The sequence below is a fragment of the Salinicoccus siamensis genome (genome assembly GCF_042429615.1).
Classification (GTDB): Bacteria; Bacillota; Bacilli; order Staphylococcales; family Salinicoccaceae; genus Salinicoccus; species Salinicoccus siamensis.
The window spans coordinates 1-50370 of record NZ_JBHMAH010000028.1; the positions used below are offsets into that span (position 1 = coordinate 1).

Genomic DNA, 50370 nt, shown 5'->3' on the forward strand with positions numbered 1-50370 from the left:
TCTCGGAAAAGCGGGGAAGGAACAGAACTGAGGCCCCACCTTATTTTCATAAAATCCGTGTCTTGACAATCGGGTCCACTTTACTAAAACAAAAAAATCAGACAGACATATCATAGTTTCAAATAGTGATATTGACTTTATAATAAATAGACTTGATAAATATCCTGACAAAGAACCGCTCCATCTTTCCAATAACGCAGTGACTAAAGCACTGAGACATATCATATCGGTTTTAGATATCGATAAAGAACATATTACATTGCATATGATTCGACACACACATTGTTCAGTATTGTTGAATCAGGGGTTAGATATTCATTACGTCAGCAAAAGACTGGGCCATGCTAACATTGGAGTGACTTTGAATACGTATAGTCATCTTTTGAAGGAAAGAAAACAAGAGGAAGATAAAAAAATCGAGAATTTTTTGGAACAAGAATGGAACAAAGTATAATAAAAACCCCTTAAACATTACTGTTAAGGGGTTTAGTAACGGACAGTGAGGGATTCGAACCCTCGATACGGGGTTACCGTATACACGCGTTCCAGGCGTGCGCCTTCAGCCACTCGGCCAACTGTCCAAGATTTAAAAAGAAGTGAGGGTTCTCACTTCAGTATGACCCGTACGGGACTCGAACCCGTGTTACCGCCGTGAAAGGGCGGTGTCTTAACCGCTTGACCAACGGGCCATGGCTCCACAGGTAGGATTCGAACCTACGACCGATCGGTTAACAGCCGATAGCTCTACCACTGAGCTACTGTGGAATAAATTGGAGCGGGTGATCGGAATCGAACCGACAACATCAGCTTGGAAGGCTGAGGTTATACCATTTAACTACACCCGCTTTAAAAAATGGGGCGGCTGATGGGTTTCGAACCCACGCATGCCGGAACCACAATCCGGTGTGTTAACCACTTCACCACAACCGCCATTATTTTAAAGATGGTTCAGGACGGAATCGAACCGCCGACACTGTGAGCTTCAATCACATGCTCTACCGACTGAGCTACTGAACCTTACTGTATTTAAATTTTATATAATCAAAATATGGCGGTCCCGACGGGAATCGAACCCGCGATCTCCTGCGTGACAGGCAGGCATGTTAACCGCTACACCACGGGACCTTTTATATGTAAACAGAAAAAAATTGCGGGAGGTGGATTTGAACCACCGACCTCCGGGTTATGAGCCCGACGAGCTACCGAACTGCTCCATCCCGCGATAATATTATTACGTTTTTAACGTCTGATACACATATTAAAGGTTTTCTATTTTGTTTTCAAGTAATTTCATCAATTTACTTGAGTAAAATTTACACTTTAATCTCTATTATTCTTCCACATCTAAATGTTTCATCGTTTTTCTTCACTGCAGAAGACTAAAATGAAAAAATTTAGATATACATTAGTTTTACATCAAGTGCTTAATATTAATAGTGAACAAAACTTGATATTTAATATTTTCATCCTTCCCCATCCAACTCTTACCAACGCTTTCATAGTGCTTTCAATATAGTTTATGAAACTAATTTTTCAATCATTATACTATTAATATTTCACTTTATATACTGTATAAATATGAAATAAATCACATTGAGTCCTTTGAAAGCCGTGTGCGCGTTTGAAATACTACTCAATCTTCTATATAGTATAAATGTCGGTTAATTATAAAATTTCAAAAGAATGGAGATGATACTTATGGGATCTGTGCAAATGACAGATCAGCAAAACACTCAAAATGTTGAAGAAAGTGATTACTCATTGAACAAAGTTCCTTATAAGGAACGGAACATGGACTGGTTAAGTATAACCAATATTACCTTCGGGATTGCAACTGCTATATTCTATTTCCAGCTTGGCAGTGTGATGGCGTTGCAATTTGGGGCAATCAACGCCCTTATCTCAGCAGGATATGCGATTGTAGTCGCAGGTATCATGGCGACCATCATCTCTTATCTATCTGCACGATCGGGCATGAACGTGAACTTGATGTCCAGAGGTGGCGGATTCGGCTACATAGGCGCCTCGTTGACCTCTTTGATATATGCTTCAAACTTTATTATGTATTGTGCTTTTGAAGGGATGATACTGGTCTACGCGGTGCATGAATTTTTCCCGGTCATACCGAAGTGGGTGCTGATCGTGGTATTCGGTTCCCTCGTCATCCCTTTGAACTGGTTTGGCATCAAACAATTGGATAAGCTGCAGAAATGGTCTCTGCCTATATTTTTCGCCTTTTTGATTGGCGCAATTACAGTCGCTCTCTTTACAACATCACTTTATGATGGGGCATTCTGGACGTACATGCCTGAAGGCGTCCAGGTAGGCGGCACAGCACTCTTGATGTGCATTGGTATGCAACATGGTATCATGGGACTCACTGCCCTACTTGCATCTGACTATGCACGGTTCCTGAAGCCTGAACACATCAAGCTTGGATCGGTCGCTATCGGATTCATCCCGCAGATCTTCTGCTATGGAGTAATGGGTGGCTTAGGTATCTGGTTTGGAGTAAGACTTGCTGAACCAAACCCTGGAGTCTATATAGTACAGCTCCTCGGTATTGGCGGGGCATTGTTTACAATGCTTACACAAGTACGCATCAATGTGACGAACATATACAGCAGTTCGCTCTCCCTATCCAATTTCTTCGAAAATGTATTTCGCTTCACACCGGGACGCAGATTCTGGATTGTTGTAGCTGGTATGACTGCTATGGCACTAATGCTTGGGGGCATCGTCGATCACCTCGATGCAGCCCTTACGTTCCAAGGTGTATTCCTTCTCGCTTGGGCTTCTGTCCTTATAACGGATGCACTTATCGTTAAGATGTTGCTTAAGATTGGGCCTGCATTCTACGAAGCCCGTCAGGACAATCTGTATAAATGGAATCCTGTCGGCGTGGTATCATTGATCATCGCGAGCGTACTCGGTACTGTAGCAGCATTAGGTTATATGGGCCCGTTCCTGGCAAACACTGCAGCCTTCTTCGCTTCTCTTCTGGCTGCCCTGCTGACGGTACTCATCGCTGTTGTTACAAAAGGTGGATATTATCTTAAAACAGATGTAGATGATGTCAATGAAGAAGATTATCTATTCAAGCCGAAATCGTATAAGAGAAAAACTTACAGCGTGAAGCGCCCTGTATTCCTGAATGCCGAGCGCATCCAAAAATAAGCTGACAAGAAGCAGGGGGATATTCCCCTGCTTTTTATAATGTCTACAAGATCATAATGCTTTTTACATCATACAAGTCACCCTATTTTAGTTTGAATGCTGTTCCAAAGGGAATAACTATGTAAAACTTAGGAGGCATTGTATATGTATAAAAACCAATATAAACCTTTTGAAACTGAGGAAGATGCAGCACTTTACCTTGATAATTACATCGAACTGAAACAGTATGCAGTCTTTTCAAACCAGAATCTATCTAAACTAAGAGAACAATTCCCAGAATTGGATATCGTCGATAACGAATCACATGATCTTGAGGACAGGGTCTCACAACTGGATTTCAATGAAGGAAGCAAAGAAGATTTCATGAAACATTACGATGCCGGTGAAGTCATCATTTTCGAAAGGCTCGAGGACACAGATCCATTGAAAACGGAACAGGATGAATCCAGTGAGAAGCAGACCAACGTCAAACCACGTGATGAATACGACACTGAAATTGTGGATACAAACACAGGATCGCGGTCCATGATGGAAGTGAAGAATAACGATCCATCAAACACAGATAGACGCGATGGCGAAGCTGCCTACTTCAGAAAAAGTGATCAGGAAGAAGAAGAATTCCTAAAGGATAAATAAAAAAACACATGACCGCGGGTCATGTGTTTTTTGCTAACCAGACATATATTTATCGCGCGTTAAATATAAAACCCCGCAACCTTATGGTTGCGGGGTTGGTACGGAGATGGAGGGAATCTTGATAAGCGATTTCCTCTTAAATATATAAACTGCGACATCAATGTTATCAAGTTGTATAGAACACATCATAAAATATAGAGCGCATATTAAATGTAAAATAGTGAATTATGTGGCCACCTTATGGGTGGCTTTAACTATGTCTATCTATTCGAAGTGAGACACCAATAATGTCTCGCTCAATTCTATCGCGTTCAGCATACCGGCGACGGCACCTGGCACATCGTTTAGATCTGTGTAGTAATCGAAAATCAAATCGTTCTCCATCGTATAATAGGGCGGCTGATACTTGTCGATTTCATCGGCTACCATTGCTTGCTGCAGTTTGTGATTAAGCATGACGTAGTGCTCATTAATGTTTAACTTCATGACGTGTCCTTTTTAGATGATTGTAACTGAATATAAGGTGATAGTATAGATAAAGTTAAAGTTTTGATATGTCATCTTTCTATAGTCTAGTCCTATAGGCGGCACCTCTTGGGCGATTGTCTTGAACATTAGTTCGCTTTTAAAAGCGATAAATTATGATATTATTTAGAAAAATACAGGAGGGATAATTGTGGCATCTTTTTTTATATCATTGCTTCCGGGATTAATACTTGGAGTTTTAGTATCTGTTGTATTTTATCAACAGATAGAACTTGCCCATAGGTATTGCTTAGTTTTGAGAGGAAAAGCTGTAAGAGGATCTATTGTTCGCGGTTATATAGTAAACAAAAACTTTCACAATCGTGAAATATACCGAGTAACGCGGGGGAGATACGCTGACCCTGATCCTCCTAAAGAAATCTTCCCGTTCAAATATTATGTACCTTATAGAAATATAAATGAGTCTTCACTTATAACTAATAAAGTTAAAAGTGATGCATTGGATGAATACAACGATAAATACTCAATGTCGCTAAATTATATAGATTATGAAACAATAGTAACAAAAATTGAAAATAACAAAGTTATTAGAGTTGATAAACTCAGCATGAAAAAAGATGAGCGTTTTGATGATGAGGGCGAAAACTTTAAATAGACCGGTTGTTGTACTTTTTAAAATACCTATATGTATCCTCCTTCGCTCGAAGAAGATTCTTTTGTTACTATTCGCAAAGGTTTCTAGTAAATATCAAATCTTATTTCATATTGTGAAGCAAAAAAAAGACCACCTCATTGAGGTGGTTTTATTCATTAAGAGAATTGTTCTTTATAGCCATCGCTGTTTAGAACGTTTTTAAAGTTTCCGAGGCTATTACCTAAGTTAGAGTAACCTCTGACTCTTTTTCGTTTTCTTTTTCCCACTTTGGTCAACATCGATGACTTGCCTGTCGCTCGAACTTCTCCCAATCCGTAGGAAATGATTGTATAAATAAAAGTTAGAGCTGCATTATAATCATAGAATCCTCGGAAAAGTATAATAATGGCTTTTCTCAAGTCTTGTTCTTTTTGATAACTTTCTCTGGATAACCTTAAATGCATCCTCAATAAGACTATCGGAACTCTAAAGGACGTTTTTAAAGAAATAGAGAAGTCAAAGTCTCTAGCTTTAGTGAAAGCGTGTAGTGCGAAAGTGATGTACGTTAAAAGTAGCAACCATGCTAACAAGAGTAAAACGAACATACAACATCACTCCTAAACTTTATTTTTTCTCCGTTTTTTCCGATTAGTCCTAGGCTTATCTTTATCCGAAAGAAACTTCTTCTTTACATCCTTGTTTTCTAATCGAGACTTTTCTATAGACTCTTGGTGCTTGATCTTGTTCTGCCTAGCTACGTCGAAACCGGCAATATATGCTGTGTTTTCTTGTTCACTCCGACCATATATTAACCAATCAGAAATTTGAATAACTAGTAAGAGGGAGAAAGCTAGCATCAAAATACCAATGTTTTGTTTAAATATACCCTCTAAGCTTTCAAATGAATCATACATGTAAATAATGATTAAAACAAATAATAAAACTAGGGAGTAGTAACTCCCTACAGTTTTGCTGATTTTTGTTGTTCCATTAATAATGTATTTTAACTTTTGGTCTATAAAAAAAGAGGCAACAAACATACCTATAAGTATTACTTGAGAATTAATTGCAGCTTCATTGTACTTCACTTCTAACAATGTTAGCAAAATGGCTGCAACATAATATAATAATTTATAAAAGTGAAGCTTGAAAAGAGGTTTGTTATCCTCAAGTACCATATACAATACCCCATCTATTAAAGTCTAAATCTAATAGTACATCAAAATTTTTACAAATTCAATAAGATGTTATGTATCCTCCCTCATCGAGAGAGGTGTCTTTCTATTTCCAAGTGCCCCAGTCGTCCCCTACTTCACCAGTCACAGGATTCCACTTCTTGCCCGGGACGTATTTCCATACACCGTCAGAATTGTAATAACCGAGCCAGATGTGATTGTCTTGTCTCGCTTGTTCTTTATAATGAACTGTTGCGCCTGGCTTCAGCCAACCACCAGACCGAGCAGAAGTAAATGGCGCCCCCTGGCGTGTGTGAATGCGTTCACTGCCGTTGACCCAAGTACCTTCAATCGCTCTATATTGTGTGCCATGCTTATTCGTCTTCCACTCTGTACCATTTTCTTTTCCAGGTTTCGGCTTGACAGGTGCAACGGGTGCATCCACTTTACTTCCTAGCGTCTTAAACTTAACACCGAAGTAGTCGCATACCGCCTTCACATCACAGTCCGCCATGTCCTCAATATATCGGTTTTGATCTTTGCCAAAGATAAGCGGAAAGTCCAGACTGTTCGTCATGAAGCCATGCTCGACCAGCACCATCGGGAACGTCGTACACTCTCTAATCATGTGAAGGTTGGTCCATGAATTATACTGTGATGCATGCAGGCCGCTACCATGAATGCCGTACCCTTTATCAATCATGTTTTGAATGATGTTCGTCGCAAACTGTTTGCCTTGCTTACTGCTATGCCAATAAAAGGCGCAACGGCCACCCACATTACTGTTTCCGGCGTTTGCACGTAGAGAGATTCCGAGATCTGGAAGCTTGCTGTCATAGTAGTTGATACGATTCACAAGATAGACATCTTTACTATCGAATGGTTATGCAATGATAACCTCGAAGCCATTGTGCTCTAGCAGTCGCTTTATTCGTTTTCCTAGTTTGTTCTTAAAGTCAAACTCTGCATAGCCTTTACCATTGCGATAAACGCTTTTACCTGGTGGGAATGTGCTGCTCCCATGTCCGAGAGTTCCTTTAACTTCTTTTCATTGTGTTCAGACATATCGAATGCTTTGTTAGACTTGTCAAACGCATCGTCTGCCCGTTGCCGTATTTGTTCGAGTCCACTTACTTTGCCGTCAATCTGCCCTAAGCGATCAAATATCTTAATGGCAATATCCTTGTCTTCTGTCGGCATCAAACCCATCCTTTCATCATGTTCGGGCACATATTAATCACCCCTTATTTAGACATAAAAAAGAGATCTCTAAGATGCAATGTCATTAACTTAAGGATGTTGACAAATGAAGGGTCCAGTGTTTGAGCGTAATCATCTCAAACACTGGACTTTTTGTTGCTGATGGACTGAAGGCATACTTAAATACCCCCTCGCTATATCATTTTTAATTAGTAAGTGTATCAGTATGACCGTCTGGATTTATTGACACCCATCTTTCTTTTCGTGCTTCTGCCGGGACGGATGGGGACCAAGTGTTTCCTAACGAGTGCGCTCATCTGATCTGCACTGGATTGAACTATCGTACACCATTGGAAGTCTTTTTGGGTTACATGGGTGAGAAAGAACTGTCTAGCTTATTTTGACAAACGAAAAATGCTCAACTGAGCGTCTTTTTTATTTCTTTATTCTGCGTTTGAATTTCTTATTGTAATAGCAGCAACTTCATAAGCGTTTATTATATCATTATCAAGGAATCTGATGAATGGATCTTCTACTTACATTTTTCCGCTTGTAATTTCTCTGACTCGGCATTTCAATTCCTCGACTTTTTGCTCTTTTTCCCAGCTAAGTAAGTAACTAATAACTTTCCCACTTTTTAAGTAGGCTTTGACTCGCATGTTTTATCTTCCTTCGATTGAGACCTAAATTATACCAAAAACATTCTATTGGATGTCAAATAATAATAAATTTAGAGCCTGATAACCCCTTTGTCACCTTACCGTCCTCTATCAATAATTTTTCTGATTTTAATTTACGTTTTTTATTCTCAAAATCTCTATATGTTAATATCAATTCTTTGTTTAAGGATTGGTTTTTATCCACATAAAGGTAAACCAACATAGAATTCCTTTTAGGAGTAGTATATTCACGATTCGCTTTTTGTACAGAAAATTGACCATGGTCTACTTCAAACTTAAAATTTTCCTTAGGTACTTCAACATTTATGATTTGTATGGGTTTATCGTTTAAGTTATGAATTGATATGGTTAAATAACCAGCAGAATTGAGGCTTTCATCGAAAATCCTATTTATTTCTAGCATAGGTTGATTAGATATTATTCTCCCTCGCTTACTATTTAAGTATGAGAGCAGAGACACAACAAAAGCCAGTGAAGATATTAAAATCGGCAACCATACACTCCAATTTTCTTTGATTTCTTCCACATAATCACTCCTAGTCATTTTGCCTAATCATACCAAAAAAGCCACCCAATATGGATGGCTTTCTAACTTAGAAGGTTAAGTACTATATTTTCACAAAATTAAAAGAAACCTCATTGGGTGTCGAACTCTTTTCTAAATAAATTATCCATATGATTAATTAATTGATTTAATTTTAATAGATCTTTTTCTAAATATTCTTCAATACTAGATTCGTATTCAATCATATAATTATTTATTGTCTGACCAATATCTTCAGAATCCACTTCGCTATTGACATCTAACTCATTAAAAGTTTTCCAGTAACTTACATTAAGCTTCGATATCATATCCTGAGAATGGACTAGAATATTTTTGATTGCAATAGATTCCTTGTCCGATAATAGGAATTCGTTAACGGAAGAATAGTTTCTTAACTCCCTGTAAGAATCATCAAGCAATCCATTAAAGTAATTAATGTTTACTACCGGCCTTGCATATTCAATAGCGTAGTATGGTTGCTTATAATTATCAGGTTCTGTTGCTTCAGCGATAAAATATTTCTTATTCTTTCTTGAGTATAAAGCATCCTCATGGTCCGAATAGAAAATGTTAACATTTTGGTATGTCATTAAAGTGCCTTGCAACTCTTTGGCATTAGAATAAATTTTGCTATAAACCTTGTATTTCAAATCAAAATTAGCTTGTCTCTTATACTGTTTAAATTCAAGCCTTTTATTTTTCTTCGCATCTGAACGCCTAACAGCACTGCTGAATAACTCTTTAAATAACCACGCTAATGCTAGTAAAACACCACCAGAACCTAAGAAGTCGTTAACCCAATCGATATTATTCCACTCCTAAATAAATTTATTTAAATTATAGCAATATTTAGTATAATAGTCAGTAGCAGGATCTAGGCGACTGCACTTTTTAATATTTGGTGGGATTATCCCAGGGGGTGCGTAGTTATGGCTAGACGTGGAAAATGTTCATGTTCGCCTAAACGCAGAGGTCCTATGACTGTAAAAGTTTCTCGATATTACCGTACCGATGGAACCAAAGTCAAGGCCCATAAGCGTCACGTTCCTAAGTAGCCTTTGACGTCACAATCATAGATTTAACACCAGAAGGAGCCTAGCTCTCCTGCTACTGCTACATAGCAAAAGCCGCCATAATTGGCGGCTTTTTAACTTGGGATGTCTGTCATGTAAACCAAATCATTAGGGGTGCTTCACAGCTATGGTTGTCAATCCCTCCCTTGACAGCCTTATGGCTGTAGCTTCTGTTTACTTCGCTAACGAATTTATCTCCCTCATGCTTCGGCATCCCTTCGATTGCTTTCAGAAGACTCATTCTTCTTTCTTCTTCATTCATGTTATCCCTCCTTAATCAACCAATTGTTTCGTTACTTTTTTTCTTAAAAAATTTTGTCCATCTAAACCTCAAAGTCCTTGCAATCCTCATTGCCACAGAAATTGATGAATCTCTAGTGCTTATTTCGACCATCGTATAATGAGGGCGCGTCATATCACTTTTGTCAGCGACTTCTTGTTGTGTCATTCCTCGTTGTTTTCGAATATCCTCTATCTAATTCCTTTTCATTAAAAATAACAAGCGTTACAAGGTAATGCTAAATTCTCCTTTTGTTACATCTTGTTTAATGTTTCTTATTGTTATATTACAATCAGGTGTGCGGAGTGGTTATATGTTGTCTGTTAATTTGAAAAAGCTACGCAATAGAAGGCAATGGACGCAACAGCAAGTGCCCGAAAAGCTTGGGGTTAAACGACCGACATGTACTATTTACGAAAAAGCACCCGCAGCCCTGATTGCAAGCATGCTTAATTAAGATGGTGGACCTTTTCGACCTCAATGTGGACGCATTACTTGTTAGACAATCAAAAGAGAAAGATATATTGGAAGATACAGATGTCTTCATGTTCTCTGATAAGGAAGAGTTCGAGAATTTTTCTGAAGAAGGAAAATAAGAAATCAAGAAGATGTTGAACGATCAACCGGAATTTTCAATATATTTCGTTTGTCAAAATAAGCTAGACAGTTCTTTCTCACCCATGTAACCCAAAAAGACTTCCAATGGTGTACGATAGTTCAATGATTTTCTTGGGATATGGTTCCTTCTGGCGGCAATCGATGAGATAAAAGCTGGGTCGACCGTATTGAAATCCATATCTTTAGGCAGGCCGTCCCTTCTGAGCAAGCCGTTGGAATGTTCGTTTAACCCCCGCTGTGATGGTGTGCCCGGATCGGCAAAGTAGATGGATAGATCATTTCGATTGCTCATCGACTGCCAGTTTGAGAACTCTTTGCCACAATCGAAGGTGATGGATTTGAATAGGTTTCTAGGCATCTGTTGACACCATGTATTGATGGCAACCTCGATATCCTGCGCCGTCCGGCCTTCGGGTTTCAGGGTGATGATGGCTTTTGACAGGCGCTCGACCAGCGTGATGACCCCACTCTTGTGACGGACACCGACAATGGTGTCGCCTTCGAGGTGGCCGAACGCTTCATTAAAAGTGGGATAGTCATCCACTCTTTCAGAGATATTACGCCTGAAGGCTTGTCTGCCCCGGTGTTCCTGATGGCCATTCGGTTTTCGCTTGCCCTGCATTGGCAGCTTGGCCGCATCAAAGGTTTCCCGTTTGAACATCCGATACAGCGTGCGACCCGAGCAGTCAATTGGCATCTCCTGCCGGCCGACAATGACATCCGGTGTCCAGCCCTGCGTTACCTTTTCCATCACATGTGACTGCTGGTCCTCAGGCAGCACTGTACGTTTTCTACCACATCGCTTCTTATTTTCTTTATAACGCTGGTAATAGTCCAACGCAGTGTGACCGGCCTTGAAATGCGTGATGACATTGTGGATAGTCTGCCGGGCACGCCCGAGCCGTTTCGCAATCTGAGCCACGGTAGTTCCGTGATGGAAATAGGCTTCTATGAATACTAATTCATCCGTGGTAATATGGGTGTCGGTCATGCATGATCACTCCTATGATTTCTTTTGTCGGAAAACCATTTTGAGTGTATCATGTGTGACCGTTTTATGTGTCTAGCTTAATTTTACAATCGGCGATATAAAAAAAGAAAAGATATTAAGTAACTAGGGCTTAGCCCTATTATTTATAAACAATAGTTCCAATATCATACATAAATGGTATTGAGTATATGAGGAGGATTATCTTGAAAAAATATTTAATGTCTGGTGGATTTGCTGCTGCTCTATTGCTTGGCGCCTGTAGTGGAGAAGAATCAGGAAATACCGAGAGCACGGAAGAGGAAACTACTGAAGAAGCAACAGAGGAAGTGACTGAAGAGGAAACAACAGATAATGCAGCAGTATCTGAAGAAAGTACCGAAGAAGAAAACACTGCAGATCAAGCGGAAGAAGAAATTGAAGAAGTGACAGAAAGCGGTGTTGAAACAATTAAAGAAGTAGAAGTTGGCGAGACTACTCAGTTAGAGAATGTAAATATGACAGTAAATATGTCTCAAATTAATAGAGTTGAAGTCAATGAAGACTTAGCAATGTTTTTGGATACTTACGAAGCAGGAGAGAAAATAGACAATCTTGTGATTGAATATACCATAGAAAATACTACTGAATCCCCCCGGGCTTTTTATATCGATCAGGCTGAGATTGTAACGAGCACTGGGCAACAACTACAGCCAGAATTCTTTCTTTCGGATGGCATCTAGGCAGATATGCAAGGAGCTGTTTCATCCACTGGTACCGTGCCATATACAATGGATGAAAGAGCAGGAGAAGAAATTGAGTGGATAGATGTCATTGTCCCTGCAATCATGGATGAAGAAACATACGAAGTAGTGAGTGAAGAGCAGAAGTACAGAATCGAATTTTAATATTTAATAACCAGCTGACCACTGGACTCATGAGTGGTCAGTCATTTTTTATTATTTTAAACGAACTTATGTTCTAAAAATAAGGGGTATAAAACAGGGAAAAACAACGGGCTTTGACCTGGATGAGTATAAAATTTCACAAAGAGTCTGTCAATATAGACAGGACAAACTACAATGGCCAAGTGCACAAGCTGAAGACTAAAACCTCCAAGTGGGAAATGTACATTTCAGGATATATGATTGAAGTGTTGCAGGAGGATAAAAGGTGATATCAGAGAAACTAACCATATAAAGATGATTATGTCATCTTCAGCGCCTTATACCAATTCGTTGGCGAAACGATAGTGGAGGAAAAGTATAATGTACTGGTGGAGAAGAAGATTCTTAAAAAATTAAAATACATGAATTCATACATTTATATATTTCAGATTGCATCAACAGACTAAGATTGGATAGAGAAACTTTGGCCAAACGGCTGGGACACTCTTCATCAATAACGATAGAAAAAGTATATGGACACCTCTATCCAAGCACTGAAAAAGATGCTATTTCAGGTCTATAAAGGAACATCCGTGGTCATTAAGGGGTCAAAGAGGGGTCACGACAAAAAGAAATCCCATAACCACGGGGGTTATGGGATAAATAACGGAGATGGAGGGATTTGAACCCTCGCGCCGGGAATACCGACCTACACCCTTAGCAGGGGCGCCTCTTCAGCCACTTGAGTACATCTCCATGGCTCCACAGGTAGGATTCGAACCTACGACCGATCGGTTAACAGCCGATAGCTCTACCACTGAGCTACTGTGGAATGCTGTCATTTCAATCGAACATTTACAATTATAACAACTTCACACAGTATTTCAACCGTTTGAGCACATGTTTTATATTCTTATTACACTTCCCGCTTAACTTCCAACCCATTTATGTAACTTATATAGGAATGATAGATTGTCTCATTCACCCGTGCCGCTTCCCCCCGTCCCATCGTAGGATATTGGAACTGCATACTCATTTCTTTCTTCTGATACTTCTCTTTCTGCTGATTGAATTTATAATGCAGCTTCAAGGCGTTCAAGTATTGGTTGTTGAAGGATGTATATGAGATGTCTATTATCCGCTCTTCATTATTTGAGAATAGTACCCGTGTCATGCCCTCATCATTCATATAGGATTGGATATGGTTGATGTTGAACCAGTTATTTTCACTGATCCGGTCGGAATGTGTGCAGAAATATATGTAGGATCCGAACAGGTCGATGATGACCGGTACTTTGCTGGAAATGCCGGTCAATGTCTTGCTTAAATCTTTTCTCGCATGGTAGTTCTGCGAATGGCTTCGGCAATTTCTCTCTATCACTTTATTTGGATTGAGTCTGCATTCGATCCCTTCTCCGTAGGCTTCCCCAATCCGACTTTCAATCATACCGTCATTGTCGACCGGAACGATATACATCGTTTCCTCGTGTATCTGGTAATGAAGTCTCTTCATCGCATGCTCCCCTTTATTTTATGTTAATTAGATGATAGCATACACGTTTATATTTGTTAACTATAATATAACATAATGTTAAATATATTGCTTTAATGTAATTTTACATCATTAAATTAACGGAATATTCGAAATGTTGTTTGACCTATGGCATTTCGTGTTATATAATTTGTAACAACCAAATGATGAAGGGGGATGTAGAGATGAACAAGCAAGTATATCCGGCAAACCAGTTGAGAGTCTTCATCAACACCATAAACGACCTTTCTGCCGAACTTCTTCTCCAAGAAGCGATTGACGACTACAATCGCAAGCTATACCTTGAAAAGATTGAAGCATCGCTTATAGAAAAGGACGAAGAGAAGTTTATGACATACACATCAAAGTTAAAGGAAATGGATAATGAAGATGCTGCTAAAGAGTAAACAATATAAAAAAAGCTGACTGCTAACCAATAGAGTATACATATGGTTAACAGTCAGCTTATTTTTATGCAATCAGGTCGAGAAATTCTTCTCTGGTGATTCTGCCGAGGTAAAAACTAATATCGACATCTGCCAGTGCTTTGTCGATGGCTTCACGGTTATGCTCGGTACCGACGAGTCGCTCTTCAATGACACTCACTTCTCCTACGCCGAAAAAGTCACCGAATATTTTTGCGTGCTCTATCCTACCCTTTTTGACATTAAGCCTAACGTCCAACAGGCCTGCATCAAACTTATGGGACACATCAAAGTTATATTTGGGGTTTTTACCAAAATTCCAATCCCAAGTCTGATACTTTTCTTCAGATAATTTGTAGATTTTGTCCCAATCCTCTTCAGTCAGCACATATTCCTCGATTTTTTCTCTGCCACCGAATATGGATTCCAGTATTTTCTGTTTAAATGTTTCTATATCGAGATTCTCTTCCATAAAATCGTTGATGTTGCCAACACGTCCTTTTACCGATTTGACCCCTTTGGATTCAATCTTCTTCTTATTCACCCGGAGCGCATTCTGAACTTCTGAGATATCACTGTCCAGCATCAGTGTGCCATGCGAGAACATCCGGCCTTTTTGCGTAAACATTGCATTTCCGGATACTTTTTTACCGTCGATTTCAAGATCATTGCGTCCAGACAACTTTGCATTGACGCCCATATCCTGCAATACATCAACAATCGGCTGGGTAAACTTTCTGAAATTGTGGAAACTCTCACCATCGTCTTCTGTTATGAAGCTGAAGTTCAAGTTGCCCTCATCATGATAGACGGCCCCCCCACCTGAAACACGCCGTACAACCTTTATATCATTTTCACGTATATAGGGTTCGTTTATCTCCTCGATTGTGTTCTGGTTTTTGCCGATGATGATGGAAGGCTGGTTTACATAGAATAGGAAGTAGGAATCATCTGTAGGGATTTCACGCAATACGTATTCTTCCATAGCAAGATTGATCATTGGATCTTTGATGTCATTATTCGAAATGAATTTCATTAAGCTGTTGCCTCCTTATTAAAAATGCCCTGATATTATCATAATAACATCCAGGGCATTTTTTTACATTTATTCTGTAATTGATTCTACTGCTTCTATGGCCTGATCCACACAATCCGGCAGGCCCACTCCATTATGCGAAGCGCCTGTCAGAATGATGCCCGGGTATTGTTGCGCCATATAATCCTTGATTCCGGCAATCATCTCCTTATGGCCGACTTTATACTGCGGCATGGAGTTTTTCAGACGGGTTACGATGGATAGTTCAGGCTCACCGTTGATCGTCATGATGTCGTCAAGGTCCTTCCTTGCCAGGCGGATGATTTCATCATCATCCTTCTCTTTTGCGATCGGGTCGCCTGGACGGCCGACATAAGCGCGTAGAAGTGCTTTCCCTTCCGGTGCAGAATGTGTCCACTTCTTGCTGGTCCATGTACATGCTGTAATGGTCGTATCCATCTTGCGGCTGACGACGAAACCTGTACCATCTATATCGTTCTTGACCTGATCTTCATCAAAGGCCATGACCACTGTGGCAACGCTTGTAGCTTCCATATGCTTGAAATATTCAAGCGGGAGGTCGTTGAACCATCTCTTGTATTGGAAGTGTGGCGTCGTCACGATGATGTTGTCATACTCTTTTGTACGTTCGTTTGCGGTCAGGCGGTAGCGTTTGCCATGTTTTTTGATGGCACTGACATCGTACCCGAAATGCATCGAGGCACCTTGTTGCTCAGTGGTCTCTTTCAGTCGATCTATGAAGGACTGGAGACCATGCTTGAACTGTAGGAACTGCCCCTGTTTTTTACCGGTAGGGGTTTTGGCATCTCTGGATTTTTGATTCTTTTGATGATAGACCCCTTTGATTAGGCTACCGTGCTGTTCTTCGAGTTCCTTGAAATGCGGGAAGGTCGACAGTAGGCTGAGTTCATCTATTTTTGTACTGTAGATGCCAGACAACAGCGGTTCAATGATGTTTTCCAGAACCTCATCACCCAGCCGTCCCCTGAAGAAGCGGCCGACAGAGATGTCTGTATATACGGGGGTTGGCTTCTTAAGGAAATCAACACCGGCACGCAACTTAGCGCCTGTTGATAAAAGATCGGTAGTCATAAATGGCACAAACTCCGTCGGCATCCCGAGGACTGAACCCTTTGGAAGGGACGACAGCTTGTTGTTCACGTAAATATAGGATATTCCTGTCGCATTTCGCACCAAATCGTCGCCGAGACCGATTTCCTTGGCCAAATCCGTCATGCTCTCCTTTCTGGCTAGGTAGGATTCGGGACCAAGTTCAATTGCGTATCCATCTTTTCGGTATGTGTTGATCTTACCGCCTGCGCGGTCGCTCTTTTCGTACACGTCCACTTCGACATCTCCCAGCTTCGAGAGATAGTACGCTGCTGATAAACCTGTTATCCCAGCGCCGATAACTGCAATTTTCTTCAAGTTAATCCGCCTTTACTGCAATCTGTTTATTTCGTTGATCATCGCCTGGATATAGCGCTCGTCAGTGTTCGGCATCGTTGGCCTATGATAGCCCGCGCCGACTTCATCACATACCACTTTGCACTCGACGTCATTGTCAAACAGCACTTCAAGGTGCTCGCAGACGAAGCCGACCGGCAGATAGACAAAATGCTTGTAGCCGTATTCCCCATGCAAGTCACGCGTCAAATCCTGGACGTCTGGTCCAAGCCATGGCTCCGGAGTATTTCCTTCTGACTGCCAACCTATATGCACATTCTTCAGATTCGCACTATCCTGGATCAATTTTGCCGTTTCAGCAAGCTGATCCGGGTACGGATCGTTATGCTCTTTAATCTTCTCAGGCAGACTATGTGCGCTGACGATGACTGCTGTATCGTCGAGTTCAGATTCAGGAATTTCGGCAAGTGATGACTTCACTGCTGCTGTCCAAAAATCAATGAACGGTTCCTGTTCATAATAGGATTCCACCGATTTGATCGAAATGCCATACTTCTCTGCCTCTTCATGTGCACGCTTATTGTAGGAGCCCACTGAAAAGTTCGAGTAATGAGGGGCTAGTACGACTGAAACAGCTTCTTTGATGCCATGGTCATGCATCGCTTCAACCGCATCCTCGATGAATGGGTCGATGTGTTTGAGTCCAATGAACAATTCATATTCCACTGCATCTTGCGAAGCGTTGAGTTTCTTTGCCAACGCTTCTGCCTGCCTTCTTGTCGTATCAGCGAGCGGTGAAATGCCACCGATCGCTTCGTAGCGGTCCTTCAAATCTTGGAGCGCTTCTTCAGAAGGTTTTCTGCCACGCCTTATATGCGTGTAATAGGGTTCAATATCTTCTTCTTTATAAGGCGTACCATACGCCATGACAAGCAATCCTTTTTTCTCTTTCATCACTATCACTTTCCTTTACTGTATTCATGTACGAAAGCCGTAAGGCGTTTCAATGTGTCAGGCTCAACTTCTGGGAACACCCCGTGTCCTAAGTTGAATATATGCCCTTCATTATTACCTTGGTCCAGGATGTCTTTCGCCCGCGCTTCGATGACGCTCCAATCTGCAAGCAACAACGCTGGGTCTAGGTTGCCTTGCAGAGCTTTCTTGACTCCCATTTCTCTTGCTTCGTTGATTGATGTCCTCCAGTCGAGACCCATCACATCCATGCTGAGTTTATTCCATTCAGGAATAAGATGGGAGGCCCCGATTCCAAAGACGATTATAGGTACACCCTTTTCCTGGACGGCTCTGATGATCTTGTCCATCGAAGGGGATAGGTAGTAGGCGTAGTCTTCTTTGCTTAACGCCCCGCCCCATGAGTCGAAGATCTGTATAAGTTTCGCTCCGGAATCCACTTGGGCACCAAGATAGCGGATGCTCATTTCAGTCAACTTGTCCATCAGCTTAAACCACGTTTCTGGTTGATTATACATCATTGTCTTCGTCTTATGGTAATTTTTGGTCGGTCCCCCTTCAATCATATAGCTTGCTACAGTAAACGGTGCGCCACAGAAGCCGATAAGCGGTACTTGGAGTTTTTCTTCAGTCAATATTTTAATTGTCTTGTAGATGTAGTCAAGGTCTTTATAAGGATCCAGCTCTCCAAGTTTTTCTACATCTTTTATATCTCTGATTGGATTCGAAATGACTGGGCCGACACCAGGTTTGATGTCGACATCGATGCCCATCGGGGCCAGCGGTGATACGATGTCCTTATACAGTACTGCCGCATCGACATTATAGTTTTCTACTGGTGTGCCTGTCAGATAAGCTGTCAGCTCAGGTTGTCTTGTGATTTCAAGCAATGAGTACTTTTCTTTCACCTTGTTGTACTCAGGCTGACTCCTCCCCACCTGACGCATAAACCATACAGGGGTATGATTTGTCTTCTCTCCCCTTGCTGCTTTCAATATTGTATCGTTGAACACATCATTTTCCTCCAATTTATATATATATCCACCCAACATTTTAACATATTGGAGCAGGCTAATTGAAATAAGTGGCATAATGTCAAAAATTCGATTCATTTGAACTAGGTTTAAGGCGTTGGTGTTTAAGGTATAACTGTAGTAAGACTAACAACGAGGTGAAATAGATGAACTTACATCTGACGACAGGAACAATATCCTATATGAACGATCTGAAAAAAAATAATGAAGGGCTCCATATTGCAGCAATCGGCAAAGACGCCCTCCTATATTATGAATCCGAAGAGAAGGAAAGCATGTTCAGTTCAAGACATTCATATAATTTGAGCCATTCGACCAACGACCTTGATGAATATTCTCCGGTTTCAATCCATTTCATTCCTGTGCCCGGAGACAGCAAAGGGCCAGTATACGGCCACTTGTCAAGGCTTTCGGAAGTGCTTGACGGTACACGTGGCGTACAGTTCTATCGCATCGGGGAAGCACTTGGCGAGGATGAATTCATAGTGATGGTCGGCTGGGCCCAGTCATCAACCTATTATGACTTCAAGGACACAGAGGGTTACTCAGAATACTTGAGCACCGATGCCCTGGCAAAATTCAGAACGGAGGAATCCCTTTTCCATAAGTCGATTTCCTCCAAATTCTATCTCCCACTGAAAGACAACGAAGAAAATGAAGAGGACGACTTCTAAGCGACTGAGTCACTCAGTCGCTTAGTTCTTTTTCTTTTCTGTAGACCGCCCGGCTCAGGCTGCGGTTAATGATGAACCCCCACAGCGGGAGCAGTATTCCCAAATAGAAATATCCCGGGTGGATCGATATGAAAAGGACGCTGAAGACGAGCGCTATCATAAACACCAGTTTATGCGAATAGGCTACATAACTCTTTTGAATATAAGACCGGTCTACCGGCCATACTTTCGGCCAAAGCAGGTAGGCCTGCGCCGTATAGATTTGAGACATCTGCAGAACAATAATGTATATACCGAAAAGTGCGATGACTACAGATAGATACAAGTTGGCGATCCAAACCATGACGACACCAAACAGAACCATTAATCTCAAGACGATCATAGGCAAGTCGTGGTCTCGGGCAAACGTCCGGTAGAAAAGGTATTCATACATCTTTTCTTTGTTGAAGGAAGCTTCTTTTGGTTTCCAGAGCAGTGGGTCCAAGTATCTTCTACGCTTGAACTGCTTATCTATATGACTGACATTCGTAAACAATGAGACCGTCTGGTAATACCTATTCAACTGTTCCTCCTCGTAACCGATCAGTTTTCGCCAATCCATACTTGTATGGCTGTGCCTTTTGGCAAAAAGTAGGAGAGACGCGTAGACGATGAGCGGCAACACGATCAGGATGGGCTCTGTAAGAATCAGGATAAGCGAGAGGATGGTCAAGACGATCAACCCGACTGATGCGGGGAGCATCGGCCATTCTGAATTGATGATTTCCTTTCTGATCATGAAATTCATCACGTAGAAGAAAACTGAGGCGAGCAGTGCAATGATCATTTCAATGGCCGGGTGTCCTACCGTCATCAGAATCAGCGCAACAACACCCCCTGCAACCGGCTTCCAAAGCCCGAGCGTCAAGGAGTAGCGATCCACCGCTCTGAGGTAGTCTTTTAGCCGCGCTTCGTATGCCAACAGGAATATGCCATCCGCCTGCTTGAATAAAGTGCGGTAGGACGGCAGCAATGTGATGCCAAGTACAAGGGAGATGATGACATCCAGCCAGAAGGATGGGGTTAATGTCTGGACGAGCGATAATAAGGAATACAGGAAGAATCCGATTGATATCGACAGGAATATGAGGAAATGACTGTTGAATATGAACTTACCGTAATGGCTGCGCCTTGCAACATCCTCATTCATCCGCGTTCTGAACAGTTGATCAGGCATCGTAGACTTCTCCCCCTGTTATTCTGAGGTAGACCTCATCAAGGGTTGCCCCTGGCATACGCCATTCCTCCCGCAGCTCCGGCAGTGTACCGATTGCAGTCAAACGTCCCTCGTCGATGATAGCAAATCGATCGCAGTAACGTTCTGCAGTGGCAAGGATATGGGTGCTCATCAGTATCGACCGCCCCTGCTCCTTTTCCTCCACCATCAATTGTATAAGTGATTCTATGCCAAGTGGATCGAGTCCAAGGAACGGTTCGTCAATGATGAACAGTTCAGGATGGGATAAGAAGGCACAAATCAGCATGACTTTTTGCTTCATTCCTTTGGAGAAATGGGTCGGGAACATATCTATTTTTGTTTCCAGCCTGAAGATCTTAAGCAGCTTATCTGCACGCTGCATCGCAGTTGTTTCATCTATCCCGTAAGCCATGGCCGTCATATTGATGTGTTCTTTCAAGGTGAGCTCTTCGTAGAGGACCGGTGACTCCGGAATGTAGGCCAGTTGTCTGCGGTACGCCTCGATATCTTCATCAGCAGTCACACCCCCTACCCTGATCTCTCCGGAGTGTGGTCTTAACAGACCCAATATATGCTTGATAGTCGTACTTTTCCCTGCACCGTTCAATCCGATCAGACCTATTATTTCACCTTTATCGATATTAAACGAAATATCATGTATAACCGGGACTTTGGAGTAGCCGCCGGTCAAGCGATCTATTTGAAGTACCATATTCAACTTCCTTTTAAATGTAGGTTATTATTTGTATACTGATACTAAGTAAATATATCACAAGAGAACAATGGAGGTACAATGAATGAGTAAAACCATTTTTGAACAGATTGCAGACGGTGAAATTCCAGCAAACATCCTATATGAAGATGAAACATGCATCGCCTTCATGGACGCCTTCCCCCTATCCAAGGGGCACACGCTGGTCATACCCCGCAAACCGATTGAAAACATTTATGATCTCGATGAAGAAACCGGCGCGCACATCATGAAGGTCGTCACGAAGATGGCGAATGCGTTGAAGAGTACTTTCAATCCCGATGGCCTGAATGTCATCCAGAATAACGGCTCCTACGCTTCCCAATCCGTCTTCCATCTACACTTCCACCTCATCCCACGCTACAAGGCAGAATATGATGGGTTCGGATATGAATGGCAGTCTGATGAGAACTTGCACTCTGATGAAGAGAAAAAAGAAATCGCCCGCTCAATCCGTGAACAATTGAATGCATGAACCCGAGAACATGAGGGTAATGTTTTATAAACAAAAAAGGACGTGACACTGTATGAAATTCAGAAATCTAGCGGCAGGCTTCGCTGTCGGCGTAGCGGGCGGTACACTCATTGCTGTTTTGAATGCCCCGAAGTCGGGAGCTGAACTGCAATCTTCCCTTAAATCCGGATCTGGAAATATGAAGACGCAGATGAATCAGCTTAAAATGGAAGCGAATGAAGTGAAATCCTCTTTCCTCCAGACTAAACGCGAATCACAGGAAGTGTTTGAAACGCTTGGAGACGAAGTCAAAACAATGATCAGCAACTTCCAGGCGGATATCAATCCAAATATTGAACATATCAAAAAAGATGTGGGTAATATACAAAATCGTGTCGAAGAAATCCAGGACACCTTTAACAGCGACAAATAAAATCAATCTGGTGAAGCGGCGGGGACTACAATTGTGCCCCGTCGCTTTATTATGATATATTAGCACCTGTATCCACTATCAAAGGAGATTTGTGCAATGAAGAAGATAATAGCGCCCATGGTGCTCGGACTTGGTCTCATCGGCCTGGCCGGATGCTCAGACGACAGCAGTGAAAACAGCTCATCCAGTGAAACAGAATATGGTGACGTCCTTGCCACAAGTGATGCAGGTGACGTAACTACAGACGACATACTTAACCAGTTGGGAACAGACAGTATAGCCAACCAGACATTCCAACTGACGTTGGATACAATACTTAAAGAGAAATATGCTGATGAGATCGACACAGAGGAAATTGAATCACAGATCAATGAAGAGATAGAAGGCATGGGCGGGGAAGACCAATTTGCCATGCTGCTTCAGCAGCAGCAACCGGGCATGACCGTCGAGAAATACAAAAAACAACGGATCAATAATGCCTTCCACGATAAGTTCTTCAGTGAAAAATTCGATATCACTGATGAAGAAGCAAAAAAATCCGTCCGCAAAGCCTCTCATATATTGATAGAGACTGGAGATGGAGAGGACGCCCTAAGTGATGAAGAAGGTAAAAAGAAGGCTGAGAAACTGCTTAAAGAGATAAAAGATGGCAAAGACTTTGGAGAAGTGGCCAAAGAAGAATCTTCTGATACCGGCAGTGCCCAAAACAGCGGCGAACTCGGCTACGTCCAACGGGGACAGATGGTTGAAGGTTTTGAAGATGCCCTGTTCGAACTCGACAAAGGTGAGATTTCGGATGTTGTCGAATCTGAATACGGGTACCACATCATCAAACGTCATGAAGAAAAAGATATAGATGAAGAACTCGATTCCATAAAAGGTCAGCTGATCAACGAGAAGATTCAAGAAAACCCGGATAAAGTCCTTGAGTATTACAAAGAACTGCTCAAAGAATATAATGTAGAGTTCAAAAATGAAGAGATCAAAACATATATCGAGGATACTTACCTGAACCCAGAATCAGAAGAACCAGTTGAAAAACCAGGTGATGACACTTCTGTAGAAGAACCGACTGAGGAATCCGAAGAATAAAAAACTACCTGGACGCTTGGCGTCCAGGTAGTTTTTATTCCAGATGTTCCGGGCGGTAGAAGAAGCGGCTTTCAAGGGGGAAGATCCGATCTGTGAACTGGCCTTTCTCCGCCTTGCCTATATGCTTATCCATCATCATCATACGCGCATCTATGTTGTCGATGAAATGGAGGATTTCCGCTTCTTTCAACATTGGCTGTTTAGGCGAACCATATTCAAGTTTACCGTGATGACTCAAAATCATATGTTTAAGCAGCAGGACTTCCTCTCCCTCTATATTGAGTTCAGCTGCCACTTTGGAGATTTCTTCACTTGCTATCACGATATGCCCTATCAGATTTCCTTCTGTCGTATAGGTTGTCCCGACAGGACCTGACAGCTCCTTGACCTTTCCTATATCATGAAGGATGATGCTGCTGTAAAGCAGACTTCTATTCAGTGACGGATAGATGTCACACAATGCTTCCGCTGTCCTCAGCATATAGTGGACATGGTAGGCAAGCCCCGAGACGAAATCATGGTGGTTGCTCATTGCAGCCGGATAACTCAAAAATTTCTTGCCGTATTTCTTCAGCATCTGTCTGACAATCCTTTGCAGACTGCCATTTTCAATCTTGATGACATAATCCATGATGCTTTCGTACAAGGTGTTTTCATCGATCGGCGCTTTCTCGACGAAGTCTTTAGGATTCAACCCATCTTCTTCTGTAGCTAATCGGAAGGCAGCGATCTTCATCTGCTTCTTGTTGCGGTAATCAATGACATCCCCTTTCACCTTGATCAGTGTCTCCGGCTTCAGGACTTCCATATCTTCTTTTGAAACGGTCCATAGCTTGGCTTCAATATCTCCCGTACGATCCTGCAGGAACAGGGTCATATAAGGTTTACCTTGTGATGTGACGCCTTGCTGGCTCCTTTTTATAAGATAAAAAGTGTCGACCGAATCTCCAGCCTTCAGTTTCGATATATTATTCATGTGCACTCACCTCATTTGACTTTCTCTTTAAGTTTAATGGTTTGGGACGCAGGAATTGAGTTATCGAGGTTACATGTAAAGTACAGCACCTGATCTTGCACTTCATTCCTCAAATAATCCATGATGATCTTTTTCCTCTCCTTGTCAAAATGCACAAAGGCATCATCGATGATGAGAGGCAACCTATAATACCCTTTCAACGCCTTGATCAGACTCAACCTCAAACTGATATAGAGCATTTCTTTTGTAGACTGTGACAGTTCAAGTGGATGGAAGAGCTGACCGTTATCATGCTTGACCTTCACTCCGTCATCATCATAGATGATGTTGATATAACGTCCATTTGTTATCTTCTGGAAAATAGTCCGTGCCTCTTCGATGACGACAGGCAGACGTTCATCTTTAATCTTTCGGATGTGCGCTTCAATCAGAATGCGGATGTAGTTCAATGACATGTAGTCTCTCGATATATTCTGGATATATGATTTTTTCATCTCATATAGGTGATGAAGTTCACTTAACTTGCCGTCGCTCTCCATCATCGCGATTTCCGAGTTCAGTTCAGCTAGTGTCTTTTGTTCCACATGAACCTTATCATTGAGTGCTTCGATCTGTTCGGCGATGTCTTCTTCTTCCTCACGCAGCTCAGACATCAGGATATCGGCCAGGGCATTCCGTGCATCATAATCGAAATGCTCTTCACCCAACTTCTCATCCAATTCATTATAACGGCGGACATTCCGTCTATGTTCGTCGTCTTTTCTCGCATAGTAATAATAAGTCTCTTCATCTTCTGCCAAAACCTGGTCAAGTAAAGAGTTGATCTCATGCTGTGCTTCTTTTACGCTATCCTGAAGTACCTTATTCTCATTCTGCAAAAGGGTGATCTGCTCATTCAATCGAGTATAGTCAGCTTCATCCTTATACATACCGGATACCGCATTCTTTACATCATGGAATACACTCGCGTCGTCATAGTGGATTCCGTAATGCATCAGATCCTCCTTGACGCTGCTTTTGAATTCCTGAAGTTCTCGCGTGAGATTATCCATCTCGACTTGATACCTGTTGATCTGGTTCCTCTTTTGTTTTATCCCCCTGATCGTGTGGATGGCATCAGGCATTGATTTATTTTCCATGTCCATATCTATCTTCAGATCTGCTTTCATCTTCGACAAATCAGTGTTCAATGAATCATGCAGTGCTTCTTTGTTCGATAAAGTTTCTTTCAGTTCTTCAAGACGGACATGGGTCGAGATGCGCTTCGCCTTAAGCTCTTTAAGATCCATTTTGAGTTCTCTTGCCGTACTGAGCTCAAATTCCATATCGTGGTTCCTGTTGATGGTTTCAATCGCTTCCTGAAGTTCCGCGACTTCTTTTTGATAATCTTCCTTCAGCGATTCATCCGGTTTTTCCCTATTCAAGGTAAGGAGCAGCAATATCAGTGCGCCGGCCACGGCCGATGCACTCCCTATCACCCATTCTGAGCCGGCAAGATAAAAGATGCCAACCAACAAGGCAATGATACCGACCCCAATGATGAGCATCTGCTGCATCCTGCTCGATCTATTGCGTTTACGTTTTTCCCGTTCATAGTCTTTTTCGATCAGACTGAACATCTTTTCTTTTTCCTTCAGTTCAAATTCCTTATCCACCAGTTCCTGCTTTTTTCTGATGCGCGTTTCACTGATCTGTTCCGCTTCCAACTGTGCCAATTCCTTATCGTAGTGGCTGACGTCGGACTTTACCTGATCGAATTCACGCACCAGAAACTGTTCCTCCAGAGCCACTTCATCCAATTTTGAAAGGAGCGACTGGACAGAGTCCTTCACGATGTTGGAATCATCCACCTCATGATGTTCCTCACTCCAGCCTATATCCCTCATAAGCAGGCCGATGGCTTCCTCGTTGCTTGCTATTTCTGAAGCGAGGCGCTTGTGCTCCATTCGCTTCTGTTTGATTTCAGGCTCTTTCTTCAATATGCCTTCCAGATGGGTGATTGTTTCACCTTCAGGCTTATTGATCGCTGCCAACTCTGCTTCCAACGCTTTTAGTTTTTCTGTACGCAAGGCAATGTCCTGCTCAGCCTGTTGGAGTTGATGCTTCATCTTCTCGTATCGCTCGATCCCCTTCTCTGGGAAATTGATCGGTTCAATGTTCACTTGACTCTCGAGATTTTTCCATTCCTTGATGTCTTTATGGTAGACGACTTCTTTCATTTTCTGCTTTCTTATCGACTCTAGCTGATTCAGACCATCTTTGGTGAAGTTCAATGCCTCTTCACTCTTCACTCTTTCTTTGGTTAGGGTATCGTACCGCTCCTCCACCTGCTCAAGTGCCCGGATTTTATCATTGAGTTCGGACATCTCAGCAATTTCCTTATTCAATTCCGGCTTTGAACCATTTTTCTTATAGATTGTGCCAAGTTCGGCATCGATTGCACTAAGCATCTCATCATATTCATGGGAGCCGAGTGCGCCTGCACGAAGCAGGTATTCCTGTAGCTTGTCTTCAGTCATATTCTTGTGGATGTCCTGCAGTCCGAGCACATCGAAGGAAAAGATTGAACGGTATGTCCTTTTATCGATGAAATTCAATTTTTTGATGAGCCATTCCTCACCGCGCACAGTCCCGTCTTCAAAATAAACTTTCACGTCACCCTGGACCTTTCCTTTTATGCGTTCAATCTCTACAGCACCCGGCTCATCAGGAAATTCGACTGTGATCTTTCCGCCATAGAGATTGTGCATGCGCGGTTCTCTTCTCGGCTCCTGTTCCTTACGGGTCGGGAAGCCGAATAGGATGGAATGGATGAACGACTGCATCGTTGACTTGCCGGCTTCGTTCTCGCCAAAGAGTTGAACAAAGTGCTTATTGGTATCAAATTTTGTTTCTGTTATTTTTCCATAGCCATATATATCGAGTCCAATAATTTTCATATATTCACTACTTCCTCATCAGCATTCTAAGCCGTTCTTCGCCCTCTTCAAGCAGCGCTTCCGGATCGATATCCTGGACAGGATCCAGATACCTGTTCACCCTCGGATCCATGTAGAGCGCGTTGACCGCTTCTTTGAACAGTTCTTCATCGGAAGAATGACTTGCTTTAATGTCGTTGATCAATGCGATGTTGTCTTGGTGCAGATACCTCACCTTAAGGTCATCAATCCAGACGAATTCCTTTAGATCCCTCTCGTCTTCCTTCAGCAATTCGATTACTTCGGTCAGATCGGCGCCCGTCAATTCCTCATCTCCGTCATAGGTGATGGTCAGCTGGATGATATGTTTTCCCTTATCCCTTAAGCGATTTTTGAACTCTGCAATTGCCTGGTACAGGGACTGTTTGCTGAGTTTTGCCACTTCGAGTTCATACTCGGCAAAAATGATTTCCTGTACAGGAATGAAGCGTGTCGAAAGATATACATCATCCCCCTCCACCACAAGGAAGCCTTTTTCGCCATACTCGTTCTTATGGCGGCCTTGTATGTTGCCCGAGTAATGCACAGGTGGCAGATCACTCAATTCTTCACGCTGATGGATATGGCCAAGCGCCCAATAATGATACAGCTTTTCATTCAACATCTGTAGATTGAATTCCGTGTATCGTTTTTGGCTGGATTGGCTGTGGGAATAGGTGCCATGCAGCAAACCGATATGTATGCCTTCGTTCATTGTATTGACTGGGTATTCCTCCAGCCTGTTTTCATATGTATCATCCAGGAAATAACTGAAACCGTGGAGGAAGATACGGTCTCCGTGTGAGCTCACCATCTCATATGTTTCTACATTTTCACCGAATACCGTAACATTGTCTGGCCATTCCGTTTTGAAGCCATCTGTCAAAGGGTCATGGTTGCCGTGGATGATATAGACGAATATTCCGGATTCTTTCAAACGTTCAAATTGGCGTCTCATGAATACCTCGGATTTCAGTGTACGGTTCGCTGCATCGAACATGTCGCCTGCGATGACAAGGAAGTCGACTTTCTCCTGAATCGCGTAGTCGATCATCCTTTTGACACTGATATAAGTACTCTCTGTAAGCACGTCAAAGATTCCTGGAATCATTTTCGATCGGGACTTGAATGGACTGTCCAGATGCAGGTCTGCACAATGTATAAATTTAACCAATATTCCTCACCTGACTTTTCTGCTCATTATATCTACAGTATACCAAAAACCAAAAGAAAAGAGGCCCTCAACAGACCTCTTAGTAATTAGTTTTCGTTATTTACACCGTATAGTTCTTCAATCGGCTTCATGATGACACGGTTCAGATCTTGGATGAGTTCACTCATCTTCTGTTCTGCTTCCATAAGGGCTTTGATGTTTTCGTCCTTCTCGATATCTTCAGCGGATTTCTGTGCTTTTTGGACATCTTCTTCCTGGATTTCCTCACCTTGCATCTGTTTTTGCTGCAGGTTCATCTGTACTTCCCTGAACTCATCGAAGAGTGTCTTCGACTCTGGATTAGCATTTACCTTTTCATAGTACTCTTTCATAGTCTTGAATTCATCTGATTTGCGCAATGCACCTTCCAATGCATTTGCCTGATCGTATACGTTGACTGCCATTGATAAAAAACTCCCTTTAATAAAGATAACTATACTGTAACATAAAATCGGCACTTATAAAAATACAACAATCAGCCCTTGTATGATTCCGATCATGCCACCGAGGAAAAAGCCAAGCAATGTTATCATACGGAACTCTTTATCAGATATTTCCATGACAAGCTTTTCGATATGACTCAATTCAAAGCTATCAATCTGATTTTTTATGACGTGGGCCAAATGGAGCTTCTCGACAATCCTTCCGGTATTCGCTTTCAGATATTCAATGATGTTGCTACCCAATTTGTATTTGCCGGTTTCCTTGAAGGTGTTGAACATCTCGGGATTGAAGTCCTTAATCGGATAATCCAGTATGCCGTCTATATCAATCCGTCTTTTCAAGGTCTCCCCAATACTGTCAATCAGAGCATCCCGATCACCTTCTGTGACGATTTCATCCAATCGGGTCTTTTTAAGGCGTTCATATTCTTCATTGATGATCCTCAGCTCTATATCGGTCAATTTGGGGTCATGTATCAGCTTGTTCAATTCCTTTTGGATATTGCGCACGATGGAGTCCGTCGTCATTATATATTTCAGGGAGCGTGCGAGCCTCCCTCTGTTCTGGACGAACTCGTCAGCCATCGTATACAGATCGTCATACCCTTTCTGTGAATTGATGTAGGCTGAAATTTTGCTTGTCAATTGGGGTTGGAGCCCATCCACCTTTAAATCGAGTGTGGCGAGCGCATCTTTAGGAATCAACGACTCGATGCTCCGGCCATATAACTTACTGCCTTCTTCAGCCACTTTTTCATCAAGGGCATCGTTGAAGCTCCTCATCACTTTCTCTGACAAGCCTTCATGGATCCGTTCCATGAAATAGCGAAGGCTTAAATTCTCCGATTCCATCGTTTCTATCTGCCGATCTATGAACAGCATGATGAAGCGTCTCGTCTCATCGCTGTCGATTTTGCTGATGAAAGCATCCGGCGTCAGCAGATGTTGGGTAATGATCTCACCCATCTTGAGTGATGCTTCTTCCCTGCGGCGCGGGATTACCCCTGGTGTGAATGGCAGCTGCCTACCGAAGATGTATTTAGGTTCATAGGGCCTGAACAGCATCCTTATCGCAAGCATATTGGTCAATCCGCCTATCAGAGCCCCGATGACCATCATCAGGATGATCTGGATCCCATCATTCATGAAAAACACCCCTTCCTGTTACCGTCATGTATAAATGAGAAAAGGCACCCTGAGGTGCCTTAGACAGGTTGCAGATCAGATTGTCTGTTGAAGTACGTTCTGATCTCCCTTTCGATATATGATGCATGGAGCGGGCGGTTCATCGGGCTCAGTACCCGATAGATTTTATTACTTTTATTATATTGCAGGCGATAGCCGTTCTTTCTTTCCAGGTCATCCCAATAGACCGCTTCCCCTTCATAGTTCGGGTAGACACAATGGCCTCTTGAGATCAGCTGTGCCAACTCCAGAGGGTCACCGCCGAAACTGTTGGTTAGGACATCACTGTCCCTAAACAGGGCACAAAGCGAAATGCATGTCGTCCAGTTAGGAAGGATTCGTTCTTTTTCTATCTGTACAAGCGTCTTTTTGGATAGGCCGATCGTCTGACTCATGGAGTCCTGAGTATAGCCCGCTTCGGTCCTTACCATTTTGAACTTGGACTGGAGTAACTCCGTAAAAGTCTGTTTATCCATTCTTTTCTTCCTTTCACTCATTTCGGTTATTATAAAAACCACTTACTATAATAATACACTTTTAATATAATAGTATATTTTGATGTAAATTAAAAGGGCATATATTGAATTTCACCAAAAGTTCAATATATGCCCGTCATTTAATTGTCACTAACCATCATGTTTCCTGTCGAGCTGCCCCTTCTTTACGGTTTTCCTGTTCGTTGATGATGAGGGATATGGCAGCGTCACCTGTAACATTGACCATTGTCCGCGTCATATCAAGCAACCGGTCTATACCGATGATGATGCCAATCGCTGCAGGATCGAGTCCGATTGCAGTCAGCACCATTGCCAACATGACGAGTCCGACGCCCGGCACCCCTGCTGTACCAATGCTCGCCACCGTCGCAATCAAGACGACTGTAACCATCTGCATGATTGTCAGGTCGATCCCTGAAAGCTGGGCGATGAATACCGTTGCGACACCTTGCATGATCGCCGTCCCGTCCATATTGATCGTGGCCCCGAGCGGCTGTACGAAGCTGGATATGCTCTTACGCACACCAAGGTTCTCCTGGGCGGACTTCAGTGAAATCGGCAGCACTGCGCTGGACGAAGATGTACTGAACGCCACACCCATTGCGGGAGCAAACCCTTTAATGAACCAGATGAAACTTTTCTTCGCCAAAAATTTCACTGCAGCACCGTAAACCAGGATCATATGGATGAAGAGAGCCAAAAGCACACAGACGAAATACATGCCGAGTTGCTGTATCGCTCCGAATCCTGCCTGGACAAAAGCCGTTGCAACCAGCCCGAACGCACCAATGGCTGCAAAATATTTCATGATAGCGAGTACAATCCACATCACTACTTCATTTGCTTCTTCAAACAACCTGATGAGTCCCGCCGCCTTATCCTTTTTCGCAATCATCGCAATTCCAATGAAAATCGCAAATGCGATGATCTGGAGCATGTTTTGTGTTCCCATCGCCTCCACGACGTTTGTTGGAATCAGATTGATGACAGTCTGGTCAAATCCTTGCTGCAGTGCTTCCCCCGTGCTTCCCCCTTCGAGCTCAGTCTCGCGATACTCAGCGACTTCGTCAGAACCCAGTAGCGCTGACTGTCCTTCGCCCGGGTCCAGTATGTTCGCAACGACCATTGCGATGGTGATTGCAATGGCAGTTGTCGCCAGATAGAACAGCAGTGTCTTAAGACCATAACCTCCGAGTAGTTTAGGGTCGCCTACACTTACGACGCCAAGCACGATGGAAATGAAGACTATCGGCACGACCATCATGAAGATCATATTAAGGAAAAGCTGACCGAGGATATTGAATATGTACTGGTCGATCCATTGCACCCATTGTTGGCTGTCATACATCGGGCTCAGTATCGAGCCGATGATGATGCCAAGTATCAATGCAACTACAATCTGTATAGTAAGTTTATTTCCTACTTTCATATTATGCCCCCCAAATTTGAAATCTCTTTATCAATTATACTGTCCGGTGTAAACATTTGTAAACAATAATTGAAAACGATTTCCAAAATACCCTACAGTTTGATTATATTGTACTTGATGGCATATATTACAGCCTGTGTACGATCTGAGACTTCAAGCTTGTTAAGGATATGGCTGACATGCGTCTTGACCGTCTTTTCGCTGACGTACAACGCTTCGCCAATCTCGCGATTTGATTTGCCCCTGACAATCTCTTTCAACACTTCAATTTCACGTGCAGACAACGCATTTTTTTCATGGGGCATATGCCCTTCCCTATCTATTACTTTAAGTATATCCGGATGGATGACCTTCTCCCCTTGGATTACACTTTTGATCGAGGCAATGAGTTCCTCTGCTTCCATTTCCTTTATGATATATCCATCAGCATGTGCTGAAAAGACAGGCCTCACATACTCTTCGGTAGTATAGCTGGAGAGCACCAGCACTTTAATTTCAGGATGATATGCCTTGATTGCACGTGTGACTTCTATACCATCCATCTCGGGCATGACAAGATCCAAAAGGATCAAATCTATATCTTTGGCGCTTTTCAGATATTCAAGCAGTTCCCTGCCTGTACCAAAATCTTCGACCACCCGAATATCTTCTGTAGTCGACAGCAGGAACTTCATGCCTTCCCTTACTATATGATGGTCATCGACCAATATGATATTGTACATATGCTTCACTCCTTCATGGGGATGGTGACCATGATGCGGGTCCCCCTCCCCTTACCGGTATCGATATTTATATTTCCATTGAGCTTATGGATCCGTTCAGTCATGTTCGACAGGCCATAGCTCGACCGATGATTTTCTTCAAATTCAAACCCACTGCCTTGGTCTTCGATGATTACGGAGAAGATATCACCTTTCGCCGCCATCCTGATTATCGCATGTTCAGCACCCGAATGCTTGCGTATATTATTCAAACTTTCCTGGATGACTCTATATAGGGCGACTTCCACATGGTCCGGCACATCATAGAAGCCCTCCATACCAATCTCAACTTCAAGGCCAAGCAGCCCTGCGTACTTTTCGACAGCATCGATGATGCCGTTCTCGAGCCCTATCGGCTTCAGTTGCCAGATTAAGGCTTTCATTTCCTTCATCGCATGTTTCGAAGTCCGCTCTATTGAATCAAAAGCCACATTCGCCTTGTCCGCATCATTCAATGATTTTGCAGCGTGCGAAGTGATGCCTATCGAAAACAACATCTGATTGACGGAATCATGCAGATCCCTGGCGAGACGTTGCCGCTCTTTTATGAGCATATTCTCCTGCTCACGCGTCGTCAGTTCTATACGCTTTAAAGTGGAACCTATCTGAAACGCCACCGACTCCAGAAGGTCAAGCTCGTCCTTGGCGAACTTTTCGCGATAAGGACTTGCCACGTTCAACAGACCGAAGGATTCGTCTCCAGAAATGAGTGGAACAGTGGCATGATGGGTGATGCCGTTATTCTCATTGGGGTACTCATTGCGGGCTTGCTCCAGCCTTGAACATACAAAAATATTCGTTGCCGTCTTAAGTTCCTTCCTGTTATATTTATTGACACACCAACATTTTCCTTCACATAAATAATGATGGTCATTATTTTTAAGGGCGGACGGGAGACGGTAATGCGTTGTGAGTTCATGTTGGCCCGCTTCATTTATGAAGAATATCCATCCCGTATCAAATTCCGAGTGATCGATCAGCATCTTCAATGCCCCTTCGACCATTGCTGGCCTATCTGTTTCTTCGTTCAGGAACTCCGCGATGTCTTTCAACAATTGAAGTTTACTTTTCATAAGAATCACCCCACCTAAAAAATTAACAGCTTTGTAACCTTAACTTCCACATCCAGCAGCTGTTTTCACTTATAATGATACAGTATGGATTCGAATCACTCATCTATTGGAGGGCAGCCATGTCGAAAAACAAGCTTTATATGCAATCCATCTTCCTCATCTCATTAATCGCAACGCTCGGTTCACTTTATTTCAGCGAAATCAGACAATATGAACCATGTGAGTTCTGCTGGTATCAGCGCATACTCATGTATCCGCTAGTACTGATCTCCATCATTTCAGTCATCCGCAATGACCATGGCGCCGTGTACTATATCCGGTTCATGAGTCTGCTTGGCCTCCTTATGGCATCTTACCATTACGCCCTGCAGAAGATCAGTTTTCTCGGTGACGGATTTACAGCCTGTACCGGGGTTTCCTGTACCGTCCAGTATATCGACTGGCTGGGCTTCATTACAATTCCATTCTTGTCGCTTATTGCATTTGCGCTCATCTTTATACTATCATTTATTCCAAAAAGAAAATAAGAAGGAGACCGAACCATGGGAAATAAAATATTCTACGGTATTATAGCACTTATCATCGTGGCGTTTGCCGGCATCTTCATTTTTATGAACAGTGCTTCAAATGATCCCGATAAAATCAGCGATTCCGGCTACTATCCCTATACGGATCTGGAACCAGAGGAGCTTGAAGGCGCGACCATCGACAAGTTGGATGATGAAAATTATCACTTTAATAAGACTTTCGATGAAACAAAGAAGATTATAGAAGAAAAGGACCACGCATTCGTCTATCTGTGGAGCCCTACATGTGTACACTGTATCGCTGCCACTCCATTTTTGACTGATGCATTTGAACAGACGGATGCAGAAGTCACGCAACTGAATGTCTTGGAATATGACGCAGCCTGGTCGGAATTTGAAATTGAAGGCACACCGACCCTCATCTACTTTGAAGATGGTAAGGAAGTCGATCGCCTCTATGGTAATCCTGGAAACTCTGATGACTATAAATCATTCATCGAAGAAATGACAGGGGACAAATAGATGAAATTCACAATACATGAGAATTTTGACGGATCTACACTTGAAGAAATGCTGAAGACCCTTCACGTACCTAAAAAAGAACTTCATCTGCTGCGCATGTCGAAGGATGTCACACTGAACGGCGAACCAGCCCGGCTCAATTCACCGATCCATTCAAAAGATGTAGTCGTCCTTCCAGATGACGGTTCCAAAAGCCAGTACAAGCCAAGCTATCGGACATGTGATGTTCTATATGAAGATCGTTATCTTGCTGTACTATTCAAGCCTCGCGGCGTCAAGACACATCCGAATGAGATGTCTGAGACCAATACACTGATGAACCATGCCATCTATACTCTGGATGCCGACTATCTCGAACCGGTCCATCGGCTTGACCAGGAAACCAAGGGCGTACTCCTTGTCGCCAAGCACCCTTTAGTCAAGAAGATGCTTGACCATATGTTGAGTGAACGTGAAATCAAAAGGACTTATATTGCACGCATTGATACAAAAAGGTTGATCGAAAAACAGACCATCAGTGCCCCGATAGCCAAAAATCCGAAAGAGCGCAATAAATACCATGTTACTGATAAAGGGAAAGAAGCGGTGACCCATATCACCAAGTCCCATGTTACACCGGATTATTGCGAACTTGAAATTGAATTGGAGACGGGCCGCACCCATCAGATTAGAGTACATCTGGCACATATCGGTTCCCCAGTCATCGGTGATCCCCTGTACGGTAACGCGACACTTAGAGACCTGCAGCTCTTCAGCTACAGAATCGAATTCACCCACCCCCTGCTTCAAAAAACCGTGCGCGTGGAACTCGATAGAAAGACATTGTAGAAAAAGACCTTCACCCCGTAATTTCTTGGGGTGAAGGTCTTTTTTGCCTGTTCCATTTCATTTCCGCCTTCTGAAGCGGTCCTTTACTTTGAGCAACAGCTGATTTTCATGTTGGATGATCTGTTCGCGACCACTTCTTTCAGCGCGGCGCATCAATTCCACTTGGGCACTGATGGGAGGATGTTCGTTTTCAACATACACATAAGTGCCATCAGGGCGTTGGCTGCGGGCTTTGATGTTATCCATCAGATACAGCCTGGCAATCGCTTTGATCTCTTCGATGATCGCTGGATCTTTGACTGGGAACAATATTTCCACACGCTTGATCATATTCCGAGTCATCATATCGGCAGATGATAAAAACATCTTACCCTCTCCATTATGGTTGAAGTAGTAGATTCTTGAATGCTCAAGGAACCTGCCGACGATGCTCACCACTCTGATATTGTCGCTGACATCTTCTATTCCTGGTTTGAGGCAACAAATGCCCCGCACCACCAGATCTACTTTCACACCCTCTTGGGAAGCCTGAAGAAGCTTGTTGATGATCTTCTTATCTGTAAGCGAGTTCATTTTGGCGAATATATAGCCTTTACCGTATGTCCGATGCAGTTCGATCTCTTTATCGATATAATCGGCGAATAGATCCCGGATTTCAAATGGAGCGACATGGAGCGACTGGTAGTCGGGCTTTAGGGAGTAGCCGCTGAGATAGTTGAAGAAGTTGATCGCATCATTTCCTATATCCTCGTCCGTTGTGATCAGTCCCATATCAGTGTAGAGCCTTGCAGTGGAATCATTATAGTTGCCCGTGCCAAGGTGGACATAGCGGATCAATCTGCCTCTGACTCTTTTGACCACCAAAGTTATTTTACTGTGGGTCTTCAGGAAATTCATGCCGTAGATGACGTGGCACCCGGCATCTTCGAGTTCTTTTGCCCACTGGACATTATTCTTTTCATCGAATCGCGCCTTCAACTCTACAAGCACTGTCACCTGCTTACCATTTTCAGCCGCATGCTTCAATGCTTCAATCACCGGAGAATCGCTCGAGACCCGGTAGAGTGTCTGTTTGATCGCAAGGACATCCGGGTTCTCTGCCGCCTCACGCATGAAATCTACAATCGTCTGGAAGCTTTCAAAAGGATGATGTAGGAAGACATCTTTTTTCAGGGCACGCTTGTAAATGTTCTCCCCTGCAAGGAATTTCGGTTCCTGCGGCACGAATGGCGGGTATGCAAGATTGGGATGGCGCTCCTTGAACCTCGCTGTCAAGTCGAACAGGAAGGTTAAATCCAACGGACCGTTGAACCTATATACATCCTGCTCCTCGAGATTCAATTCATTTTTCAGAAAGGAGCCATTGATGGAATCGTCCTTGCTTGTGTCTATCTCCAGCCTGACGGCCGCTCCTTTTGTCCGTTCCTTCAGGAAACGCTCAATCTCTATCAGGAGATCGGCAGCCCCTTCTTCATGGATGGTCAGGTCTGCATTGCGCGTTATCCTAAACGGGAAGGTCCGTTCAATCCTATAACCCCTGAACAATTCATTGATGTGCTGTTCAATGATATCTTCAGTCAGGACAATATAGGTTCTGTTCCCTTCCTTAAGTTCATAAAACCTGCGGATAACAGTCGGCAGTTGGACGATGGCAGTCTGATCACCCAATTCATTCGAAAGGTTGACGAAAATATTGATTTTCTTATTCATCAATTTAGGGAAGGGGCGATAGGCATCCATTCCGAGAGGAGTAAGGGAAGGGAATATTTCATTTCTGAATATCGTTCCGAGTTCTTCCTGCAGATGATACGGGAGTTCATCCGGACGCTTCAGGATGATGTCATAGCCTTCCAATTCCTTCATCAGACGATGAAAGGTGGCATACTGGGCATCGCAGTTCCGTCTATTCATATCACTGATACCCTTGAGCTGTTCGCCAGGCGTCATCTGCGTCTTGGTGTCCGGTTCATGATAATCCATCTTTACCTGGTCTTTCAGCCCTGCAACACGTACCATGAAGAATTCATCCAGATTTGAACTTGTAATTGCCAGGAACTTCAGCTTTTCAAGTAGCGGGTTCGTATCATCCTCTGCCTCTTCAATCACCCGGTAGTTGAAGCTGAGCCAACTGAGCTCTCGATTGTTATAGTATTCTTTATTGTTCAATCGATATGTCATTACTATTCTCCTACTTCCTCTAAGATGAAACTGGTTATCATGCTTCTATGAATTTGATTTCCAGATGCCCATCCATAATCTTTTCGATATGCTTCTTCTGTCTCGTTGCCTGGTACTCTTCTGCAATCGGATCCCCTTTATATTTGATTGTGAGAGTCATCTCGTCTTCTTCATCATCCAGATAAAGATCCTCTACAATGTTTGTGTTCGAGATGTTCAGGGCATTCGCAAACTTCAATATGCTGCCGAGCTTCATGAGAGTGCTCATTTCCTCGCTATTGAACCATCCGGATTCATCCGCAAAGAACTTCAGGAGCGTCTTGTTCTTGAAGCTTGCAAGCAGAGCCAGCTTCACCCGGTCTCTATGGACAATGCCGTTGATGTTGCTGTTTGAGATCAGATAGTAGGTGTGCTGACTTGTCGCATCCCGATCGATGAATGACCCGAGATAGAAAATATATGCTGCATTCTTCATGAGGTATTTCTCATGTCTGCTGATTGAGATGAAATCATACCGCTCCAATTCATGATAAAGGCGTTCAGTGATTTCCTGGCGTTTCTTCCCTTCCTCAAAATCAATCTGGAAATCACTGGCAAGTTCCTTCAATGAATCCCTGAAAATATGGTATTTATTGAAGGCCGCCGGGTAGTCCCTGGTTATCATAGACATCGCCAGTCCTTCCCGTATCCCCTGCCTGCTGAACTTGAATTCCTGGGCTCTTGAGATATCGTAGAGCGATTTGAAGACGATGGTACTCGGCAGGATGATGTCGCTACGGTCCTTACTCAACCCATCGATGTCATCAAGATCATCTTCCTTTGTGTTCTCAAGAAGATCATATACATCCTGTAGATCATTCCGGTCCATTGAGTAGCCGTGGACGCCTGCGATGGGATAATTGGTTGAAGATTGGTGGATACGTGCTATATTACGCGCACTTCCTCCAATCGCAAGTATCGGTACTTTACGCTTTGAGAGCCACTTGATTGATTTAAGCTGCTTTTTTACATACTTTTCCGTCTCTTCCAACGCTTCTTCATCGTTGTGCTTCTTATCCTCAAAAAACATACTTTTCAATGTTACGACACCGAATGGGAGACTGACCGAATGGATGAGTTCCTTATTCTCAAAATATGTCAGTTCAGTACTCCCCCCACCGATGTCGATGATGAGGCCGTCCATGTTGCTGATGGTATGGACCACTGCATGATAGCCGTAGAATGCCTCTTCCTTGCCAGTGATGACTTTGATTTCCATACCGACTTCTGATTTTACCCGTTCTAGTATGTCGTCCACGTTGACGGACTGTCTGATGGCCGCCGTTGCGACCGGATGGATTTCCTTGACGCTGTATTTTTCACTGATCAGCTGGAAACTCTTCAGGATGGAAATGAGGTTATCGATCCCTTCTTCTGCCATGACTTTGTCCTCATCGAGGTACCACGCCAACCGGGCAGGTGTCTTGATGTTCTGGAGCTCTTTAAGACCGGTCTCCTCATCATATTCAAACAATACAAGGCGTACAGTATTAGATCCGATATCCACAAGTCCAATTCTCTTCATCATATACAGTCTCCTAATCTTTGGATTGGGTCATCTCTTCTGGCTTGATCCATTCGTCGAATTGAGCTTCGGTCAGATGTCCGGATTCAATTGCAGACTCTTTGAGGGTCAAGCCCTTTTCATGGGCATTTTTGGCGATTTTCGCAGCATTTTCGTACCCGATATGTGGGTTCAGCGCCGTGACCAGCATAAGGGAATTGTTTAGGAATCTATTGATATTCTCTTCGATCGGTTCTATTCCGACAGCACAATTATCGTTGAATGTCTGCATGCCGTCTGCAAGCAGATAGATGGACTGCAGTGTATTATAAAGGATGACCGGCTTGAATACGTTCAGCTCGAAGTTACCTTGGGAGGCTGCAAACCCGACTGCCGAATCATTGCCGAAGACTTGTACTGCCACCATCGTCAGCATCTCGGACTGCGTCGGATTGACTTTACCTGGCATGATTGATGAACCTGGTTCATTCGCAGGGATTTCGATTTCGGCTATTCCAGCGCGTGGGCCGGAGGCAAGCCACCTGACATCATTTGCTATCTTCATGAGGTCTGCCGCCAATGCCTTCAATGCACCATGGAGATAGACTACTTCGTCATGCGCCGTCAAAGCATGGAATTTATTTGGGGAGGAGACGAATTCATGACCGGTCTGCTTGGAGATTTCCTTTGCTACACGATCGCCGAATTCAGGGTGGGCGTTGATGCCTGTACCTACAGCCGTACCACCGATTGCAAGGTTTCTGATTTGATTTTTGGATTCACCGATCAGTGCCTCACACTTTTCGAGCATGTATCTCCAGCCACTGATTTCCTGGCCCAATGTCAATGGGGTGGCATCCTGCAGATGCGTACGTCCGATTTTGATTATGTCTTCAAATTGCTCTTCTTTTTCCTTGAATGTCTTTTTAAGACCCTCGAGGGCAGGTATGAGCTGTTCCTCCACAGATTGGTAGAGGGCGACATGCATTGCCGTTGGATATGTGTCGTTGGAGCTTTGGGATTTGTTGACATCATCGTTCGGGTGGACTTTCTCGTCCACACCTTTTTCAGATAGATATTCATTCGCGACATAGCTGACGACTTCATTGACGTTCATGTTACTCTGGGTGCCGCTTCCAGTCTGCCATACTACAAGAGGGAAATGGTCATCCAGTTCACGATTGATTACTTTATCGCATGCGTGGATGATCGCTTCTTTTTTATTTTCTGAAAGTTTGCCTAGTGCATGGTTTGAAACTGCCGCAGCTTTTTTGAGGTGTGCAAATGCTGTAATGACCTCAATAGGCATTTTTTCTTTTCCTACCGGGAAATTCTGCTTGCTTCTTTCTGTCTGTGCACCCCAATATTTGTCACTTTGAACTTTAATTTCGCCGATTGTATCTTTTTCTATCCTGTATGACAATTAAAAAACCTCCTGAAAATTAGTATTCATAGAATATTTTATACTAATTTACAGAAGGATTCATCAGTTATCCACTATTTTCATCATCTAAGTCTTCTTCGTGTGTTTCATCGTTCGAGGAATCGATCGGATAATCTTCATTTTGGGAGATCTGTTCCATTTCTTTTCCCAGTGCTTTCACATCTTCCATATCCTCTGTCATCTCATTGCTCTCGGGTTCGATATCTTTCCTATAGTCCACTTCTTCATCTCTTTTCATCATATCCCACCTTATGCAAACTCTGATGTGTAGTAGTCGACGATATCGCGGTCAAGCTGGGACGCCGCTTCCGAATCCATAACTACCGTTACCATGCGGTGCTTCTTCACCTTGGCAAAATCTTCCTGACCGTTCTCTGCCGCATCGTATAGATCTCTCACAGCCTTGGCCTTATCGTTTCCTGTTGCAACCAGCACCATTTCCCTTGATTCGAACAGCTGATCGTTCCCTTCGGAACCGCTATAGCCTACCTTTTTATTGGCGCCGATGGATAATACTGTAAGGTTTGCCTGCTTCTTATCGTCAAGGACTGCCTTCATCGACTCTTTAGTACCTTCCATCTTCAGTTGATTCTCAGGAATATCCAAGTCATTGAATACTTCTGCATTGCCATCCTTATTGATGGTGACGATATACACCTGAGCATAGTTTGCTGGATGTATTTTGGATTCTTCAACTAGTTTTTCATAGCTTTCGTCCAGTTCCTCGTTCATCTCAAGTCCAAGGACGCTTGTCGGGTTGTTATGGATCTGCTTTCTTACGATGTCTGCAATATAGTCGCTTACCAATGTCTTGTCCTTGAATATCTTAAAATTCATTGCCATATAAATTCCTCCCGGTTTTTCTCCGTTTTTTTAAATATCTATATTATTCTACCCTGGTAGGCAGGGATTCTAACAAAAATTATCCCTTTTCAGCTTTTTTCTTTCTTCTGGATGGTTTATAATGTTATCATGTATGGAAATATAGGAGGCGCTAATTATGAAAGCATTTCTGATATTGATGGTCAGTATGTCCTTTATCACTGCCATTCTTTCTTCAAGCCGTGAATCCAAATATGGATATAAGGATGACGGTGAAGAAAAGCTAAGTTAAATTCAAAGCAGGTCATGCACAGCATGACCTGTTTTTTTATTGGCCGAGAAAGCCTTGCCTCTTGACGACAGCATCCACATCAAGCCGTTGTTTTTTGCCTAGCATGCCGATCACCTGGTCACTCCAGCTGTCTCGACGTTCTCCCCCGGTACGGGCTTCATAATAACTGCTTATCCTCTCATCATAAGCATCGATCTCCGGCTTCACCTTTGCCGTCGGAGTATAGGTATTTTCATGGTAGACCGCTTCAAAAGGCAGACGTTCTTTCTGACTGCCCTCGTGATCCGGATAACCGACTACCATGCCGAAAATCGGAAATACGCCTTCAGGCAGTTCAAGTATTTCTATGACCTCCGCCATATCATTTCGTAATGAGCCGATATAACACATGCCAAGTCCCATGCTTTCCGCCGCCACAGCAAGATTCTGGGCTGCAAGGGCGGCATCGACGACACCTACAACAAATTGTTCCGTCTTATCGTGTGAAATGGGCGTCCCTTTGTCTTTTGACAGTTCGACATGACGGTGATAATCGACTAGAAATACAAATAGATGGCCATTATCCTCCACGTATGGTTGGGTGCTGATCGCCCTTAAAGCCGCTTTCTTGTCTTTATCGGTGACACCCAGGATGCTGTAGGCCTGCACATAGCTGGATGTACTCGCCGCCTGCGCAGATTTCACCAACTCCCGTATCGTCTCCTGCTCCAGGGGCTCTTGCTTAAATTTCCTGATCGATCTGTGCGCCTGCAGTAGCTCGGTAACTGAATTCATTCTTCTCCTCCTAATTTATATGTGGAAAACCTTGTTGCCTCAATGCTTCATATATGAGGATCGCCGCTGTATTGGCCAAATTTAAAGATCTCACCTTATCTGTTATCGGGACTCTCAGGGCATTATCGCCATACTGCTCTTTGAGCCAATCGGGCAGACCTGTCGTCTCCCGACCGAAAATGAAATAGTGGGCCTCGTCATCATTCGAAAAGTCCACATCCGTATAAGGTTTTGTCGCAAATTTCGTAAGCAGGTAATAGTTCCCCTCGGTCGCTTCAAAAAATGCTTCTGCCGAATCATGGTGGATGACATTAATATGCGGCCAATAGTCGAGGCCGGCCCGCTTCAGCATTTTATCGTCCGTTGAAAAGCCGAGTGGATGGATCAGATGCAGTGTCGAACCCGTTGCTGCACAAGTCCTTCCTATGTTGCCCGTATTGTTCGGGATTTGGGGTTGATATAATACGATATGGTTTGCCATATGTTCCTCCTAAGCGCTTTCTTGGATGCCTTTTAGCATCTCTTCCTTTACTGTCTCGTCCGTCTCTATTTTGAATCTTTCTCCGATGTAGCCAAGCGCATCATTTTCCAGTATGCGGCCTATCGCCCAGTAGGCAGTCCCCTTGATTACAGGGCGTGGGTCATTTTCCGCTACACGCTTCAATACATCTACAGCCGACACTTCCTTGAAATGTGCCAGTGCTATGATCGCATTGCGTTGTATGGGTTTCTTGCCGCGCCAGGTTCCTGCAAGGTGTCCATATGTCTCCTTGAAATCCCTGTTTGATATTTCAAGCAGCCCAGTAAGTTCAGGCTTCAATATTTCAGGTTCCAGTATAATATCATCATGATGGTCCGTATTGATGCCTTTATTGCGCGGGCATACCTGTTGACATGTATCGCAGCCATACAGCCTGTTGCCGATCTTACCGCGGTATTCATCAGGCAAGAAGCCTTTTGTCTGTGTCAGGAAAGAAATGCATTTTTTTGAATTCAGCTGCCCATTTCCAACAAGGGCGCCTGTAGGGCATCTATCCACGCAGATATTGCAGTCTCCACAAGAATCGATCAATTCTTCATCAGGGGGGAAAGGGAAACTGGTGATCATCTCGCCAAGATAACTATACGTTCCGAGTGTGGGGTTTATGACGAAGCCGTTCTTCCCTATGAAACCAAGACCACTTCGCCGTGCCACTTCGCGATCACTCAACACTCCGGTATCGACCATCGAGTTGCATTCAATCGAAGCGTCGATGGATTTTATATAGGCTTCGAGCTTTTCAAGCCTCGAATTGAGCAAAGTATGGTAGTCCATCCCCCATGATGCGCGGGCGAACATACCACGCCGCTCCCCTTTTTTACTTTTGGGTGCATTCGGAAGTCTGTTCGGGTACCCCACGGCGATGGAGATTATGCTGCGCCCTGAACGCAATGTGCGATCAGGATTCGTCCGTTCTTCTATGGACCCTTTTTCAAACCCTGATTCGAAACCTTTCTCGTGATAATCAATCAACTTCTCCCTATATTCCACAAACGGCTCGGTATGAGTGAATCCGATATCATCAATGCCGATGGAGTGGGCGTACTCAATGACTTTTTCCTTAAATTCAACACGATCCATTTAGTCACCTGCTTTCTTTAACCACGTTATTATGCCGATTGACATTATACTATCAGACGGACATTGGCCACAACCCTGGACTATCTATATTTTCCCTTGTTGATAATCGGACTGCCACACTTCTTCAGGCACCATGCTTCCTCCGGTACACCACAAAACATGCGTTGCGCCCCCTTCTTCGACAGCCGTTCTGAGAGGGCCCATAAAGCTTGCTGCCGCAGATGGCTCAGCCTTGACCCCTTCAGTATCGTAGGTCATTGCCAGCAGCCGGTACAACTGCTCGTCTGCAACGGTATAGAAGGAATGGATCTGGTTCTCCATAAGCTTGCCGATGAATTTCGACGGCCTGCCGACAGCAAGCCCATCTGCTATCGTGATATTATCCAATCCGATGTCTCTTACCGACAATGCATTGTGCCGTCCCGTCATCACTCCTAAAAGCATGCTAGGGGCCGCTACAGGCTCAGCGAACACCGGATGGACATGTTGTCCATAGACTTTTTTTAGACCAAAGCTGATGCCGCCTGGTGCACTCCCGACACCGCACGGCAGATATACATATAAAGGATGCTCTTCATCTACAGTAATGCCCGCCTCATCCAGTTGCTTCTGCAGGCGCAGTGCAGCCACTGCATAGCCCGTAAAGAGTGGTTTTGAATTTTCGTCGTCTACGAAATAGCTATTCCTATCGGAAATTGCTGCCTGACGCCCCACATCCACAGCTTTGCTGTAGTCATCCTCATGTTCGACGACTTCAGCCCCATGTTCCCTTAAAAGATCCTTCTTCCACTGTTTTGCATCACTCGACATATGGATCGTCACTTTGAAGCCAAGTGCCGCACTGATGATGCCGATGCTCAGTCCAAGATTTCCAGTCGAACCACAGATGATTGTGTAGTCTGAAAAAAATGTCTTGAATGTCTCAGAAGAGAAGAGGCTGTAATCTCCATCCAATCCAATCAACCCTTCATTTACCGCCAATTCCTCTGCATACTTCAATACTTCATAGATGCCTCCACGTGCTTTAACAGAACCGGATACCGTCAGGGCATTATCCGCTTTTATGAAGCACGATCCCTTGATGATCCTATGAAACTCTTTTTCTAGATGCGCTTGCAATCGCTCTGCTGGCAGCAGTGGGGATTCGTTGATTCCTTCATCCTTCACAGTCTCGTCAAAGGCTTGTTTGATGAACGGTGCAAATCGTCGCAGCCGTGCATCTGCTTCCCTGATGTCTTCTAGTGTCAGCTCAAAATCTTGAGGGGCTTCCATGATTTTTCCATAGATTGGATTTTCCCAGAAGATTTCTTTTTTACGTGATATTTCTGTTATGAGCGGCCATTGCTCTGCTAATGTATACTTGGTCTCCAATTCATCCTCTCCCTTCTTTTGACTCTTCGTCCTGTTCAAACTATGACACGACTTCAGACCTTGCCATCCCATTCATTATAGAATTGTTCAAGATATCTTTCCATGAATTGATGCCTTTTTTCAGCTTGCAGCTTGGCTGATCTGGTATGCATTAAATCTTTTAATTTTAGCAGTTTTTCATAGAAATGGTTGATTATAGTATTATCTTCTTTACTGTACTGTTCGAAAGTCAAATTTTCTCTGGCATGCAATTTTGGATCATGGAGCTTGTGGTTTTTACCGCCTCCAAAAACCATCGTACGTGCAATGCCGATTGCGCCCAATGCATCTAGGCGGTCTGCATCCTGAACGATGGCATCTTCAATGCTCTCAACCTCTACAGGGTTGGTTCCTCCCTTGAAAGATACAGCCTGCATAGCATGGATGATTTTATCAATCGTACCTTGCGCAACACCATGCTCTTCCAGAAAAGCCTTTATGCGCTTCGATTCTCTTTCTTCATCATCTGTCATTTTGTAGTCGATCATATCATGGAACAATGCTGCAACCTGGATTGTAAAAAGGTCTCCGCCCTCTTCCGACTGCAGCATACATGCATTATTGTAGACGCGGATCACATGCCAGTAATCGTGTCCCGTCATATCATCTTCATGAAATTCACCCACCATAGCCTTTGCTTCTTCAATAATCCTCTCGTTATCCATCATCGAGCCTCCATATGTATACATCATAAAACAGATGACACAATTATAGCACTTGAGCTACTAGTTATAAAAAGCATTAATAAAAGCCTCTATGCATTCATAGAGGCTTTTACAGCATAATACTACTCTGTCTTTTCCGTAAACTCGAGTTCAACCATCGCTTTTACTTCCTTACCTACCATGACGCCACCTGTTTCCAATTTCTGATTCCAGGTCAGCCCGAACTCTTCTCGGTTGATGATGAACTCACTTTGGATACCGTGCACTTCGTTGCCCCAAGGGTCCATCGCCTTTCCATTATACTCAAGTTCTATCGTCTTCTCTTTTGTGACACCATTCAGCGTAACATCCCCAGTAACTGAAAAAGTATCTCCAGATTTACTTATAGTTTTGGACTGGAATGTGATCTTCGGATTCTTTTCAGCGTTGAAGAAATCTTCGGACCTCAAGTGTTCATCACGTGAAGTATTTTTAGTATTGATGCTTTCTGTTTGAATTTCAGCATATATACTCGCATCCTTGAAAGTTTCCAGATCTTCAGTTTCGATTTCGAAATGGAAGTTCTCGAAGCCTCCCCTCACTTTTGATACCATCATATGCTTAACTTGAAATGCAACTTCTGAATGCGTTTGGTCAGATACATAAACTGTCATTGTCAATTACCTCCAAGTAGTAAAAATTATCTTTAATTCGAGATAATATGAGTATACTTCTTACTTCATACAAATGCAACCCTAAAATACACTAAAGACGAAGAACATCATGTTGCAACTCTTCTATAATACTAGTGTTGCTAGATTCTTCCCTATCTACCCTATCTCAAACACTTTATAGTATGGATTTGATGAATTGGCGGGATTTTGAAGTATTAGTGTAGACACAACTTGTTGAGCCTTGGACAGCTTCATTATTAAGATGATATCAATCTAAATTTTATAATATGATATATAAAAAGACCTCCTGCCTTACGGAACAAGCCGTTAAACAGAAGATCTTATAAATGATTTTATGGATGCAGGGGGCTTCTCCAGCCGTTTACTGTTGACTGGCAACTTGCTTTATCGTCTTGCCAATACCTCTTTTACTGTTGTTGCAATGTTCTTTGGTTCATTCTTGCTATTTATAATACTTTCTCCTTTGATTTCAACCATAAAAATAACGGCCGATGAAATATTTCACCCGGCCGCTCGCAGCGCGTACTAAAATCACATTATTTGATTAATCGATTATACCACCGGCCGGGATCGAACCGGCACTCCCGCAATGGGAACTGGATTTTGAGTCCAGCGCGTCTGCCAATTCCGCCACGGTGGCCCAGTATTATTTAAATGGAGCGGAAGATAGGATTTGAACCTATGTCTTGCTTCAGGAAGAAGCATGTTCTGAGCACTGAACTACTTCCGCAGATATGAATTAATTTTTTGATGCAATATCCTGCTCGAGACAGAACCAGAATACTTAATGGAGCGGAAGATAGGATTTGAACCTATGTCTTGCTTCAGGAAGAAGCATGTTCTAAACACTGAACTACTTCCGCTTAGTAAATTATGGAGGCACCAACCGGATTTGAACCGGTGATAGAGGATTTGCAGTCCTCGGCCTTACCACTTGGCTATGGTGCCCTAAAGCTGGGCTGACAGGATTCGAACCTGTGCATGACGGTACCAAAAACCGTTGCCTTACCGCTTGGCGACAGCCCAATAATGGGGCGGCTGATGGGGATCGAACCCACGAATGCCGGAACCACAATCCGGTGTGTTAACCACTTCACCACAACCGCCATGGCAGGGGTAGTAGGAATTGAACCCACATCTAAGGTTTTGGAGACCTTCATTCTACCATTGAACTATACCCCTAAATACATGGAGGGGGGCAGATTCGAACTGCCGAACCCGAAGGAGCGGATTTACAGTCCGCCGCGTTTAGCCACTTCGCTACCCCTCCACGTTTAAATATAATGGTGCCGCCCAGAGGAATCGAACCCCCAACCTACTGATTACAAGTCAGTTGCTCTGCCAATTGAGCTAGAGCGGCGCCACAATATAACAAATGGTGGTTCAGGACGGAATCGAACCGCCGACACTGTGAGCTTCAATCACATGCTCTACCGACTGAGCTACTGAACCACTTAAATTTAAAATGGCGGTCCCGACGGGAATTGAACCCGCGATCTCCTGCGTGACAGGCAGGCATGTTAACCGCTACACCACGGGACCACTTAAATAATTGCGGGAGGTGGATTTGAACCACCGACCTCCGGGTTATGAGCCCGACGAGCTACCGAACTGCTCCATCCCGCGATAATAAAATAATAAAAATGGCGGAGGAAGAGGGATTCGAACCCCCGCGGGCGATGAAGCCCCTGTCGGTTTTCAAGACCGATCCCTTCAGCCAGACTTGGGTATTCCTCCGTATGAAACTATGCAATTAAAACATGGTGGACCTTGCAGGACTCGAACCTGCGACCCAACGGTTATGAGCCGTTTGCTCTGACCAACTGAGCTAAAGGTCCAATATAGCGGCGGAGGGGATCGAACCCCCGACCTCACGGGTATGAACCGTACGCTCTAGCCAGCTGAGCTACACCGCCGTAATAGCATATTAGAATAAATGGTGGAGACTAGCGGGATCGAACCGCTGACCTCCTGCGTGCAAAGCAGGCGCTCTCCCAGCTGAGCTAAGCCCCCATATAATCTGTGTAAGTGCGGGTGAAGGGAGTCGAACCCCCACGCCCGAAGGCGCTAGACCCTGATTCTAGTGCGTCTGCCAGTTCCGCCACACCCGCATTTATAAGAGTCGGGAAGACAGGATTCGAACCTGCGACCCCTTGGTCCCAAACCAAGTGCTCTACCAAGCTGAGCTACTTCCCGTGGTTATTAAGCGCGCCCGAGAGGAGTCGAACCCCTAACCTCTTGATCCGTAGTCAAGCGCTCTATCCAATTGAGCTACGGGCGCATAATGATATTTATACTGGTGCCGAGGACCGGAATCGAACCGGTACGGTAATTACTTACCGCAGGATTTTAAGTCCTGTGCGTCTGCCAGTTCCGCCACCCCGGCGAACTAAACAATGGAGCGGAAGACGGGATTCGAACCCGCGACCCCCACCTTGGCAAGGTGGTGTTCTACCACTGAACTACTTCCGCTGATGATGCGGGTGAAGGGAGTCGAACCCCCACGCCCGAAGGCGCTAGATCCTAAATCTAGTGCGTCTGCCAGTTCCGCCACACCCGCAAGTCATGAGCCATAGAGGATTCGAACCTCTGACCCTCTGATTAAAAGTCAGATGCTCTACCAACTGAGCTAATGGCTCAAGATATTTCCAAAAAATGGTGCCGCCCAGAGGAATCGAACCCCCAACCTACTGATTACAAGTCAGTTGCTCTGCCAATTGAGCTAGAGCGGCTTATTAAAATGGTGGAGAATGACGGGTTCGAACCGCCGACCCTCTGCTTGTAAGGCAGATGCTCTCCCAGCTGAGCTAATTCTCCTAAAATCATTTCATTCTGCATTTCCAAATACTGCCCGGCGGCGTCCTACTCTCACGGGACGTCAGTCCAACTACCATCGGCGCTGGAGAGCTTAACTGCTGTGTTCGGCATGGGAACAGGTGGAACCTCTCCGCGATTGCCACCGGACAATATGGCATGCTTGAATGCCCCTTGGACATTCAAAACCGGATAGAAGCAATGCGTTGCGTAGAAGACCATACACGGTTTCTTCATTTGAATAAGTCATCGATCGATTAGTATTCGTCCGCTCAATGTGTCGCCACACTTACACGCC

51 protein-coding genes, 35 tRNA genes, 1 rRNA gene and 2 pseudogenes are annotated in these 50370 nt (G+C 43.6%); 16 read left to right on the forward strand and 73 right to left on the reverse strand.

The window, feature by feature from the left end:
* Nucleotides 1-142 precede the first annotated feature (142 nt).
* Nucleotides 143-454, forward strand: a complete 312-nt coding sequence (locus ACFFLE_RS07965; protein ID WP_380570656.1) for a tyrosine-type recombinase/integrase — start codon at nucleotides 143-145, stop codon at nucleotides 452-454.
* A gap of 39 nt (nucleotides 455-493) precedes the next feature.
* On the opposite strand, the gene ACFFLE_RS07970 is transcribed toward ACFFLE_RS07965, so the two are convergent.
* The 8 genes from ACFFLE_RS07970 to ACFFLE_RS08005 form a co-directional block, all read right to left on the reverse strand.
* Nucleotides 494-581, reverse strand: a tRNA-Ser gene (locus tag ACFFLE_RS07970).
* Nucleotides 582-617: 36 nt separating this feature from the next.
* Nucleotides 618-689: transfer RNA gene (locus ACFFLE_RS07975), tRNA-Glu, on the reverse strand.
* 1 nt (nucleotide 690) lies between these two features.
* A tRNA-Asn gene (locus tag ACFFLE_RS07980) sits at nucleotides 691-765 on the reverse strand.
* Between the two features lie 6 nt (nucleotides 766-771).
* Nucleotides 772-845 (reverse strand) — tRNA-Gly (locus tag ACFFLE_RS07985).
* Between the two features lie 9 nt (nucleotides 846-854).
* Nucleotides 855-930 (reverse strand) — tRNA-His (locus ACFFLE_RS07990).
* A 14-nt stretch (nucleotides 931-944) separates the two neighbouring features.
* Nucleotides 945-1017: transfer RNA gene (locus tag ACFFLE_RS07995), tRNA-Phe, on the reverse strand.
* Nucleotides 1018-1049: 32 nt separating this feature from the next.
* A tRNA-Asp gene (locus ACFFLE_RS08000) sits at nucleotides 1050-1125 on the reverse strand.
* A 23-nt stretch (nucleotides 1126-1148) separates the two neighbouring features.
* A tRNA-Met gene (locus tag ACFFLE_RS08005) sits at nucleotides 1149-1222 on the reverse strand.
* Nucleotides 1223-1698: 476 nt separating this feature from the next.
* Here ACFFLE_RS08005 and ACFFLE_RS08010 point away from each other — a divergent pair.
* Nucleotides 1699-3177 (forward strand): purine-cytosine permease family protein, encoded by a 1479-nt coding sequence (locus tag ACFFLE_RS08010; RefSeq protein WP_380570610.1) that lies wholly within the window; start codon nucleotides 1699-1701, stop codon nucleotides 3175-3177.
* A gap of 144 nt (nucleotides 3178-3321) precedes the next feature.
* Nucleotides 3322-3813, forward strand: coding sequence for a hypothetical protein (locus ACFFLE_RS08015; protein ID WP_380570611.1), 492 nt, complete (start codon nucleotides 3322-3324; stop codon nucleotides 3811-3813).
* A gap of 264 nt (nucleotides 3814-4077) precedes the next feature.
* On the opposite strand, the gene ACFFLE_RS08020 is transcribed toward ACFFLE_RS08015, so the two are convergent.
* Nucleotides 4078-4299, reverse strand: a complete 222-nt coding sequence (locus ACFFLE_RS08020; protein WP_380570612.1) for a hypothetical protein — start codon at nucleotides 4297-4299, stop codon at nucleotides 4078-4080.
* Nucleotides 4300-4489: 190 nt separating this feature from the next.
* Between ACFFLE_RS08020 and ACFFLE_RS08025 the strand changes: the two genes are divergently transcribed.
* A complete protein-coding gene (locus tag ACFFLE_RS08025; RefSeq protein WP_380570613.1) occupies nucleotides 4490-4954 on the forward strand; it encodes a hypothetical protein in 465 nt (154 codons plus the stop codon).
* A gap of 596 nt (nucleotides 4955-5550) precedes the next feature.
* Here the strand turns inward: ACFFLE_RS08025 and ACFFLE_RS08030 are convergent.
* The 4 genes and pseudogenes from ACFFLE_RS08030 to ACFFLE_RS08045 form a co-directional block, all read right to left on the reverse strand.
* A complete protein-coding gene (locus tag ACFFLE_RS08030; RefSeq protein WP_380570614.1) occupies nucleotides 5551-6111 on the reverse strand; it encodes a hypothetical protein in 561 nt (186 codons plus the stop codon).
* Nucleotides 6112-6214: 103 nt separating this feature from the next.
* Entirely contained in the window at nucleotides 6215-6685 is a 471-nt protein-coding gene (locus tag ACFFLE_RS08035) for an SH3 domain-containing protein (RefSeq protein WP_514131198.1), read from the reverse strand.
* A pseudogene (locus ACFFLE_RS08040) lies at nucleotides 6659-6967 on the reverse strand (N-acetylmuramoyl-L-alanine amidase); the annotation flags it as partial. The pseudogene ACFFLE_RS08040 and the gene ACFFLE_RS08035, both read right to left, overlap by 27 nt.
* Before the next feature lie 80 nt (nucleotides 6968-7047).
* Nucleotides 7048-7308: a hypothetical protein gene (locus ACFFLE_RS08045; RefSeq protein ID WP_380570615.1), complete on the reverse strand. Its 261-nt coding sequence runs from the start codon at nucleotides 7306-7308 to the stop codon at nucleotides 7048-7050.
* 287 nt (nucleotides 7309-7595) lie between these two features.
* Between ACFFLE_RS08045 and ACFFLE_RS11235 the strand changes: the two are divergent.
* A pseudogene (locus tag ACFFLE_RS11235) lies at nucleotides 7596-7712 on the forward strand (IS30 family transposase); the annotation flags it as partial.
* 310 nt (nucleotides 7713-8022) lie between these two features.
* On the opposite strand, the gene ACFFLE_RS08050 reads toward ACFFLE_RS11235, so the two are convergent.
* The 4 genes from ACFFLE_RS08050 to ACFFLE_RS08065 all read right to left on the reverse strand — a co-directional run bounded on the left by ACFFLE_RS08050 (nucleotide 8023) and on the right by ACFFLE_RS08065 (nucleotide 10080).
* Complete coding sequence (locus ACFFLE_RS08050) at nucleotides 8023-8514, reverse strand: hypothetical protein (RefSeq protein WP_380570616.1); 492 nt, start codon at nucleotides 8512-8514, stop codon at nucleotides 8023-8025.
* 110 nt (nucleotides 8515-8624) lie between these two features.
* A complete protein-coding gene (locus ACFFLE_RS08055; protein WP_380570617.1) occupies nucleotides 8625-9122 on the reverse strand; it encodes a hypothetical protein in 498 nt (165 codons plus the stop codon).
* A 574-nt stretch (nucleotides 9123-9696) separates the two neighbouring features.
* Nucleotides 9697-9867 carry a hypothetical protein gene (locus ACFFLE_RS08060; RefSeq protein WP_380570618.1) on the reverse strand — a complete coding sequence of 57 codons (171 nt, stop codon included), beginning with the start codon at nucleotides 9865-9867 and terminating at the stop codon, nucleotides 9697-9699.
* 15 nt (nucleotides 9868-9882) lie between these two features.
* On the reverse strand, nucleotides 9883-10080 hold the full coding sequence (locus tag ACFFLE_RS08065; RefSeq protein WP_380570658.1) for a helix-turn-helix transcriptional regulator: 198 nt from the start codon (nucleotides 10078-10080) through the stop codon (nucleotides 9883-9885).
* Nucleotides 10081-10343: 263 nt separating this feature from the next.
* On the opposite strand from ACFFLE_RS08065, the gene ACFFLE_RS08070 reads away from it, so the two are divergent.
* Nucleotides 10344-10481, forward strand: coding sequence for a hypothetical protein (locus ACFFLE_RS08070; RefSeq protein ID WP_380570619.1), 138 nt, complete (start codon nucleotides 10344-10346; stop codon nucleotides 10479-10481).
* Between the two features lie 53 nt (nucleotides 10482-10534).
* On the opposite strand, the gene ACFFLE_RS08075 is transcribed toward ACFFLE_RS08070, so the two are convergent.
* A complete protein-coding gene (locus ACFFLE_RS08075; protein ID WP_380570620.1) occupies nucleotides 10535-11494 on the reverse strand; it encodes an IS30 family transposase in 960 nt (319 codons plus the stop codon).
* Nucleotides 11495-11697: 203 nt separating this feature from the next.
* On the opposite strand from ACFFLE_RS08075, the gene ACFFLE_RS08080 reads away from it, so the two are divergent.
* Together ACFFLE_RS08080 and ACFFLE_RS08085 are read left to right on the forward strand one after the other, a co-directional pair.
* A complete protein-coding gene (locus ACFFLE_RS08080) occupies nucleotides 11698-12213 on the forward strand; it encodes a hypothetical protein (RefSeq protein ID WP_380570621.1) in 516 nt (171 codons plus the stop codon).
* A 6-nt stretch (nucleotides 12214-12219) separates the two neighbouring features.
* Nucleotides 12220-12378: a hypothetical protein gene (locus ACFFLE_RS08085; RefSeq protein ID WP_380570622.1), complete on the forward strand. Its 159-nt coding sequence runs from the start codon at nucleotides 12220-12222 to the stop codon at nucleotides 12376-12378.
* Between the two features lie 646 nt (nucleotides 12379-13024).
* Here the strand turns inward: ACFFLE_RS08085 and ACFFLE_RS08090 are convergent.
* The 3 genes from ACFFLE_RS08090 to ACFFLE_RS08100 all read right to left on the reverse strand — a co-directional run bounded on the left by ACFFLE_RS08090 (nucleotide 13025) and on the right by ACFFLE_RS08100 (nucleotide 13870).
* Nucleotides 13025-13113 (reverse strand) — tRNA-Ser (locus ACFFLE_RS08090).
* 1 nt (nucleotide 13114) lies between these two features.
* Nucleotides 13115-13189: transfer RNA gene (locus ACFFLE_RS08095), tRNA-Asn, on the reverse strand.
* Nucleotides 13190-13273: 84 nt separating this feature from the next.
* A complete protein-coding gene (locus ACFFLE_RS08100) occupies nucleotides 13274-13870 on the reverse strand; it encodes a competence protein ComK (RefSeq protein ID WP_380570623.1) in 597 nt (198 codons plus the stop codon).
* A 203-nt stretch (nucleotides 13871-14073) separates the two neighbouring features.
* Between ACFFLE_RS08100 and ACFFLE_RS08105 the strand changes: the two genes are divergently transcribed.
* Nucleotides 14074-14295 (forward strand): IDEAL domain-containing protein, encoded by a 222-nt coding sequence (locus tag ACFFLE_RS08105; protein WP_380570624.1) that lies wholly within the window; start codon nucleotides 14074-14076, stop codon nucleotides 14293-14295.
* A gap of 64 nt (nucleotides 14296-14359) precedes the next feature.
* Here the strand turns inward: ACFFLE_RS08105 and lplA are convergent, their stop codons facing one another.
* From lplA to hemE, 4 genes are all read right to left on the reverse strand, one after another.
* Nucleotides 14360-15349 (reverse strand): lipoate--protein ligase, encoded by a 990-nt coding sequence (gene lplA / locus ACFFLE_RS08110; protein ID WP_380570625.1) that lies wholly within the window; start codon nucleotides 15347-15349, stop codon nucleotides 14360-14362.
* A 69-nt stretch (nucleotides 15350-15418) separates the two neighbouring features.
* Entirely contained in the window at nucleotides 15419-16798 is a 1380-nt protein-coding gene (gene hemY / locus ACFFLE_RS08115; protein WP_380570626.1) for a protoporphyrinogen oxidase, read from the reverse strand.
* 12 nt (nucleotides 16799-16810) lie between these two features.
* The gene (gene hemH, locus ACFFLE_RS08120; protein ID WP_380570627.1) at nucleotides 16811-17731 is read right to left on the reverse strand and encodes a ferrochelatase; all 921 of its coding nucleotides are present in this window, start codon (nucleotides 17729-17731) and stop codon (nucleotides 16811-16813) included.
* Nucleotides 17732-17736: 5 nt separating this feature from the next.
* Nucleotides 17737-18801 (reverse strand): uroporphyrinogen decarboxylase, encoded by a 1065-nt coding sequence (gene hemE, locus ACFFLE_RS08125; protein ID WP_380570659.1) that lies wholly within the window; start codon nucleotides 18799-18801, stop codon nucleotides 17737-17739.
* A 128-nt stretch (nucleotides 18802-18929) separates the two neighbouring features.
* Between hemE and ACFFLE_RS08130 the strand changes: the two genes are divergently transcribed.
* A complete protein-coding gene (locus ACFFLE_RS08130) occupies nucleotides 18930-19457 on the forward strand; it encodes a hypothetical protein (protein ID WP_380570628.1) in 528 nt (175 codons plus the stop codon).
* A gap of 13 nt (nucleotides 19458-19470) precedes the next feature.
* Here the strand turns inward: ACFFLE_RS08130 and ACFFLE_RS08135 are convergent, their stop codons facing one another.
* Both ACFFLE_RS08135 and ACFFLE_RS08140 read right to left on the reverse strand, forming a co-directional pair.
* Nucleotides 19471-20673, reverse strand: coding sequence for an ABC transporter permease (locus ACFFLE_RS08135; protein WP_380570629.1), 1203 nt, complete (start codon nucleotides 20671-20673; stop codon nucleotides 19471-19473).
* Nucleotides 20666-21406 carry an ABC transporter ATP-binding protein gene (locus ACFFLE_RS08140; protein WP_380570630.1) on the reverse strand — a complete coding sequence of 247 codons (741 nt, stop codon included), beginning with the start codon at nucleotides 21404-21406 and terminating at the stop codon, nucleotides 20666-20668. The genes ACFFLE_RS08135 and ACFFLE_RS08140 overlap by 8 nt, the downstream gene beginning before the upstream one ends.
* An 85-nt stretch (nucleotides 21407-21491) precedes the next feature.
* On the opposite strand from ACFFLE_RS08140, the gene ACFFLE_RS08145 reads away from it, so the two are divergent.
* From ACFFLE_RS08145 to ACFFLE_RS08155, 3 genes are all read left to right on the forward strand, one after another.
* On the forward strand, nucleotides 21492-21920 hold the full coding sequence (locus ACFFLE_RS08145; RefSeq protein WP_380570631.1) for an HIT family protein: 429 nt from the start codon (nucleotides 21492-21494) through the stop codon (nucleotides 21918-21920).
* A gap of 52 nt (nucleotides 21921-21972) precedes the next feature.
* On the forward strand, nucleotides 21973-22332 hold the full coding sequence (locus tag ACFFLE_RS08150; RefSeq protein ID WP_380570632.1) for a YtxH domain-containing protein: 360 nt from the start codon (nucleotides 21973-21975) through the stop codon (nucleotides 22330-22332).
* 96 nt (nucleotides 22333-22428) lie between these two features.
* On the forward strand, nucleotides 22429-23424 hold the full coding sequence (locus tag ACFFLE_RS08155; protein ID WP_380570633.1) for a peptidylprolyl isomerase: 996 nt from the start codon (nucleotides 22429-22431) through the stop codon (nucleotides 23422-23424).
* A 34-nt stretch (nucleotides 23425-23458) separates the two neighbouring features.
* Here the strand turns inward: ACFFLE_RS08155 and yhaM are convergent, their stop codons facing one another.
* From yhaM to ACFFLE_RS08200, 9 genes are all read right to left on the reverse strand, one after another.
* Nucleotides 23459-24400 (reverse strand): 3'-5' exoribonuclease YhaM, encoded by a 942-nt coding sequence (yhaM, locus tag ACFFLE_RS08160; protein ID WP_380570634.1) that lies wholly within the window; start codon nucleotides 24398-24400, stop codon nucleotides 23459-23461.
* Nucleotides 24401-24411: 11 nt separating this feature from the next.
* A complete protein-coding gene (locus ACFFLE_RS08165; RefSeq protein WP_380570635.1) occupies nucleotides 24412-27339 on the reverse strand; it encodes an ATP-binding protein in 2928 nt (975 codons plus the stop codon).
* Nucleotides 27340-27346: 7 nt separating this feature from the next.
* Nucleotides 27347-28531, reverse strand: coding sequence for a metallophosphoesterase family protein (locus ACFFLE_RS08170; RefSeq protein ID WP_380570636.1), 1185 nt, complete (start codon nucleotides 28529-28531; stop codon nucleotides 27347-27349).
* A gap of 86 nt (nucleotides 28532-28617) precedes the next feature.
* Nucleotides 28618-28974 carry a YlbF/YmcA family competence regulator gene (locus ACFFLE_RS08175; protein ID WP_380570637.1) on the reverse strand — a complete coding sequence of 119 codons (357 nt, stop codon included), beginning with the start codon at nucleotides 28972-28974 and terminating at the stop codon, nucleotides 28618-28620.
* Between the two features lie 54 nt (nucleotides 28975-29028).
* Nucleotides 29029-30159 (reverse strand): DUF445 domain-containing protein, encoded by a 1131-nt coding sequence (locus ACFFLE_RS08180; protein WP_380570639.1) that lies wholly within the window; start codon nucleotides 30157-30159, stop codon nucleotides 29029-29031.
* A gap of 59 nt (nucleotides 30160-30218) precedes the next feature.
* The gene (gene xdrA / locus ACFFLE_RS08185; RefSeq protein ID WP_344702208.1) at nucleotides 30219-30674 is read right to left on the reverse strand and encodes an XRE family transcriptional regulator XdrA; all 456 of its coding nucleotides are present in this window, start codon (nucleotides 30672-30674) and stop codon (nucleotides 30219-30221) included.
* Between the two features lie 157 nt (nucleotides 30675-30831).
* Nucleotides 30832-32124, reverse strand: a complete 1293-nt coding sequence (locus ACFFLE_RS08190) for a dicarboxylate/amino acid:cation symporter (RefSeq protein WP_380570640.1) — start codon at nucleotides 32122-32124, stop codon at nucleotides 30832-30834.
* Between the two features lie 92 nt (nucleotides 32125-32216).
* Entirely contained in the window at nucleotides 32217-32846 is a 630-nt protein-coding gene (locus ACFFLE_RS08195; RefSeq protein ID WP_380570641.1) for a response regulator, read from the reverse strand.
* A 5-nt stretch (nucleotides 32847-32851) separates the two neighbouring features.
* Nucleotides 32852-33958 (reverse strand): GAF domain-containing sensor histidine kinase, encoded by a 1107-nt coding sequence (locus ACFFLE_RS08200; RefSeq protein WP_380570642.1) that lies wholly within the window; start codon nucleotides 33956-33958, stop codon nucleotides 32852-32854.
* 119 nt (nucleotides 33959-34077) lie between these two features.
* Here ACFFLE_RS08200 and ACFFLE_RS08205 point away from each other — a divergent pair, with 119 nt between their 5' ends.
* The 3 genes from ACFFLE_RS08205 to ACFFLE_RS08215 are packed head-to-tail and all read left to right on the forward strand — an operon-like array spanning nucleotide 34078 to nucleotide 35835.
* Nucleotides 34078-34485 (forward strand): disulfide oxidoreductase, encoded by a 408-nt coding sequence (locus ACFFLE_RS08205; RefSeq protein WP_380570643.1) that lies wholly within the window; start codon nucleotides 34078-34080, stop codon nucleotides 34483-34485.
* A 15-nt stretch (nucleotides 34486-34500) separates the two neighbouring features.
* Nucleotides 34501-35007, forward strand: coding sequence for a thioredoxin family protein (locus ACFFLE_RS08210; RefSeq protein ID WP_380570644.1), 507 nt, complete (start codon nucleotides 34501-34503; stop codon nucleotides 35005-35007).
* A complete protein-coding gene (locus ACFFLE_RS08215; protein WP_380570645.1) occupies nucleotides 35008-35835 on the forward strand; it encodes an RluA family pseudouridine synthase in 828 nt (275 codons plus the stop codon).
* A 57-nt stretch (nucleotides 35836-35892) separates the two neighbouring features.
* On the opposite strand, the gene ACFFLE_RS08220 is transcribed toward ACFFLE_RS08215, so the two are convergent.
* The 37 genes from ACFFLE_RS08220 to rrf all read right to left on the reverse strand — a co-directional run bounded on the left by ACFFLE_RS08220 (nucleotide 35893) and on the right by rrf (nucleotide 50222).
* Nucleotides 35893-38013: an RNA degradosome polyphosphate kinase gene (locus tag ACFFLE_RS08220; RefSeq protein WP_380570646.1), complete on the reverse strand. Its 2121-nt coding sequence runs from the start codon at nucleotides 38011-38013 to the stop codon at nucleotides 35893-35895.
* 37 nt (nucleotides 38014-38050) lie between these two features.
* Complete coding sequence (gene ppx / locus ACFFLE_RS08225; RefSeq protein WP_380570660.1) at nucleotides 38051-39577, reverse strand: exopolyphosphatase; 1527 nt, start codon at nucleotides 39575-39577, stop codon at nucleotides 38051-38053.
* Nucleotides 39578-39590: 13 nt separating this feature from the next.
* Nucleotides 39591-40979, reverse strand: coding sequence for a class II fumarate hydratase (gene fumC / locus ACFFLE_RS08230; protein ID WP_380570647.1), 1389 nt, complete (start codon nucleotides 40977-40979; stop codon nucleotides 39591-39593).
* Nucleotides 40980-41046: 67 nt separating this feature from the next.
* Nucleotides 41047-41241 (reverse strand): hypothetical protein, encoded by a 195-nt coding sequence (locus tag ACFFLE_RS08235; RefSeq protein ID WP_380570648.1) that lies wholly within the window; start codon nucleotides 41239-41241, stop codon nucleotides 41047-41049.
* An 8-nt stretch (nucleotides 41242-41249) separates the two neighbouring features.
* Nucleotides 41250-41843: a 6-phosphogluconolactonase gene (locus ACFFLE_RS08240; RefSeq protein WP_380570649.1), complete on the reverse strand. Its 594-nt coding sequence runs from the start codon at nucleotides 41841-41843 to the stop codon at nucleotides 41250-41252.
* 307 nt (nucleotides 41844-42150) lie between these two features.
* Nucleotides 42151-42888, reverse strand: coding sequence for an oxygen-insensitive NADPH nitroreductase (gene nfsA / locus ACFFLE_RS08245; protein ID WP_380570650.1), 738 nt, complete (start codon nucleotides 42886-42888; stop codon nucleotides 42151-42153).
* 10 nt (nucleotides 42889-42898) lie between these two features.
* Nucleotides 42899-43369: a tRNA (uridine(34)/cytosine(34)/5-carboxymethylaminomethyluridine(34)-2'-O)-methyltransferase TrmL gene (trmL, locus tag ACFFLE_RS08250; RefSeq protein WP_380570651.1), complete on the reverse strand. Its 471-nt coding sequence runs from the start codon at nucleotides 43367-43369 to the stop codon at nucleotides 42899-42901.
* A gap of 9 nt (nucleotides 43370-43378) precedes the next feature.
* Entirely contained in the window at nucleotides 43379-44509 is a 1131-nt protein-coding gene (gene queG / locus ACFFLE_RS08255) for a tRNA epoxyqueuosine(34) reductase QueG (protein WP_380570652.1), read from the reverse strand.
* An 84-nt stretch (nucleotides 44510-44593) separates the two neighbouring features.
* Nucleotides 44594-45880 (reverse strand): D-serine ammonia-lyase, encoded by a 1287-nt coding sequence (dsdA, locus tag ACFFLE_RS08260; RefSeq protein ID WP_380570653.1) that lies wholly within the window; start codon nucleotides 45878-45880, stop codon nucleotides 44594-44596.
* A 53-nt stretch (nucleotides 45881-45933) separates the two neighbouring features.
* Nucleotides 45934-46587, reverse strand: a complete 654-nt coding sequence (locus ACFFLE_RS08265; protein ID WP_380570654.1) for an HD domain-containing protein — start codon at nucleotides 46585-46587, stop codon at nucleotides 45934-45936.
* A 119-nt stretch (nucleotides 46588-46706) separates the two neighbouring features.
* A complete protein-coding gene (locus tag ACFFLE_RS08270; RefSeq protein WP_380570655.1) occupies nucleotides 46707-47237 on the reverse strand; it encodes a YceI family protein in 531 nt (176 codons plus the stop codon).
* A gap of 576 nt (nucleotides 47238-47813) precedes the next feature.
* Nucleotides 47814-47898 (reverse strand) — tRNA-Leu (locus ACFFLE_RS08275).
* Nucleotides 47899-47913: 15 nt separating this feature from the next.
* A tRNA-OTHER gene (locus ACFFLE_RS08280) sits at nucleotides 47914-47988 on the reverse strand.
* A gap of 58 nt (nucleotides 47989-48046) precedes the next feature.
* Nucleotides 48047-48121, reverse strand: a tRNA-OTHER gene (locus ACFFLE_RS08285).
* An 11-nt stretch (nucleotides 48122-48132) separates the two neighbouring features.
* Nucleotides 48133-48206, reverse strand: a tRNA-Cys gene (locus ACFFLE_RS08290).
* 6 nt (nucleotides 48207-48212) lie between these two features.
* A tRNA-Gln gene (locus tag ACFFLE_RS08295) sits at nucleotides 48213-48284 on the reverse strand.
* A gap of 4 nt (nucleotides 48285-48288) precedes the next feature.
* Nucleotides 48289-48364 (reverse strand) — tRNA-His (locus ACFFLE_RS08300).
* A gap of 2 nt (nucleotides 48365-48366) precedes the next feature.
* Nucleotides 48367-48440, reverse strand: a tRNA-Trp gene (locus ACFFLE_RS08305).
* A 7-nt stretch (nucleotides 48441-48447) separates the two neighbouring features.
* Nucleotides 48448-48528: transfer RNA gene (locus tag ACFFLE_RS08310), tRNA-Tyr, on the reverse strand.
* Between the two features lie 14 nt (nucleotides 48529-48542).
* A tRNA-Thr gene (locus ACFFLE_RS08315) sits at nucleotides 48543-48618 on the reverse strand.
* A gap of 16 nt (nucleotides 48619-48634) precedes the next feature.
* Nucleotides 48635-48710, reverse strand: a tRNA-Phe gene (locus tag ACFFLE_RS08320).
* 14 nt (nucleotides 48711-48724) lie between these two features.
* A tRNA-Asp gene (locus tag ACFFLE_RS08325) sits at nucleotides 48725-48800 on the reverse strand.
* A 10-nt stretch (nucleotides 48801-48810) separates the two neighbouring features.
* A tRNA-Met gene (locus ACFFLE_RS08330) sits at nucleotides 48811-48884 on the reverse strand.
* Nucleotides 48885-48902: 18 nt separating this feature from the next.
* Nucleotides 48903-48995, reverse strand: a tRNA-Ser gene (locus ACFFLE_RS08335).
* A gap of 24 nt (nucleotides 48996-49019) precedes the next feature.
* Nucleotides 49020-49096: transfer RNA gene (locus ACFFLE_RS08340), tRNA-Ile, on the reverse strand.
* Nucleotides 49097-49100: 4 nt separating this feature from the next.
* Nucleotides 49101-49174 (reverse strand) — tRNA-Met (locus ACFFLE_RS08345).
* A 21-nt stretch (nucleotides 49175-49195) separates the two neighbouring features.
* A tRNA-Ala gene (locus ACFFLE_RS08350) sits at nucleotides 49196-49271 on the reverse strand.
* A gap of 16 nt (nucleotides 49272-49287) precedes the next feature.
* Nucleotides 49288-49369: transfer RNA gene (locus tag ACFFLE_RS08355), tRNA-Leu, on the reverse strand.
* Nucleotides 49370-49380: 11 nt separating this feature from the next.
* A tRNA-Pro gene (locus ACFFLE_RS08360) sits at nucleotides 49381-49454 on the reverse strand.
* Nucleotides 49455-49465: 11 nt separating this feature from the next.
* Nucleotides 49466-49539 (reverse strand) — tRNA-Arg (locus ACFFLE_RS08365).
* A 16-nt stretch (nucleotides 49540-49555) separates the two neighbouring features.
* Nucleotides 49556-49644 (reverse strand) — tRNA-Leu (locus ACFFLE_RS08370).
* Nucleotides 49645-49655: 11 nt separating this feature from the next.
* A tRNA-Gly gene (locus ACFFLE_RS08375) sits at nucleotides 49656-49730 on the reverse strand.
* A gap of 6 nt (nucleotides 49731-49736) precedes the next feature.
* Nucleotides 49737-49818, reverse strand: a tRNA-Leu gene (locus ACFFLE_RS08380).
* Nucleotides 49819-49824: 6 nt separating this feature from the next.
* Nucleotides 49825-49897: transfer RNA gene (locus ACFFLE_RS08385), tRNA-Lys, on the reverse strand.
* 17 nt (nucleotides 49898-49914) lie between these two features.
* A tRNA-Thr gene (locus tag ACFFLE_RS08390) sits at nucleotides 49915-49990 on the reverse strand.
* A gap of 9 nt (nucleotides 49991-49999) precedes the next feature.
* Nucleotides 50000-50075, reverse strand: a tRNA-Val gene (locus ACFFLE_RS08395).
* A 32-nt stretch (nucleotides 50076-50107) separates the two neighbouring features.
* A 5S ribosomal RNA gene (rrf, locus tag ACFFLE_RS08400) occupies nucleotides 50108-50222 on the reverse strand.
* Nucleotides 50223-50370 lie beyond the last annotated feature (148 nt).

What these genes read in the sequence shown, in the direction of transcription:
- ACFFLE_RS08010 (WP_380570610.1), top strand. Translation starts at nt 1,699, where the DNA reads ATGGGATCTGTGCAAATGACAGATCAGCAAAACACTCAAAATGTTGAA.
- ACFFLE_RS08015 (WP_380570611.1), top strand. Translation starts at nt 3,322, where the DNA reads ATGTATAAAAACCAATATAAACCTTTTGAAACTGAGGAAGATGCAGCA.
- ACFFLE_RS08020 (WP_380570612.1), bottom strand. Translation starts at nt 4,299, where the DNA reads ATGAAGTTAAACATTAATGAGCACTACGTCATGCTTAATCACAAACTG.
- ACFFLE_RS08030 (WP_380570614.1), bottom strand. Translation starts at nt 6,111, where the DNA reads ATGGTACTTGAGGATAACAAACCTCTTTTCAAGCTTCACTTTTATAAA.
- ACFFLE_RS08035 (WP_514131198.1), bottom strand. Translation starts at nt 6,685, where the DNA reads ATGACGAACAGTCTGGACTTTCCGCTTATCTTTGGCAAAGATCAAAAC.
- ACFFLE_RS08045 (WP_380570615.1), bottom strand. Translation starts at nt 7,308, where the DNA reads ATGCCGACAGAAGACAAGGATATTGCCATTAAGATATTTGATCGCTTA.
- ACFFLE_RS08055 (WP_380570617.1), bottom strand. Translation starts at nt 9,122, where the DNA reads ATGACATACCAAAATGTTAACATTTTCTATTCGGACCATGAGGATGCT.
- ACFFLE_RS08060 (WP_380570618.1), bottom strand. Translation starts at nt 9,867, where the DNA reads ATGAATGAAGAAGAAAGAAGAATGAGTCTTCTGAAAGCAATCGAAGGG.
- ACFFLE_RS08070 (WP_380570619.1), top strand. Translation starts at nt 10,344, where the DNA reads ATGGTGGACCTTTTCGACCTCAATGTGGACGCATTACTTGTTAGACAA.
- ACFFLE_RS08075 (WP_380570620.1), bottom strand. Translation starts at nt 11,494, where the DNA reads ATGACCGACACCCATATTACCACGGATGAATTAGTATTCATAGAAGCC.
- ACFFLE_RS08085 (WP_380570622.1), top strand. Translation starts at nt 12,220, where the DNA reads ATGCAAGGAGCTGTTTCATCCACTGGTACCGTGCCATATACAATGGAT.
- ACFFLE_RS08100 (WP_380570623.1), bottom strand. Translation starts at nt 13,870, where the DNA reads ATGAAGAGACTTCATTACCAGATACACGAGGAAACGATGTATATCGTT.
- ACFFLE_RS08105 (WP_380570624.1), top strand. Translation starts at nt 14,074, where the DNA reads ATGAACAAGCAAGTATATCCGGCAAACCAGTTGAGAGTCTTCATCAAC.
- lplA (WP_380570625.1), bottom strand. Translation starts at nt 15,349, where the DNA reads ATGAAATTCATTTCGAATAATGACATCAAAGATCCAATGATCAATCTT.
- hemH (WP_380570627.1), bottom strand. Translation starts at nt 17,731, where the DNA reads ATGAAAGAGAAAAAAGGATTGCTTGTCATGGCGTATGGTACGCCTTAT.
- hemE (WP_380570659.1), bottom strand. Translation starts at nt 18,801, where the DNA reads ATGTTGGGTGGATATATATATAAATTGGAGGAAAATGATGTGTTCAAC.
- ACFFLE_RS08130 (WP_380570628.1), top strand. Translation starts at nt 18,930, where the DNA reads ATGAACTTACATCTGACGACAGGAACAATATCCTATATGAACGATCTG.
- ACFFLE_RS08135 (WP_380570629.1), bottom strand. Translation starts at nt 20,673, where the DNA reads ATGCCTGATCAACTGTTCAGAACGCGGATGAATGAGGATGTTGCAAGG.
- ACFFLE_RS08140 (WP_380570630.1), bottom strand. Translation starts at nt 21,406, where the DNA reads ATGGTACTTCAAATAGATCGCTTGACCGGCGGCTACTCCAAAGTCCCG.
- ACFFLE_RS08145 (WP_380570631.1), top strand. Translation starts at nt 21,492, where the DNA reads ATGAGTAAAACCATTTTTGAACAGATTGCAGACGGTGAAATTCCAGCA.
- ACFFLE_RS08150 (WP_380570632.1), top strand. Translation starts at nt 21,973, where the DNA reads ATGAAATTCAGAAATCTAGCGGCAGGCTTCGCTGTCGGCGTAGCGGGC.
- ACFFLE_RS08155 (WP_380570633.1), top strand. Translation starts at nt 22,429, where the DNA reads ATGAAGAAGATAATAGCGCCCATGGTGCTCGGACTTGGTCTCATCGGC.
- yhaM (WP_380570634.1), bottom strand. Translation starts at nt 24,400, where the DNA reads ATGAATAATATATCGAAACTGAAGGCTGGAGATTCGGTCGACACTTTT.
- ACFFLE_RS08165 (WP_380570635.1), bottom strand. Translation starts at nt 27,339, where the DNA reads ATGAAAATTATTGGACTCGATATATATGGCTATGGAAAAATAACAGAA.
- ACFFLE_RS08175 (WP_380570637.1), bottom strand. Translation starts at nt 28,974, where the DNA reads ATGGCAGTCAACGTATACGATCAGGCAAATGCATTGGAAGGTGCATTG.
- ACFFLE_RS08180 (WP_380570639.1), bottom strand. Translation starts at nt 30,159, where the DNA reads ATGAATGATGGGATCCAGATCATCCTGATGATGGTCATCGGGGCTCTG.
- xdrA (WP_344702208.1), bottom strand. Translation starts at nt 30,674, where the DNA reads ATGGATAAACAGACTTTTACGGAGTTACTCCAGTCCAAGTTCAAAATG.
- ACFFLE_RS08190 (WP_380570640.1), bottom strand. Translation starts at nt 32,124, where the DNA reads ATGAAAGTAGGAAATAAACTTACTATACAGATTGTAGTTGCATTGATA.
- ACFFLE_RS08195 (WP_380570641.1), bottom strand. Translation starts at nt 32,846, where the DNA reads ATGTACAATATCATATTGGTCGATGACCATCATATAGTAAGGGAAGGC.
- ACFFLE_RS08200 (WP_380570642.1), bottom strand. Translation starts at nt 33,958, where the DNA reads ATGAAAAGTAAACTTCAATTGTTGAAAGACATCGCGGAGTTCCTGAAC.
- ACFFLE_RS08205 (WP_380570643.1), top strand. Translation starts at nt 34,078, where the DNA reads ATGTCGAAAAACAAGCTTTATATGCAATCCATCTTCCTCATCTCATTA.
- ACFFLE_RS08210 (WP_380570644.1), top strand. Translation starts at nt 34,501, where the DNA reads ATGGGAAATAAAATATTCTACGGTATTATAGCACTTATCATCGTGGCG.
- ACFFLE_RS08215 (WP_380570645.1), top strand. Translation starts at nt 35,008, where the DNA reads ATGAAATTCACAATACATGAGAATTTTGACGGATCTACACTTGAAGAA.
- ACFFLE_RS08220 (WP_380570646.1), bottom strand. Translation starts at nt 38,013, where the DNA reads ATGACATATCGATTGAACAATAAAGAATACTATAACAATCGAGAGCTC.
- ppx (WP_380570660.1), bottom strand. Translation starts at nt 39,577, where the DNA reads ATGAAGAGAATTGGACTTGTGGATATCGGATCTAATACTGTACGCCTT.
- ACFFLE_RS08235 (WP_380570648.1), bottom strand. Translation starts at nt 41,241, where the DNA reads ATGATGAAAAGAGATGAAGAAGTGGACTATAGGAAAGATATCGAACCC.
- ACFFLE_RS08240 (WP_380570649.1), bottom strand. Translation starts at nt 41,843, where the DNA reads ATGGCAATGAATTTTAAGATATTCAAGGACAAGACATTGGTAAGCGAC.
- nfsA (WP_380570650.1), bottom strand. Translation starts at nt 42,888, where the DNA reads ATGAATTCAGTTACCGAGCTACTGCAGGCGCACAGATCGATCAGGAAA.
- trmL (WP_380570651.1), bottom strand. Translation starts at nt 43,369, where the DNA reads ATGGCAAACCATATCGTATTATATCAACCCCAAATCCCGAACAATACG.
- queG (WP_380570652.1), bottom strand. Translation starts at nt 44,509, where the DNA reads ATGGATCGTGTTGAATTTAAGGAAAAAGTCATTGAGTACGCCCACTCC.
- ACFFLE_RS08265 (WP_380570654.1), bottom strand. Translation starts at nt 46,587, where the DNA reads ATGATGGATAACGAGAGGATTATTGAAGAAGCAAAGGCTATGGTGGGT.
- ACFFLE_RS08270 (WP_380570655.1), bottom strand. Translation starts at nt 47,237, where the DNA reads ATGACAGTTTATGTATCTGACCAAACGCATTCAGAAGTTGCATTTCAA.